This window comes from Marinomonas sp. ATLA20, assembly GCF_057180105.1.
The window spans coordinates 230,687-288,357 of sequence record NZ_JBXUKU010000005.1 but is presented as its reverse complement, the minus strand read 5'-3'; the positions used below and the strand labels follow the sequence as shown (position 1 = coordinate 288,357).

Genomic DNA, 57,671 nt, shown 5'->3' with positions numbered 1-57,671 from the left:
TAATTCGTAAACTTTATCACTGATATAGTGCGCAGCATCACGAAAATTTCTTGAATTAACATCTATAGAGCTATGCTTTTGAACTGGCTTCTGACTTAAAACATTTAATAACTCAAAACCAATTCTGTACTGATTGTTAGGCAGCTTTTTAATCGTACCTATAACAACATAGTCACTCTTTAAAAGACGCCAATCTCTATAAAATACATCGGACTCTTTTGATGGCATGCTTAGCATATTAGAGCGAGGTATAGGTTGAAACAAACCACTGCGAGCCAAATCAGCCTCAACAATTTGAGCAATATCCTCTGGAAGTGCATCCACACCATCATAGCCAAAAGGAACAACAGCTATAGGAAGCAATTGGTCTGCACCGCTGGTTATTTCAATAACTAATTGAGCTCTCGCTGACCCCATAAATATTAAGCAAGTGAATAATATAGTTAACCATTTTTTAAACATCATTAATTTCTCAAATCTTGCGGGTTAAAAATCAAATCTACTTGACGAAAGTTTCGTTCAAAGACATATGAGTCAACTTTCGATAACTCTTCAATTTTTCTTACCTTGTAAACAGCATCAACTGCTCTTTGGTCAAATAAAGCATCGCCACTACTTGTCGTGACTTGCACATTCATAACTTCTCCATTGGGCAAGAAATAAATACGCAACTGGGTTTTCATATTATTTCGAGCGCTTGGTGGGCGAATCCAGGCAGCAGTAACCCTATCATTTATTAGCCCACTGATAGATTGGACCATTTGAGCCTCATCTGCCGCTCTTTGTTTCGCCTCTTCAGCTGCTGCTCTAGCAGCCGCCTCCTCGGCTTTTTTCTTCTCCGCCAGTCTAGCCGCTTCTTCTTGACGCTTACGCTCTTCTTCAGCTATACGATCAGCTTCAGCTTTACGGGCAAGCTCTTTGCGTTGCTTTTCATTGGCCTCTTTTTCAGCTAAACGTTTTTTTTCAGCTTGCTCTTGAGCCAAACGCTTACTTTCTGCTTCTTGTGCTGCACGTTTTTGCTCAGCGGCTTTTTTCTTTCTTTCCGTTTCCTGACGCTCAGCCTCTGCCTTTTCTTTTGCTTGCTTAGCTTGAGCAAGTTGCTTTTGCTTTTCTTCTAAAGCCTTACGCTGGGCTTCTTTTTTTCTACTCTGTTCAGCTTCTTTTTTCTTTTTTTCTGCCAACGCGGCTGCCTGCTGCTTTGCCGCTTTCTCTTCAGATTCTCTTTGGCCTATTATGGTTTCAGAGATATCAATAACGGTCGCATTAACAATAGGCGGACGCTTTGGCTTTGGAGTCTCATTATCACTAAAATCTATCGCAACCAAGCCTGCAATAACAATACTCGCATGCAAACCTATTGCTAGGACGGTTGGAATACTATAATTATCACTGCGAAACCATTTCATTAATTTTTATCCGGTTCAGTCACTAAACCTACATTTGGAACGCCAGCGCCTTGCAAGGTAACCATCAAACCAATGACATCACCATAAGAAACATTTTTATCCCCTCTTACTAGCACGGACATCTTAGGGTTTTGGCTTAACACCTTTCTAACTCTATCCTGTATTTGAGATAAAGCTATGGACTCTTGCTTACCACCTACATCCAAATAGTATTGGCCCTTAGCATCTACAGAAGCAATCATGACATCGTTTTCTGTGTCCTGTATTGGTGAGGCATTTGCGTTGGGTAATTCGACATCCACACCTTGAGTAAGCATTGGCGCAGTAATCATAAAGATAACCAAGAGCACCAACATAACGTCAATATAAGGAACAACGTTTATCTCAGCCATTGGGCGGCGTTTATTTCTTCTTCTTGAGCGAGCCACTATTCAGCGCCTCCCTCTCTCACATGTACCTTACGATGTAGGATACTGGTAAATTCGTCGGCAAAATTCTCGTAACTTGAACTAAGAGATTCTGCTGTAGAAGAAAAACGGTTATATGCAATTACAGCTGGAATCGCTGCTGCCAGACCAATTGCCGTTGCAATAAGAGCTTCTGCAATACCAGGAGCAACGGTTGCCAATGTTGCCTGTTGGACCTCTGCAAGACCAATAAAAGAGTGCATTATCCCCCATACCGTACCGAACAAGCCGATGTAAGGGCTAGTTGAGCCAACAGTGGCTAAAAATGGTAAATGCTGATCAAGCTTCTCTTCCTCGCGATATAGCGCCACTCGCATCGATCTTTGAACACCATCCATAATGGCTTCTGGATCGACATTATGGCTCTGTCTTAATCGAGTAAATTCTTTAATGCCTGAGGTAAAGATAGTTTCCATACCTCCTACCTTACGGCCTTCTTGTGTGAGCTTGCGATATAATTGGCTCAAATCAATACCAGACCAAAAACTTTCTTCAAATGCGGCACGTACTTTTTTTGCTTCCTTTAAAACACGAATCCTTTGAAATATTACAATCCATGAAAACACAGAAGCAGCCAGTAAAATCAACATTACAAGCTGGACCACAAAACTAGCACTAGCGATTAGTCCCCAAATTGACATTATTAACCTCTATTTAAAATCTGAAGGTAGTTGGTAATTAAAATGTTCATAAGCACGTTTTGTAACTTGGCGACCTCTCGGTGTTCTAATTATAAAACCTTGCTGAATCAAAAACGGCTCAATGACGTCTTCGATAGTATCTTTATCTTCGCCTAATGCGGCTGAAACGCTGTCTAGACCAACCGGTCTTCCGTCAAACTTTTCTATCATAGTCAATAACATGCGTCTATCTAAGTGATCGAAGCCCTGACTATCTACACTTAACATATCTAATGCCCTCTGAGCAACTTTTTGCCCAACAAGCACCTCTCCGCTAACTTGCGCAACGTCTCTAACTCGTCGCAATAGACGGTTTGCAATTCTTGGTGTGCCTCTTGATCTTCTTGCCACTTCAAAGCAACCTGAGTGATCTAGCTCCATACCCATTTTACTTGCGGAACGCGCTACAATCGTTGTCAGTGATTCAACATCATAAAACTCTAAGCGCTGCACAATTCCAAAGCGATCTCGGAGAGGTGATGTTAAGAGTCCTGCTCGCGTTGTTGCTCCGACAAGTGTAAACGGTGGGAGTTCAATTTTAATTGACCTAGCTGCTGGACCTTCACCAATCATTATATCCAGCTGGTAATCCTCCATAGCTGGATAAAGCACTTCTTCAATTGCTGGGCTTAACCTGTGTATTTCATCTATAAATAAAATGTCACCTTCATTTAGATTTGTCAGCAGCGCAGCCAAATCTCCTGCCCTCTCCAAAACAGGCCCAGATGTCGTTCTAACTTCAGCCCCCATCTCGTTACCAATAATATTGGCAAGGGTAGTTTTACCTAAGCCTGGAGGTCCAAAGATTAGGGTGTGGTCAAGAGGCTCTTCACGCTGGCGGGCGGCCTGAATGAAAATTTCCATTTGCTCTCGAACAACTGGTTGGCCAATATACTCGGCTAGGGCTTGCGGACGTATAGCACGATCTATTTGTCGATCATTACCTTTTAGCTCAGCAGAAATAATACGATCTTGTTCAATCATGTTTTATTTCCTTAACATCCCTTTTAAAGCCGCCTTAATGACATCTTCACTATTCGCGGCATCCACAGGTACACCCGCAATGGCTTTGGCCGCCTCTTGGGGTTTATAGCCAAGTGAAATAAGGGCAGCTTCAGCTTCTTGCCTAGGATCAGCTTGCACTTGACGCAGTACGGCAGGAGCTGAAAACAAGTCAGCTTTTGCCGCCTGTCCAAGCTTATCTCTCAATTCAATAATAAGTCGCTCGGCAGTTTTTTTGCCAACACCGGGAATACGAGTAAGAGCGGTAACATCCGAGTCTTGGACATTATTAATGAGCTCCTCAGATGACATACTGGACAAAATTGCCAGTGCCATTTTTGGGCCAATACCATTTACTTTGATCAAAATACGAAACAATGCACGTTCGTTTTTATCAATAAATCCATAAAGTGTATGGGAGTCCTCTTTAACAAGAAGGTGAGTAAATAGCGTCACCTGCCCTCCGATTTGAGGCAAATCGTAGATTGTGGTCATAGAAGCACTTACTTCATAGCCAATTCCATTAACATCGACCATCAATTCTGGTGGCGTTTTTTCAATCAAAGTGCCGACAATTCGTCCGATCACAAAGTTTTCCTTACATCTAGTTCTGTCCAACGCTTAGAGGTGCGTCCCGCTCGCTTACCGACACCGTACTCTAGCCCACCGGAAGTTCGCGTATTAGCATGACACAAAGCAATAGCTAAAGCATCAGCCGCGTCAGCTTGGGGCTTAGAAGTTAGGTTCAATAGTAACTGAACCATCATCTGCACCTGTGTTTTATCAGCATTACCATTGCCAACCACAGACTGCTTGACTCGTCGAGCAGCATATTCATACACCACTAGTTCTTGAATAGACGCCGCCACGATAGCCGCCCCCCTCGCTTGACCTAGCTTGAGGGCTGAATTAGCATTTTTCGCTAAGAACACCTCTTCGATAGCAAACTCTTCTGGCTTATATTCTTCCAACAACGCAGAAACACTTTGAAATATATGCTTAAGCCTAACGGATAGCGCCTCATCAGGTAATCGTATACATCCACTATTAACGTAAACAGATTTACCATTTATAACGTCTATGATTCCAAAGCCTGTAATTCTTGAGCCTGGGTCAATAGCTAAAATTCTGGTCTTGGGCATAATTTTATCGTGCCTTATATAATTACTGTATATTTCAACAGCCCTTTACAAAGTATGCAATGCCAAAGTACAAAAAAGGCCGCTAATAAGCGGCCTTTTACGTTTTTCTTTCAAACTCTCAACATAACTTACTGTTTTAGAATAAGTTTAGAGCTGTTCCTATCACTCAACAACTGGCTTTCTAACGCGAATGCTCAGTTCTTTTAATTGCTTCTCACTGACTTCGCCAGGTGCCTGAGTCAATAGACACGTTGCACTTTGCGTTTTAGGGAAAGCAATGACATCACGAATAGAGCTTGAACCCGTCATTAGCATAACAAGACGATCTAAACCAAATGCCAAACCGCCATGCGGTGGCGCGCCAAACTTCAGTGCATCTAGCAAGAAGCCAAACTTCTCTTCTTGCTCTTCTTTGCTAATATTCAATAATTCAAACACAGTTTCTTGCATTGAAGACTGGTGAATACGGATAGAACCACCACCAAGCTCTGTGCCATTAAGAACCATATCGTAAGCCTGTGAAAGCGCTGTTAATGGATTGGCTTTCAAATCTTCAGGTGAACAAGAAGGCGCAGTGAATGGGTGGTGAATAGCCGTGATTCCGCCATCGCTCGTCTCTTCGAACATTGGGAAATCGACAACCCACAATGGCGCCCATTTGCAAGTGTAAAGATTTAAATCCTCACCCAACTTACAGCGTAATGCACCTAGAGCCTCATTAACGACTTTCTCAGAATCAGCTCCGAAGAAAATCAAATCGCCATCTTCAGCTTCAAGACGCTCAAGCAAAGCAGCGCGTACCTCAACAGGCAAGAATTTAACGATTGGAGATTGTAAGCCTTCTTCTAGATTAGACTTCTCGTTCACCTTGATGTAAGCCAGACCTTTTGCACCGTAAATAGATACATATTTGGTGTAGTCGTCAATTTGCTTACGAGTCAAAGCATTGCCGCCAGGCACTTTTAATGCTGCAACTCGGCCTTTTGGATCAGTAGCCGGGCCAGAGAACACTTTAAAATCAACGTTTGCCATCAAATCTGAAACGGTAACGATCGTTAATGGAATACGTAAATCTGGCTTATCACTGCCGTAAGTTTCCATTGCTTCAGAGTAAGGCATACGTGGGAATGACCCCAAATCAATATCCATTAACTCTTTAAACAAGCCAACAATCATATCTTCCGTCATTGCCATGATTTCTTGTTCACCCATGAATGACGTCTCGATGTCTACTTGAGTAAATTCTGGCTGACGATCAGCACGTAAATCTTCATCGCGGAAACATTTGGCAATTTGGTAGTAACGATCAAAACCAGAAACCATCAATAACTGTTTGAACAACTGCGGAGACTGAGGTAATGCGAAGAAGCTACCTTGTTGTGTTCGGCTTGGTACCAAATAGTCGCGAGCACCTTCAGGGGTTGCACGAGTCAGGATTGGTGTCTCAATATCCAAGAAGCCATTATCATCTAAGTAACGGCGTAAAACAGAAGTTACTTTTGAGCGGAAACGCATTTTTTGCTGAATTTCAGGACGACGTAAATCAATAAAACGATTTTTTAGTCGAACATCCTCACCAACAGACTGGTGCTCATCAAGCTGAAATGGTGGTGTTTTTGCAGCGTTAAGAATTTCTAACTCTGTTCCTAATACTTCGATTTCACCAGTATTCATATTTGGATTGACTGTACCTTCAGGGCGGGCACGAACCAAACCTTTTAATTTAACAACAAATTCGTTACGAACACTGTCTGCAAGCGCAAAGCTTTCAGCACGATCTGGATCGAAAACAACTTGAGTAATACCTTCACGATCACGAACGTCTAAGAAGATAACGCCACCGTGGTCACGACGACGATGGACCCAACCGCATAGGGTTATTTCTTGTGAAATATTAGAAGCATTTAACTCGCCGCAATAATGGCTGCGCATAATTTCTTTCCTATTACTTTCTCAGTAAGAGAGTGATTTTTTCTTAGAACGTTTTCTATCCGATCAGCAATGTTAACTGAATTTTAAGCTCTGGATAGAAGAACAGAATATTTTAAGGCAAAGCATTATATGCGAACAGAGTCCGACTCTCTAGGGTCTGAACCAAATTTGTCCGCCACAATATCCGCTTTATGCAATAGTGGTTATTTCATAAGCGGTTTGTTTGCCATTTTGCGCTAATTCAACTTCATCCCCAAGCATTTTACCAAACAACACCTTCCCCACTGGCGTCGCTGTCGTTACGAGATAAACCGGCTTTCCTTCAATATCAATACAAAGCCCTCCCGCACAAGGTGAAATGAAAAAATATTTCGTCATGGGGTTTATTGAGTTGAGTTCAGATAAAGCAACCAAACACCATAAACCAACAACATCCTCTTCAGCGAATAAAACAGGCTGCTTCTTATCAAACACCAACCAATCCTTTTCGCATTCCAATACTCGCTGTGACTGTCCATGAGCCAAATAAGAGGCCTCTAAACCAAAGGTGTCATATTTATTTTCTGCAACACTTTCTTTATTTGTTGCTGCTTCATGCGCCTGTTTTGCGGCCCATTTAGCCGTTTCATAGCGACTCAGTAGCGACTCTGTAATCGCGTTATGTACATTATGTTTATCCATTTTGACTTTATCTGTCTAATTTCAATCTGTGCATTGTATCGATTCGACTCGATAAAAAAAGCCATTTACAGCATTGCTCGTGAAAGCTTTATCTATAAAGTGTCAAAAATAATGATTTTGCAGATAACCACAACCCTAAGTTGACACTATCAACCATAATGCACTATATTGATAACCATTCTCATATTTAACATAAAAGGTAGACATTTTATGAAGGAAAAAATTGGCGAGTCACTTCATAGATTGATTCATAGTTATCGCCACCAAGTACGTGAGTCACTGTTAAGTTCAGGCGTTTCGATTCCAGTAACCCATTTACGCTCTCTGAAATGCATTAAAAAAATAGCAAACTGTAGTGCAAAAGATATCTCGGATAGGCTCGCACTAGATAAATCTCAAATTACTCGCGTGCTTAAAGAGTTAGTTGGTTCAGGTTATGTGGAAAAAGTTCGCAACCCAGAAAATCACCGAAGTCAGCTATTAAGCCTGACACAAGCAGGCGATGAATTACTTACAGAACTGATGACGCTAGACCAATCTGCGGTCGAAAAGATGACACAAAACTTAACGGAACAACAAATAAACGAATTCATACACATTGCAGAAACCATGATGAGCAACCTTCACCCATCCACCTCTTGCAATAAACAAACTTAAGGAGCCTGTAATGAGCAGACAGCAACCGCGCGAATTGACGGTAATCAACAAAACCCTTGTTACGCCAAACATGTTGAGAGTCACCTTTGGTGGCGAAAATATTCATACCATTCCTGAAGATCAGGAAAGTGGTTATGTAAAATTAATTTTTCCGAGAGAAGATCAAAAGTCTCTATTTCGCACTTACACCATCCGCTACCAGCGGGATAATGAAATTGATATCGATTTTGTTTTGCACGAAGATGGCGGACCTGCTTCAACGTGGGCAAAAAACGCCCAGCCTAATGATACGATCCTTGTTGGAGGGCCAGGTCCGAAGAAGTTGATCGAAGAGTCTGCGGACTGGCAAATTTTAGTAGGAGATATGACTGCACTGCCTGCCATGAGTGTCAATCTAGAAAAGCTTCCGCTAGATGCAAAAGGCTACGCCATAATTGAAGTTATTTCTGAAGATGATATTCAGGCTTTACAGCATCCTTCTGGCATTGAACTAAAATGGGTTGTTAATCCGCATCCTGGCGAAAATTCCAGTTTTTTAGTCAATCAAATTACATCATTGCCATGGCCTAAAGGCTCTGTTTCTGTCTGGGCCGCTTGTGAATTTGCTAGCATGAGAGCATTGCGCTCTTTTTTCAAAAATGACACTAACGTTGAAAAAGAGAATCTCTATATTTCTAGTTATTGGAAATTAGGCAGCAATGAAGATCAGCATAAAGAAGTGAAACGAATAGACTCAGAGGAAATGGCGTAGTCAATTTTTTCGTTAGAAAAAACTCATTTAAAATTAAAAAGCCAGCTCAATTTGAGCTGGCTTTTTTTTTGCATTTTTACATTACAGCTGAACGCTTTCAACAATCAGATCAACCACTTCATCCAATGAGGATTCCGCAATTTGAGAATCTGCAATTGCCGTATCTGCAACCAAAAAGGCAATACCTGTCTGGCGAATCAATGCAGCCTCATGCACAGTCGCATCCGCTTTCACTAGTGCAACAACACCTTGACGTAACAGCAAGCGCTCAAGCGTATCGCCTTGTTGCAAAACACTATCAGCTAACGCAATGACGGCTGGTTTTTGACCAAGTCGTGCAGCACGGTCTTCGGCACTAACAATGGCATCTTGGTCTAGCTCAGCAACAGCTTCTTCAACCATACCTGCGCCAACTGTGACATTGGTCAAGCGGTCAATGATAATTAAAGCGCCAGTGAATCGACTATCCGTGTATTCATCAAATGCAACGGGGGCATCAAACTGAATAACCGCATCACCAATACCATTTAGCTCCAACTCATCAATATCACTCACTTCCAGCGTATTCACATCAACGCGATGGTTAAAGTGATGAACTTTACCAGGGACCGTCTGAGTTCCTATTTTAAAGTCATAGAGCTTACCTGGAACTAAAGGGTGGTCAGCCATCCAAACAATAGATGAGCGAAGTGTTGTCGCAATAAGTGGCTCTTGACCAACATGAGACAGCATATCTCCACGACTAATATCTATTTCATCTTCCAATGTAATCGTCACAGCTTGACCAGCTTTAGCCGTCTCTAGGTCACCATCAAATGTCACTATTCTTTCAACTGTCGATGTTTTACCTGAAGGCAAAGCGACAACTTTATCACCTGGCTTAACGGCACCGGCAGCAATGGTTCCTGAAAAGCCACGAAAATCTAGGTTAGGACGATTAACGTATTGAACCGGTAAGCGGAAAGCATCACGCTTAACATCACGGTTAATTTGTACCGTTTCTAAAATAGACATCAATGGACCACCTTGATACCAAGGTGTGCTTTCTGATGCATTGACTACGTTATCACCACGCAGTGCTGACATAGGTACAAAATGAATATCTTCAGGTTTACGGTCGCCTAGCTGATCGACAAATTTAAGATAGTCGTTTTTAATTTGGTTGAATTTTTCTTCTGAAAACTCAACTAAATCCATTTTATTAATCGCAACGACAACATGCTTAATGCCTAATAGTGAAGCAATATAGCTATGACGGCGAGTTTGAGTTTGCACGCCATAACGCGCATCGATCAAAATAATAGCAAGATCACAAGTGGATGCACCTGTCGCCATGTTGCGAGTATATTGTTCATGCCCTGGAGTATCAGCAATAATAAATTTTCGCTTTTCCGTCGAGAAATAACGGTAAGCCACATCAATGGTGATGCCCTGCTCTCGCTCTGCCTGTAGACCATCAACCAATAAGGCCAAGTCTACTTCCTCTCCTTGCGTACCTGATTTTTTACTATCGCGCTTAACTGCGTCTAGGTGATCTTCATAAATCAACTTAGAGTCATGAAGTAAGCGGCCAATTAATGTGCTTTTTCCGTCGTCGACGTTGCCACAAGTAAGAAGACGCAATAAGTCTTTTTCTTCATGCTGTTTCAGATAACCAAGTATGTCTTGGCTGATCAATTCTGATTGGTGAGACATTCTTTCTTTACTCCAAACTTAGAAATAGCCTTGTTTCTTCTTCTCTTCCATTGACCCAGATGAATCATGGTCAATCATTCGCCCTTGACGCTCTGAACTTTTTGTCAGCAACATTTCCTGAATAATTTCAGGCAAAGACGCCGCCTCAGATTCCACTGCACCAGTTAATGGGTAACAGCCTAGGGTACGGAAACGAACAGACTTCATCTCAGGCACTTCACCGTTTAATGGCATACGCTCGTCGTCAACCATGATCAAGGTACCATCACGTTCAACCACTGGACGTTTAGCGGAAAAGTAAAGAGGAACAATTGGAATGCTTTCCAAATAGATGTATTGCCAAATATCCAATTCAGTCCAGTTAGACAATGGGAAAACACGGATGCTTTCCCCTTTGTTTACTTTACCGTTATAGATATTCCACAATTCTGGGCGCTGATTTTTTGGGTCCCAGCGATGCTGTTTATCACGGAAGGAATAAACACGCTCTTTTGCGCGAGATTTCTCTTCGTCACGGCGTGCGCCACCAAAAGCGGCATCAAAACCGTATTTATCTAAAGCTTGCTTAAGACCTTGGGTTTTCATTACATCAGTGTGCTTTGAACTACCATGTGTAAATGGTCCGATACCCTGATCGATACCTTCCTGATTCTGGTGAACGATAAGCTCTAACCCAAGCTTAGCGACCAACTCATCACGGAAACTGATCATTTCTTTAAATTTCCAACCAGTATCCACGTGCATTAAAGGAAACGGTGGTTTACCAGGATAAAATGCCTTCATGGCAAGATGCAGCATTACCGCTGAGTCTTTACCAATGGAATAAAGCATTACGGGGTTATCAAATTCAGCAGCAACCTCACGTATAATGTGAATACTTTCGGCTTCTAGCTGTTTTAGGTGAGTAAGTCTTGCCTCTGTCATAATTTCCCATCTCTGTTGTCAGGCTTCAGCATTTTTTGAACTATAACATGCCTTTAGGTTATAAAAAGCACCACTTCTAGACTTTAGTAGAATATGCATATTAAAAAAGCTTTATAACTAAAGCCTTTAAAGGAATGATTTAATCAAAGAAGATGCAAACAAATCTCCTAAGAGCCGGTCTTTCAGAGAAGTCACAAAACAGGGCGTACCTCACAGAACGAATACTGCCACTTTCTTGAGAGTCGAAATGGTGACGGCACAAATAAAAATGGCCGATAAATCGGCCATTTTTATTCAACAGAGACTACATATCTACTGCAAGCTTAGTTGTTGCTCTAACATGAGCTGATTAATTTGTTTGCGTAAGCGAATAATTTCACTATTCACCTGAGTTCTGAAAGCATCGCTCGAGTTAATCGCATCTTGATGCTTAGCCAAAGTATCTTGAATATTCGCCACATCTGTAGAACTTGTGTCTGCAGAGCGCTTCTCTAAGGTTGCAACCTTTTTCTGAAGAGCATTTAAATCCTGCATAATCTGATCAAGACTTAATGCCTGAGCTTCATTCTGGCCAGCTTGGGCAAGAATTTGTTTCTCGGAAGATTGCAATCGTTTTACTTGATCATCCTGTTTAACCGCAATGGCTTTTACCGCTTCATCAATAGTCGCAACAGAAGGTACAAGTTTATTGTATCCAGCCTCAACTTCATTAAAAGCTTCAGCTTGAACGGCAATACGTTTAGATTGAGTCGAAACCGTTTCACGCAATGACGCCAGCTTCTTCTGCAGCTCATCTATAGCTGTATCATTATTCGCTATCGACTTCCTATTAGTATCATAAGCAACACCCCAGAGCTTACGAATCTCACTGTCGTGATTTTTTAACGTCTCTTCTAAGGTTTCACCCTGCTTATTAGCGGAAACATCAGCGGCAAGAAGCTGATGATCCAAATTTTGGATTTCATTTTTTGCACCATACAACTCGTTACGCAGCTGCATATTTTGCTGCCATAACCAATAACCAGCCCCGGCTGAAGCTGTTAGTATCAGCATTAATAAAATATAAATACCCGCTAAACTGGGCTTCTTATGAACAATAGTAGGTGCATGAGCGGGTTTAGCAGTAGTGGGATTGGTATGACCCTTCTGTGCTGTCGCACCTTGCGGCCTTCTATCGCTGACTTCATCTTGATCCAGAGTCAGGCTTGGGATCTCAACATCATCGTCTCTACGCATGGAAATTCTTATATAGTCACTATTTAACAGAAATTATGAAAATTCGTTGATGAACAAGTGTAAATAATATTATCTTCAGTTGTTCGGTGCTACTATATAAGCACCATTAACTGCTTGATAACAAGCATTTTTCGTTAAATATAAAGCAAGGAGAAAAGAAATGGCTTTTGAATTACCCGCTCTTCCTTATGCTAAAGACGCACTAGAGCCTCATATGTCTGTTGAGACGCTTGAGTACCACTATGGCAAGCATCACAACACATACGTTGTAAAATTAAATGGCTTGGTTCCTGGTTCTGAATACGAAAATAAAACCCTTGAAGAGATCATTGTATCTGCGCCTGCAGGTCCTGTTTTCAACAATGCAGCGCAAATCTGGAACCATACTTTTTTCTGGAATAGCTTAAGCCCTAACGGCGGCGGCGAACCAACTGGCGCTCTAGCTGATGCCATCAACGCAAAATGGGGCTCTTTCGCAGAATTCCAAGCAGCGTTCGAAGATAAAGCAGTTAACAACTTCGGTTCTAGCTGGACTTGGTTAGTGAAAAATGCTGATGGTTCTCTTGATATTGCTAACACTAGCAATGCAGGCACCCCAATGACTAACGGCCAAACAGCCTTGATCACTGTTGACCTTTGGGAACACGCTTATTACATCGATTACCGCAATGTTCGTCCTGATTACCTAAAAGGTTTCTGGGCGCTTGCTAACTGGGAATTCGCATCAGCGAACTTCGCAGCTTAATTCTACCTTTCTACTATTTAGAAAGAAGAATAAGACCAGTCAAAAGGAACGCGGCTATTGCCGCGTTTTTTTATATCATTTTTCCAATTTCAACTCGTCCAAGACAAATAGTTTTGCCTGAATAAATTCAGAATGCGGCATAAACAGCAACTCACTGATAGTACGAATACGATGATCTTCATAAGAGTCAATATTGCCATCTGCTAGAGCCACACGCCATAGAGCTTTTAAAAGCAACATCTTCTGCTCTAAACTCGCAGTATCATTGATAACTTTGGTAAATTGATATAAATCATTCGCCTCATCAACACCAGAGCGAGCTTCCTCATAAAGAGTATCTATGTCATTCCCAAGTTCACTTACTTCACGAAGAAATAACTTCACCTGACCTTCTTCTTTTTCATTTATCTCATTATCAGCTAGCATGACCTCCATCAGCAGAGCCGCCACAGCTTTCTGATAAGATATTTGCTCACCCTGCTCTACAGGAAGACTAAAAAGACTCTTTAAAGCTTTTAACATTTTCTCTCCAAAATATACTTACGTAGAGCTTCAATTAGACTATTAGGAAATTGCCTATAATCTAGGTAAGGACACCAAACGTGTGGTAGACAAACAAAGGAAGTATGCACATCTCCTATTTCTTGTGCAGACGAGGACACTGGCAGTTGGTTTTTAAAGGTATTACCAACCACAAAAATCGTGCCTGTATAGTTATGCAGTTGATCTAAAGAAAAGGCCACCCCCACCTTATTCAACAACTCAGTGTCACGAAACTCTTTCCATGAATCATATCTAGATGCGGTTAATTTAGCCATTATCGTGAAAATTTTACGCCAATGGTTACCATTGAGATCAATTAATATAGAAACATCAGGTTTCTTTAAAAATGACGCATCAACAGAACTTGGTAAAACAGGCCTATTAGGCAAAAGAAATACATAGTCAGCTTCATCAGCGCTAGCGCCCAGCCACAAGTCATTCATAAAGCACTCCTTTAATGTAACAAGAATACAGCGAGTACCTTCTAATTTCTGCAACTCAATAGGTAAAGACTGTGCAACTCACAGTAAAAATAGGCATTGAGTGAGCACTCCCCCATCAAAATGGACAGACAGAAAAATTTTCATTTTAAAAATATTATATTAGACATTACTTATTAATATAAATTAGAATATTCTTATATAACCTAGAGGATAGCAATTATGGACAACGTGTTTAACCCACTCGTAGGCGGTCTATTAATCGGCCTTGCCGCGACTATTTACCTTCTCAGTATAGGCAAGGTGATTGGCATTAGCGGGATACTATCTCAGCTATTCTTTAGCAAAGAACGCTTATTACCCTTTCTATTCATTACCGGTCTTATCATAGGCGGTGGCACATACGGATTTCTAACTGAGCAAACGGTTGCCTTCCCTGAAACGAGAAGCCCACTAATTTTGATCATATCAGGCTTGCTAGTCGGTTATGGAACACGACTGGGTGGAGGATGCACAAGTGGTCACGGTGTTTGCGGGATATCAAGACTGTCTCCTCGCTCAATAGTGGCAACCTTGGTCTTTATGTCAGCCGCCATTATCACTGTCACTGCTCTTAATTAGGAGAATATTTATGTACGCAATTGCTACTCTCACTGCGGGTTTATTATTTGGCTTAGGTTTGGCGTTTTCAGAAATGACGAATCCAGCTGTCGTGATTGGTTTTTTAGATATTTTCGGTAACTGGAACCCTTCTTTAATCATCGTGATGGCAAGCGCCATTGCTGTTGGGATGATAGGATATGCCATTAAAGGAAAACGCTTAACACCACTATTAGGGAGTAAATGGCAAGTTCCAACATTGCGCAAAATTGACTCAAAATTAATCATTGGTTCATCTCTTTTTGGTGTAGGCTGGGGTGTTAGCGGCTATTGCCCGGGACCTGGACTAACAGCTTTAGTTAATAACCCAAGCGAAGGCTTCTACTTCGTAGCCGCCTTAATTGCAGGCAGTGGATTACATTACTTCCAGACTCGCATCACCCAAAAGTAACGCTAAAAATCCCTAAATAAAAAGGAGACTTACACAGTCTCTTTTTTTTGGTCTAAAATATGAAAAAATACTTGACCCAAGACGACTTGCGTCTTAAATTTCGCCCGCGTCATTGCTGAACATAATCCGCACCGCTTCAACTGCTGCGCTAGTCGCTTAAGGCCTTTAGGCCGGATAAGTAACAGCCATAAGTAGGACGGGAGAAGGTAAAGGCGTTTACTTATTTAATCGGTTTATGTTTTGCATAATTAAGGAGCCTCAAGCCCATGACTATTGACGTCAATTCTTTCTACACACCTGAGCGTTTTGCCCGTTTTAAAGCGTTTGCGGAAACCAAAGACACCCCTTTTGTGGTTATCGATACAGATATTATTGATGAAGCCTACACAGAGCTAACAAAAGGTTTTCCAGTTGCTGATATTTTTTACGCTATTAAAGCCAATCCAGCACCAGAAATACTGACACTACTTCGCGATCGCGGTTCAAATTTTGATGTGGCATCACGTTATGAATTGGACAAGCTGTTTGCAATTGGCGGCATCTCACCTGATCAAGTTAGTTATGGCAACACCATCAAGAAAGCCAAAGACGTGCGTTACTTTTATGAAAAAGGTGTACGTATGTTCGCGACAGACTCTGAAGCGGATTTGCGCAACATTGCAAAAGCGGCTCCAGGCTCACGCGTATATGTTCGTATTTTAACGGAAGGCACGGTAACGGCTGACTGGCCATTGTCTCGTAAATTTGGTTGCCGTCCAGATATGGCAATGGACCTATTAATATTAGCAAAAGAGCTAGGCTTGATCCCTTACGGCATCTCTTTCCATGTTGGCTCTCAGCAGCGCGATATCGGTGCTTGGGATGCGGCCATTGCTAGCGTTAAAGTAATCTTTGAACGCCTTAAAGAAGAAGATGGCATCATTCTAGAAATGATCAATATGGGCGGCGGATTCCCAGCAAACTATATTGCTCGAACCAATGACCTTGCCACCTATGCAGAAGAAATTACGCGTTTCTTGGAAGAAGACTTTGGATCAGATTTACCTCGCATTATCTTAGAGCCAGGTCGTTCCTTAATCTCTAACGCAGGCGTACTTGTAAGCGAAGTCGTTTTGATATCTCGCAAATCACACACCGCATTAAATCGCTGGGTCTTCACTGACGTAGGTAAATTCTCTGGCCTAATTGAAACGTTAGATGAATCTATCAAGTATCCTATTCATGTAGATAAAGAGGGCGAGTTAGAAGAAGTTATTATCGCTGGTCCAACTTGTGATAGCGCCGATATCATGTATGAAAACTACAAATATGGCCTACCGCTAAATTTGGCAATTGGTGATCGCATGTATTGGTTATCAACTGGCGCCTATACAACAACTTACAGTGCAATCGAGTTTAACGGCTTCCCGCCTTTGGCTTCATACTACTTGTAAACCATTCGTTCAAATAGCAAGCACACTAAAGCCTCAGAAATTGATTTTCTGGGGCTTTTTTATTGGAAAGACTTTCTCGTTAAGCAATAATAATGACCTATTTTTTTATCTAGCACAAAAAGGGAATTTTCATGTTGTACACCCTAAGTGAACTCGTTATCTACCCTATAAAATCTATCCAAGGTATTTCTTTAGAAAGCAGCAATGTCGAAATGGCTGGCCTTTTTGGGGATAGACGCTATATGTTGGTGCGTCCTGATGGTGAGTTCATTACTGGTCGAAAGCACCCAAACCTGACATTAGTCACCGCCAAAGCATTAAGCAATGGCTCATGGCGCCTTTCTCATCCAGAGGTCATTAATAGCATTACCTTGGATTTCTCGACTTTTTCCCGTGACTATGCAGCGGTTACGGTTTGGGACAACACCGTCAATGCACAGCTTGCCCAAGAAGAAATCAATACTTGGTTTAGCGAGGTTGTAGGTGAAGCAGTAAGGCTAGTTTATTTCGGTGAAAAATCAGAACGCTTTACAAGCCGAAGACCTGAAGTACCAGTAGGGTTTGCAGATGGATATCCCTTCTTATTAACCACATCAGCGTCATTGGCTGAGTTGAATCAGACTTGCCCAGAAGACATCAAAATGGCGCAATTTCGCCCTAACCTAGTCGTAACGGGCAATCAGCCGTTTGACGAAGATAGTTGGAAGCGAATTCGTATTGGTGAAGTGGAATTTGAAAATATTAAACCCTGTGACCGCTGCATTTTCACAGCATTAAATCCAACTACGGCACAAAGAAGCAAAAAAGGCGAGCCACTTAAAACGCTAGCTAAGTTTCGTTTACTAGGCAAAGAAAGCATTACATTCGGTGTTAATATGATTGCGCTAAACACAGGTGTTATCAATATTGATGACAAAGTTGAGGTTCTCGAGTACAAAGAACCTGAGGTATATGTAGATCGCCGAAAACGCTAACAACACTTATTAGCTTAGGCATAAAAAAAGAAGGCACTTGGCCTTCTTTTTTATAACAATAATATGACTTCTTAAATTAGGCTTCTAATTTCGCCAAATATTCATCGTATGTGCCGTGGAAGTCAACAATACCTTCACTGGTTACTTCTACAATGCGAGTCGCCAAAGACGATACAAATTCACGGTCATGACTGACGAAAATCAAAGTACCTGGATAGTTTTCAAGAGCTAAGTTCAATGATTCAATGGATTCCATATCCATGTGGTTAGTTGGCTCATCCATAACAAGAACGTTAGGTTTTTGCAGCATCAATTTACCAAACAACATACGACCTTGCTCACCACCAGAAAGTACCTTCACAGATTTCTTGATGTCATTCTGAGAGAACAAAAGACGACCTAAAGTACCGCGAATTACTTGTTCATCATCGCCTTCTTGTCCCCACTGCCCCATCCATTCAATTAGATCGACGTTTTTTTCAAATTCGTGAGCATGATCCTGTGCATAGTAACCAATATTTGCATTTTCAGACCATTTCACTTCACCTTTGGTTAAGTCAGTATCACCAACCAAACACTTCAGCAAAGTCGTTTTACCAATACCGTTTGGCCCGATAACAGCTACACGCTCACCAACTTCAAGCATCATATTCAAGCCACTGAACAACTCTTCATCATATGATTTGGCAACGTTTTCAATTTGCACAGCCATACGATGCAGTTTCTTTTCTTGCTCGAAACGAATGAATGGATTCTGACGACTGGAAGGCTTTACTTCTTCTAGTTGGATCTTATCAATCTGTTTAGCACGAGAAGTCGCTTGTTTTGACTTAGAAGCGTTGGCAGAGAACCGACTAACGAATGATTTCAATTCGTTAATTTGTGCTTTCTTCTTAGCATTGTCAGACAACAAACGCTCGCGAGCTTGAGTCGCCGCTGTCATGTACTCATCATAATTACCAGAGAACAAACGTAACTCACCGTAATCCAAATCTGCCATATTCGTACAAACAGAGTTCAAGAAATGACGGTCATGGGAAATGATGATCATGGTGCAATTACGCTCTACCAAAACACCTTCCAACCAGCGGATTGTATTAATATCCAAGTTGTTGGTTGGTTCGTCAAGTAAGAGAATTTCCGGATCAGAGAACAAAGCTTGGGCTAGCAAAACTCGAAGCTTTAAACCTGGAGCTACTTCGCTCATCAAGCCATAATGCTGCTCAGTAGGAATACCAACACCTAGCAACAATTCTCCGGCACGTGCATCAGAGGTATAACCATCCATTTCAGCAAATTCTGCTTCTAGATCACCTGCACGCAAGCCATCGGCTTCCGTCATTTCTGGATTAGCGTAAATAGCATCTTTTTCAGACTTAATCGCCCAAAGTTCTGTGTGACCCATGATAACGGTATCAATTACAGAATATTCTTCGTAAGCAAATTGATCTTGTTTCAATTTACCAAGACGCTCATTAGGGTCTTTTGAAACGTTGCCAGAACTTGGTTCCAAATCGCCACCTAAAATTTTCATGAATGTGGATTTACCACATCCATTCGCACCGATAAGACCGTAACGTTTTCCTTCTCCGAATTTGACAGAGACGTTTTCAAAAAGAGGTTTTGCACCAAATTGCATGGTGATGTTGGCCGTCGTTAACAAAGTATTCTTCCGTTTATCATGAGGTAAATAATTGAGCTCTAGTAGACTTAATCGTCAGAGCAAAGCTGATGCGCGCATTATCGCACAGATTAGCTCGACTCTTTAAGGGCGAAAACAGTTATTACCTAAAAAAGGCGAACTTACTGTTACAGATAGAGTCAAAAAATATAAATAGAATACAAAACACTACTACTGTTTTTGCTCAAATCAGCCTAAAACTAATATAAGTCTCTCGGCTATTCAGAAACTGAAAAATTGGCCGATGACATTAATAGAACTCAAATAAGGCGGAGAGAACAATGAAAACCGTCCAAGTAAAAGAAACACAATACGACATAACGCCAGCGCATTTGAAAGAAGGCTCTATTTTTGGCGCTTTATCAGAAGTCTCTATTCAGTTTCTATTGAATGAAGGTGTTTTGCACAAAGTCTCCAAAGGTGATGAGATTTTTTCCTATGGCAGTAAAGGTGGAAGCTTCCACACAATATTACATGGAAAGCTGGATTTTTTTAAACAGCATGGTGATAAAAAGCTGCGAACTAGAACAGTTGGCTTCGGTGAAGCTATTGGCTTTGTATCAATGATAGCCTTACATGAACGTGTCGGTAGTCTTTGTGCGCTTGAAGATAGCCTACTACTTGAAATATCCAGCCAACTATTCAGTGACTTTCACGATCAATACCCTTTTGATTTTGGTATTTTATTGATGAACTTGTCTCGTGATATGGCTAGGACCATTAGAGTATTAAGCAACGCTTTGGTGGAAAACGATGTGGTTGTGAAAAGAAATTAAATAATGCTGGTAGTCAGAGAGAGGAAGTTAAAGGTAGGCTGGTATGAAAGGATCCAACCTACCTCAAATCATTATTTTACAGCGGCTACAACAGATATTTCGACTAGCAACTCAGGTCTTGCTAATCTCGCTTCTACACAAGCTCTCGCTGGAGCGTGACCCTTTGGAATCCACGCATCCCATACTTCGTTCATTGCAGCGAAATCTTTCATATCACGAAGATAAATAGTGGCAGATAAAATATAGGATTTATCCGTCCCTGACTGCTCCAACAAAACGTCCACTTTATCTAGCATGGTTCGTGTTTGTTCAGTAATGTCCGTATTCGCATCAGCACCAACTTGGCCGCAAAGGTATACCGTTTCATTGTGCTTAACGATACGACTCATGCGCTGACCAACTTCCATGCGCTCAATAGTAGCCATAAAAAACCTCTATTCGATTGAGAATTAAATTTTCATCTATTTGTTATTTTAATAATTACCATAAGATTCGGTATAAATCATAAGCCGACTAATATAAAACGACACAGCATCAAAACTCCAGCCCTTTTTGAGCTTTAATACCACGTTTAAATGCATGTTTTACTTCTTTTATCTCACTCACTGTGTCAGCAAGCTCTATTAAGGCATCTGATGCACCTCGACCCGTGACCACAAGATGCTGATTCTCAGGGCGGTTCATCAAGGCTTGAAGTACGTTATCTTCAAGCAAATATTCGTAATGCAATAAATAAGTTAACTCATCAAGAACAACCAAATCGATACTCGGATCAGACAACATAGCAGCGGCTTTTTCCCAGGCCTGTTCCGATGAGGCGATGTCAGATTCACGGTTTTGTGTTTCCCAAGTAAATCCTGCGGGCATAATTTCCCATTGCACATTTGCTTGCTGCTTAAAGAAATCAATTTCACCGGTGTTCCACTCGCCCTTCAAGAACTGCACCACACCAACTTTCATACCATGACCTAAAGCTCTGGCTACCATCCCCAGTGCCGAACTGGATTTGCCCTTTCCGTTGCCCGTCAAAAGAACAAAGGTGCCTTTATCTTCTTGCGCCTTAGCAATGCGTTTATCGACATGCTTTTTTATATTTTGCATTCGTTGCTGGTGCTTTTCTGGATCCTTAATTGCTTTTGACATAACGCCTCTGTGCTGAAAATATAAAGCCTTATTCATTCTTTCGAACGAATAAGGCTCTAACAAGATGAATTAAATGCGATCGTCTTCAGGGTCGTAGCCAAGGTTAGGTGCTAACCAGCGCTCAGCGTCATCCTTGCTCATTCCTTTACGTTCTGCGTAATCGTCCACCTGATCTGGGCCGATTTTACCAATACCAAAATACGTCGCATCAGGGTGAGCAAAATACCAGCCACTTACTGCGGCGGTTGGCAGCATAGCAAAGCTCTCAGTGATCTCCATGTCGATCTTTTCTTTTACATCTAACAACGTCCAAAGTTTGGCTTTTTCTGTGTGATCTGGGCATGCTGGGTAACCAGGTGCCGGACGAATACCTTGGTACTTTTCTTTGATTAACTGCTCATTGGTTAATTCTTCAGATTCAGCGTAGCCCCAATATTCTTTACGAACTTTTTCGTGTAAATACTCGGCCGTCGCTTCGGCTAAACGGTCTGCAACCGCTTTGATCATAATGGAATTGTAATCATCATGATCCTCTTCGTATTTCGCCACAAGAGGATCAATACCAAAGCTAGCCGCACAGGCAAAGGCGCCAATGTAATCCGCTACACCACTTTCTTTTGATGCGACAAAATCAGCTAAGCTATGGTTGTATTTACCTGGTGCAGTTAATTCGTTCTGAATACGAAGGAAAGACAAACGTTCAATCACTTCGCTGCGGGATTCATCCACATAGATTTCGATGTCATCGTGATTAGCTTGATTGGCTGGAAACAACCCAACAACCGCTCGAGCTTGCAAAGACTTACTCGCAATCACTTCATCTAGCATCTTAAGGGCATCTTCGAATACTCGTGTTGCTTCAACACCAACCACTTCGTCAGTAAGAATGCGAGGATAAGCACCTGCCAGTTCCCATGTTTGGAAGAATGGCGTCCAATCAATGTAGTCTTTCACTAGATTTAGATCGATATCACTTTCCGTTAATACGGTAATGCCAAGTTTCTTTGGTTGGATAACATTGCAGCCATCAAACGCGATTGGTGCTTTATTCTGGCGAGCCTTTTCCAAAGAAACACGGCGACCCGCTTTAGCACGATCTTTATAACGAATACGTGTTTTCTCATAATCCGCTTTAATTTCATCGACAAACTTTTGATAACGCTCTTTATCTTTACTTAGTAAGGCACTGGCCACACCAACACTACGAGACGCATTGGTGACGTGAACGACTTGATTGCGTTTATAGTTTTGTTCAATTTTTACTGCAGTATGGGCTTTTGATGTCGTCGCACCACCAATCATGACGGGCAAATCAAAACCTTGGCGTTCCATTTCCTTGGCAACGTGCACCATTTCATCCAGAGATGGCGTGATCAAGCCAGACAAGCCGATCATGTCTGCACCCTCTTCTTTTGCTGTGCGCAGGATTTTCTCCGCTGGCACCATGACACCAAGATCGATAACCTCAAAGTTGTTACACTGCAACACAACGCCAACGATATTCTTACCTATATCGTGAACGTCACCTTTGACGGTTGCCATGACGATTTTGCCATTACTAGAGGAAGCTGTATCCATATTTAGGCGCTTTTCTTCTTCGATAAATGGCATCAAATAGGCAACGGCTTTTTTCATTACGCGTGCTGATTTAACTACTTGAGGCAGGAACATTTTACCGGAACCAAATAAGTCACCAACTATGCCCATTCCGTCCATCAATGGCCCTTCAATGACTTCTAATGGACGTGCAAAAGCTTGGCGAGCTTCTTCAGTGTCCTCATCGATAAACTCTGTTATGCCTTTAACCAACGCATGACTTAAGCGCTCAGAAACGGGTAGTCCACGCCATTCCTGTGTTTCTTTTTCTGCGACTTCGCCGTTGCCAGCAAACTCACCAGCAATGGCTAACAAATTGTCTGTAGCGTCCGGCGTACGGTTAAGTACAGCGTCTTCTACTGCATCACGTAATTTCGTTGGAATATCTTCATACAAGGCAAGTTGCCCTGCGTTAACGATACCCATCGTCATGCCTTGCTTGATCGCGTGGTATAGGAACACGGCATGAATGGCTTCACGCACTGGATTATTACCACGGAACGAGAAAGAGACGTTTGAAACACCGCCTGACACCTTGGCAAAAGGCAGTTCGCGAGTGATATCGCCTGTTGCTTCAATAAAGTCCAAAGCGTAGCGGTTGTGTTCTTCAATACCTGTTGCGATAGCAAAGATGTTCGGGTCGAAAATAATATCTTCAGGTGGAAAGCCAACCTCATCCACTAAAATATGATACGAACGTCGACAAATTTCAATTTTACGAGCCCGCGTATCCGCTTGCCCTACCTCATCAAAGGCCATAACGATAACAGCAGCGCCGTATTTCATTAGCTTGCGAGCTTGCTCGCGGAACTTATCTTCGCCCTCTTTCATACTGATAGAGTTAACGACGCCTTTACCTTGGATCCATTTCAACCCCGCCTCAAGGATTTCCCACTTCGAAGAATCCAGCATGATAGGTACACGGGAGATATCCGGTTCAGAGGCAATCAGTTTAAGGAATCGCTCCATCGCGGCTTGCGAATCCAACATGCCCTCATCCATGTTGATGTCGATTATCTGTGCACCGTTTTCCACTTGCTGACGAGCCACATCTAAAGCGGTATCAAAATCACCTTCTTTAATCAGACGTTTAAACATGGCTGAGCCAGTCACGTTGGTTCTCTCACCAACATTAACAAACAAGCTATTGCCGTCGATATTGAATGGCTCAAGTCCTGATAAACGGCAGGCCTTTTCAATCTCAGGAATGACACGTGGAGTCGCATCAGCAAAAGCTGTGGCAAAGGTTTTAATATGCTCTGGTGCTGTACCACAACAGCCACCAATGATGTTCAAAAATCCGGAGTCAACCCAACCTTGGATTTCTTCAAGCATCTCTTCTGGCGATTCGTCGTATTCACCAAAAGCATTTGGTAATCCAGCATTTGGGTGAGCAGATACATGTGTGTCAGCAATACGCGAAAGCTCTTCTACATATTGGCGCAACTCCTTTGGACCTAGCGCACAGTTCAAACCAACAGAAATAGGTTTGGCGTGAGAAATAGAGTTCCAAAATGCCTCGGTAGTCTGTCCCGACAAGGTACGACCAGATGCATCAGTAATGGTGCCGGAAATCATTATCGGATAACGAACACCCGTTTTTTCGAAATAATCTAAAACTGCATAAATAGCGGCTTTTGCGTTCAAAGTATCGAAGATGGTCTCGATTAGAAGAAGATCCACGCCACCTTTGATTAATCCATCAACAGCGGTTGTATAGGCATCAACTAACTCATCAAAATGAATGTTACGAAAACCTGGGTCGTTAACATCAGGAGATATGGTACAGGTACGACTAGTCGGACCGACAGCTCCAGCAACAAAACGCGGCTTATGTGGATTCTGCTTAGTAAATTCGTCAGCGGCTTCACGCGCTAATCGAGCCGATTCGAAATTTAGCTCGTAGCTGAGATCTTCCATGTGGTAATCCAGCATGGAAATATAATTTGCATTGAATGTATTGGTTTCAATGATATCCGCGCCAGCAGCAAGATAACTGGAGTAAATGTCTTTAATGATTTTTGGTTGAGTCAATGAAAGCAGGTCATTATTGCCTTTTAAGTCACTTTCCCAATCTTCAAAACGCTCACCACGATAGTCTTGTTCTTCTAATTTATATCCCTGAATCATGGTGCCCATGGCGCCATCTAGAATCAATACGTTTTCAGCTAGTCGTTTCTCAATAATAGAATACGAATCGGACTTTACCACTCTGACCACCTCAAAAAAGAATATGCAAACGTACTATACCGAAAAGTCGCCCTTGTCGCGTTGAAAAAAAGTAATGAGGAGTTGAATGATCCGAGGAAAGAAAAAAGCGAAGGCAAACCAATTAAGGTCAGCTTCGCTTTTATAAGAGTGCCACTATGGTATTAAGAGCTCAATTCTTGGTTGTTTTTTGATTTACCAATACGTCCGATAAGAAAACCACCTAATAAACCAAGCAAAATAGCGATCCCCCAATAACCGTACTTCTCAAACAAGTTTGTATTGATCAATGATAAAGTTTCATTCCCTCGGTATATTTGTCGTTGAAACGTTTGGTCTTGAAAGGTAATTTGCTGACTAACAAATAAATCCAGTTGCGCTTCTGGTTTTTCATTCAAACCCGCTACACGCCAGCGCCATTGTAAACGCCCATTTTGAACAACAGCACTAGCAACAGGATCACTGATCATTTGAATATCACTGTCAGTTACTAACTCTGCTTGATAGGCCTGCCCAGAAAGCGAAGGACGAACTTCTGCTGACACCAATATTTCAAAATTATTATGCAAGGCCATTTCATTTGGTAGCTGCCACTGCACATTTTGTAATGATGAGTTCATTTGTGCCTGAAAAGCTTCTATTGCTGCTGCTACGGTTATGCCACCGTTTTCATTAATTTCCAAGGCTTGTTGGGTGCCAGCCAAGCGAGCAGACAAAGCTTTGAGCTCTGCCTGGGTTTCAGCTAGCTCTTCACCTGCAGCGTTAAGTTGAGCCGTGAGCTCTGCATTATTTTTTTGCGCTTGAGCCAGCTTATTATCAAGGTCTTTCCAACGCGCTTCATAATCGGCCCCTTCATCAAGAGCGGCTTCAAGTTTTAAAATGTCAGTTTTATACTCTTCAATAAGCGACTTTTGTGCTGCTAATTGACCTTTTAAATTAGCCAATTCAATACGCATTTGCGTATTTTCTTTTGCGTAATTGACATCATCTTTTGCGAGCGGCAATGGTGCTTGATTAACTATTGGTTTAGCTGCTTCAGGCTGCTCTGCTCCAAGCGAACGAATCTTATCCCACAATACTTGATGTTGCGCGCGTGCGTCAGATAAAGCGCCACCCAAAATAAGGTTTTCTTTTTTCAGTGCGGTAAGACGTTGTTGATTGGCTTGATTATCCGCTTCTAAATTAGCGTATTTGCTTTTTAGTGCCGTGTTTTCATCCAACAAATCAAAATAGTTTTGCTTAAAGCCATCTTGCGTCGTTGGCATATTTTCTAAGCTAGACACTTGCTGCTTTAATGATGTGTTTTCATTCTCTAACTGACTAATACGACGCGTTAATAAATCATTATCTAATTTTAATGCAGCATAACGAGACTCAAGCGCTTCACGTTGTTTCTTTTGTTCTTCTAGAGCCACTAAAGATTTTGCGGTAGACGGTGCTTTTTGTAAGTCAGCAATAATAATATCTTTTTCATCAAGAGACTTATTTAATGAAACGAGCTTTCTTTGATTATCTAGCAATTGCTGTTGCAGTGAATCTATAAGAGAGTTCTTTGACTTCACTTCATTTTCTAATGCTATTTCTTTTGCGCTAACAACAGAATTTTGGCGTGGAGCTTGAGCAACAGAATCGGTAGGGCTTGCCGTTTGTTCAATGATCGAGTCCGACTGCTGGCGTGAAGAAGTCGTACACCCAGACATCATCAAGCCCAAGGCAATTGGAATCAAAATCGTCGTACGTGCTTTCATTTTTCGCTCCTTAAATAAACTCAAGGTCGACAATAGGTTACCTCTCACTTATGCCAGATTTATGTGTGAAATGCAAAGAAACAGTAAAGGCAAGATGCTTAATATTATCAAGTAAACAACAAAAAGCCCCCAAAGAAAAATCTAAGGAGGCTTTATATAAAGCTTTATTTAGCGGTTTATAATGGGTTAAGCAAGACTTTTAGAAATCACTTCATAAACATCTTTTGACAAATCTTCCGCCAAAATACGCTCTAATTCTACTTTCATTTTTGCGCTTAACTCAGGCTGCATTTTTTTCCAGCGAGTTAATGGCGTACAAAGTCTAGAAGCAATTTGTGGATTACGTTTATTTAGCACAATAATCTGATCAGCCAAGAAGTGATAACCGCTTCCGTCAGCGTTATGGAACCCCGCAACACTTTGACCAAAGCCCCCTAAAACAGAACGCACTTTATTTGGATTTTTCAGATCGAAAGCTGGATGTTCCATTAGCCCTTGAACTGTTTCTAAAGCGTTTTCTTGATCTTGGCTAGCACTTAACATCAGCCATTTGTTAACCACCAATGGTTCAGCTTTCCACTGCTCATAAAATGCAGATAATAGCTCTGCCGCCTGCTTGTGCTGTGAGTTAACAGCAATAGACAACGCAGCAAATTGATCAGTCATGTTATTGGCCGTGTGAAATTGCGAAACAACTTCTTGTTGAGCAAGCTCATTATTTGTCTCAACCCAGTAAGATAAAGCAATATTCTTAATGGAGCGATGCGCTATATCATTCGCTGTCGCTTGGTACTCACCTTGGGTTTTATGTTCGCGGTAAACGCGTTCAAAATCTGCTGACAATGCATTAGCCAATTGAGCTTTTAAATATTGGCGCGCTTGCTTGATTGCCGCTGGGTGAATAGGATTTGCTAGCTCAGACAAATACGCCTGACTCGGCAAGGCAAGAATTAAAGCAACCATAGCAGGATCTAGCGTTTCATCAGCTAATAAAGCTTTAAAGCCATTAACCAACTGTGAATCTATTGATAGTTCTTGCCCTTCAATTGCCTGATTGATCAACGTGGTTAGCTCATTAACTGCCAATTGTTGAGAGGCGCTCCAACGATTAAAACCATCCGAATCGGAAGACAACAGTAACAGTAGGTCTTTCGAAGAATAGTCGTAACGTAATTTAACTGGTGCCGAAAAGCCTCGTAGCAAAGATGGTACAGGCTTAGAAGTCAAACCGCTAAACTCAAATTCTTGCTCACTGGATGTTAGGTGCAGAACGTGATCTTCAGCCACAACACCGTTTATCTCAGAGGAAACGACAGTCCCCTGCTCATTAAGTAAACCAACGCGCACAGGAATGTGCAGTGGTAATTTTGTTGGCTGACCGGGAGTGGCTGGCGTATCTTGCTTCATCGCTAGACGATACGTACCCGTTGCTTCATCAAAACTGTCTGTCACTGTAACAATCGGTGTACCCGCTTGAGAGTACCAACGTTTGAATTGAGAAAGATCAAAACCAGAAGCATCTTGCATGGCAGCAACAAAATCATCACAAGTCACCGCTTGACCATCATGACGATCAAAATATAAATCTGAACCTGCTCTGAATTTTTCAGCACCTAACAAGGTATGAATCATACGAACAATTTCCGCGCCTTTCTCATACACGGTAAGAGTATAAAAGTTTGAGATTTCTATAAAAGAAGCAGGACGCACTGGATGCGCCATTGGGCCAGCATCTTCAGCGAATTGAGCCGTTTTCAGAAAAGAAACATCTTCAACACGCTTTACGGTTTCTGAATGCATGTCAGCAGAAAAGGTCTGATCACGGAAAACAGTAAAACCTTCTTTTAAACTTAGCTGGAACCAATCTCGACAAGTAACACGGTTACCAGACCAGTTATGGAAGTATTCGTGCGCAACAATGGCCTCTACACGCAAGTAAGTATCGTCGGTTGTGGTTTCTGGGCTAGCTAACAAACAAGATGAATTGAAAATATTCAATCCTTTGTTTTCCATGGCGCCCATATTGAAATCATCGACGGCAACGATCATGAAAATATCTAAATCGTATTCACGGCCATAGGTTTCTTCATCCCAACGCATAGAGCGTTTTAGCGCTTCCATTGCGTAATCGACTTTGTCGATATTGTGAGACTCAGTGAAGATTTGCAGTTTAATATCGCGCTTACTTTGCGTGGTAAATACGTCATTTTTTACTGCAAGATCGCCAGCAACCAAAGCAAAAAGATAAGCAGGTTTAGGGAATGGGTCGTGCCATACAACGACTGTCTTACCTTCATCTGTTTTTCCACGTTCAACTTCATTACCGTTAGAAAGCATTACAGGGTAACGAGATTCATCGGCAATAATGGTCGTGGTAAACACAGACATTACATCTGGGCGATCTAGATAATAAGTAATGTGACGAAAGCCTTCCGCTTCACACTGAGTACAAAACATAGAAGACGAGCGATACAAGCCTTCTAAACGTGTGTTGTTTTGTGGCTCAATCAAAGTTTCACAGGTCAAAATAAATTGATCTGCTGTGGCAGTAATGATCAGCTTGTCTTCACTTATGCGGTACTCTTCTGGTGGCAAGGCATAATCGTCCATGGCAACACCAATCAGCTTAACGTCTTCGCCGCCATCCAAAACTAGAGGCGCTGTCGATTTGCCAAATGCAGGGTTGCGACGCATATGTAGTCGTGAAGTAACAATGGTTGTCGCTTCGTCTAGATCAAATGTGAGTTCTGTTTTATCAATAAGAAAAGGAGGAACTGTATAATCTTTTAAATAAATCGCTGATGGCTGACTCTCTTTCATTTGTTCTTATCTCCTAGAATGTCAATGTCGCTTGGTAACCGGTGTATTTACGAATATTAATCACGCCCGTGTCTAGCATCCAATACTGGCCTTTTATACCCATCAAAACCCCTTCAATGTGCGGCGTTTTTTCTGCATTTAGACTGGTGATTTTGGTTGGGTATTCTAAAACTGGGTAGGTAAATTCATGAGTTTCATTTTCATCGGATAAATCGGTGATAGACTGCAAGCCAAACTCATGTTGCAAGGAGTCTAGGCCTTCATAAAGTCGATCTATTAAACGCTCTTGCTCTTGTTCAAGGTCCAATTCGACAGACGACCCTTTGAGCATATTGCGCCAATTGGTTTTATCCGCCACTTGGGTTTTAAATAAGGTTTCGACTAAACCAGACATCCTTCGGTTTTGTACTCTGAACAAGGCTCTAGCCTGGGTGGCACCCTGATCTATCCAACGCGTGGGTAATTGATCACCACGGGTAATACCTACTTTTAACGCCGAAGAATTGGCTAAATAAACATAATGACTCTGCATGCAATATTGCTCAGCCCATTCAGGCTCTCGGCATGTCCCTAGATGAAAGTGGCACTTTTCTGGACTCATGATGCAAGTATCGCAGGCGGCTAACTTTCGAAAGCAATTAAAGCAAAAGCCTTGGCTGAACGATTTTTTGGTCACCTTGCCACAATTTACACAATGAATCGTTCCATCAAGATGCAAAGAAACTTTTTTACCTAACAAATCGTTAACCAGTACACGATCACTTCCTAGGTTCAGATGATAATACACTTGGCCATCTCGAACCTCAGTCGACATTTTTTTAAGGTTACCCTGCAACATCAAGCTTGTCCCTCAGGACCATCGCCAACCCATTTAATGGTGTCTTGCTCTTTCGTTGGGTCTTTTTTGCCAACGTTTTTATGACCTGTGGTGTCGATGTAGCCAACACGATCTTTTTCTTCTTTATTGCTGTAGTCATAAGTAATAACAGCTTGTAGACATAATTCTGTTTGTTCTGGTGTCAATCTTACACCATTAGGCCATTTACCAAGCTCTACCGCTTGCTTCAGTTTGACATAAACTTCAGGCGACATATTGTCGATCATTTCTTTAAAATTCATTTTTGTATCTCCCTGCGCTGTAGCAGGCCAAGTCTATAGTTAAAAGATAAAGTTGATTGGACTAGTTTTGGCGATGTCTTGTCGCCAACCAGTAGATCACACCAAGTATTAGACCAGACAGTAAACCAATGGTATGGGCGGTATTGGCAATACTTCCAAGCCCTATCATTTCTGGGAAAGGTGTATAACCTACCCCTAACCAAATTATAAAAAACAGCATTAGCTGCTTGCTGATAATGATTGGCCAGCGCTTGTTTAAAATAGGTAAAAGCCAAGCAAAGCCAATTAAGCCGTAAACAACACCAGACAAGCCGCCAAATAATGGGTAACCGCTTATTTCGTATTGTAAGACGTTACTTAATACCGCAATAATGACAACCCCAACACTCCAAATAATCGACCCTAAAATACGCTCTAATTTACTGCCAACTTCCCAAATCCACAGTGTATTAAAAACAATATGTAGCACGCTGAAATGCAATAATGTAGGAGTGAAAATACGCCAATACTCACCTTTAGATAAAACTTCAGATAAATCATAAAAATAAATATGACCATTTCTAATATCAAATGGACTAATAGAAAAATAACCGACTGTTTTTATATCACTGCCAAGTTGAGTAATCACGGCGACCAATAAGGTTAACAGTAATAAGATTGTTGTCACTGGCGAGAGTTTGAACTGAGAAAGGATTCCACCTTTAGTTGCTGTTCCGGTCACCGCAGCGGGCTGAGCTTGCTGCAACAAAGCAGGATCACTCTTCCAAATAGTCATAAGTTGCTCAACGGTTGGCAACTGACTTGGATCCAATACCCACAACTCATTGTGCCCATCTTTGAAAATAATTTGATGCGCCACCTTATGATGCCACAAGGCCTCGGTTAACCCTTTAGGGTCTTCTGTTTCTTTGAACTGATAAACAAAATACATGCAGCCCCTATAAAGGATGTGTTTACAAAATAATAAAAACTTAACCAGAACCCAATATATTAAGGGCGATAACTGGATTGCCAGCCTAACTTATCACGACATACATTGTAGAAATCATGATTTTTAGGATGTATCAGTCGAATTCCACCCGTTTTTTTAGAGATGTGGATCTCATCTCCTGGTGCCGCAGTAATATTCAGCTGGCCGTCACAACTAACACTTGGGTAAGTGAGATTAGATTCACATACCACAATGCGTATATTCGCATTTGCGTCAATCACTATAGGTCTATTACTTAACGTATGAGGATGCATGGGCACTAGAACCAAGGCATCTAATTTAGGCAGCATAATTGGACCACCGGCAGACAGCGCATAAGCTGTTGATCCCGTGGGTGTGGCGACAATTAAACCATCAGATTTTTGGTTCATTACAAATTGATCGTCTATGAATAAGTCAAAACGAATCATTCGAGCAGATTTACCTGGGTGAAGAACCAAGTCATTAAGCGCAATGCCCTCGCCGCTAGGACGATTCTGACGCTTAATTTTCGCTTCAATCATAAAGCGCTTTTCTTCATGATATTCACCACGAAAAATAGGGTCTAATTCTTCTTGAAGATTGTGTGGCGAGATGTCGGTTAAAAACCCCAACGTACCTCGGTTGATACCTAATACAGGAATGTCGTAATTACAGATTGCTCTAGCAGCACCGAGGAAACTGCCGTCACCTCCCACTACCATGACCATGTCACAATGATCACCTAACTCTTTTAGTGCCGATGAGGCGACTTTCACACCAGGCATCATGGTTGCCAATTGGTCCTCAAGGACCGGTGCAATGTCTTTTTCTTGGAGATACTCCATCAGCTTCTTAACAGTATCAAGAATCTGAGGTTTATCTAATCGAGCAATAATACCAACACGTCTAAAAAGACTCATGTGTCATTCTCTTCCCGTCTATCGATGTAAACAAATCAACCCACTAAATTATATATAACGGTTTTTATTTTCATGTGGGTTTTACATAAGTTGGGCAACTTTAACATGAAGACGTCGACTATCGCCATCTCGTTAAGAGTACGTAAAGGGATTAGTATCTTTTGAAAACCCTCGCCAGCCTTGCAAACCACCAGTGTGAATGAATAATGTACGCTTATAAGGCCAACAGCCATTTTGCATTGCTTGAATAACCGCAAACATGCTTTTACTGGTATAAACAGGATCAAGTGGATAATTGGGGTTTGCACGGGCAAATTTTGATATGAAGGACTTTAGAGCTGGACTGTGTTTGGCATAACCACCTTCGTGACAATCGGCATGAAAAAATAACTTTGCATTTAAGCTCTCTTTCGACATTGACTCAGTGACTAGCTGACTCGCTAAATCTAAAATCAAATCTCGCTGAGCAGGCTCACCTTTTAACGCACTAAACACATGCAAATCCGGTGTTTGGTGACTCGCCAACATTCCAGCGGCTGTCGTGCCAGTTCCTGAGGACACAACCCATGCATCATAACTATCATCGATTGCACCAATATCATTCGCCCAGTCCCGACAACCCATTGCTCCAAGCCCCCCACCACCGCCTTCTGGAATCCAGTAAACATTTCCGTAGTGTTCATTTATCTCATTTACTATTTGTGAACTCATTCCAAGCCGATAATCTGATCTTGAAGAGGGCCATAATTCAACACCATTTTTGACCATATCCTTTAAAGTAGGAGTCAATTTAGGCTGTAACTCCCCCCGAACAACAGCAACGGCTTTAAAAGGTAAAGTTCTGAGTGTCATACCAAAAGCATGAAGATGATTTGAAAAAGGTCCACCAAAGGTCGCGATCACAGATGCGTTTTGTTTTTCAGCGGCTTTAAGATGATGTTGAAGTTTGTGCCATTTATTTCCCGGCGCATTCGGGTATTCGAGGTCACCGCGGTAGATATCTATCTCATACTGAAAATCTGAAGACTGAGCACCAGACGAAGAAAGAAAAGCTGGTGGAAGGACGATTGGCTGAATGCAAGACACAAACATACTCATTTGAAAAATTTACATGCTTACCATATTAACATGAGTTTAAAACCTGTTATCACACACTTTTTTCAACTCAGAAAAATCACTCTCATGGACGTTTGTTTGTTAAAATCTGCGCACTCATCATTTGTGGAGATGAAACATGATTCCAAAGCTTTCTGAAGTCTCGCCCATTCAGGCCAAATACCTTTCTTTCATAGAACGCCTGAAAGCTTCAGGATTCTCAGGAGACACCAATCCTGATTATGCCAACCGTGTGGTTCTTTCAACTGATAACTCCATTTATCAAGTCTTGCCTCAAGGGGTTATTTTTCCTAAGAACACCCAAGACATTCAGTTATTGGTGCAGTTATCCAACCAAGAAGAATATAACGATGTAGTGTTAAGCCCGCGAGGCGGCGGCACTGGTACTAACGGCCAGTCGTTAACCGATGGTTTGATGATTGATTTATCCAAGTACATGAATCGAATTCTGGAAATTAACGCTGAGGAAGGTTGGGCTCGTGTCGAAGCTGGCGTGGTTAAAGATCAACTTAATAAAGCGATTAAATCTCACGGCTTATTCTTTGCACCAGAGTTATCGACCAGCAACCGAGCGACTATTGGCGGCATGATCAACACCGACGCCAGCGGTCAAGGTTCGGTAATGTACGGGAAAACACGCGACCATGTTCTTGAATTGAAAACTGTGCTGTTAGACGGACATCTACTAGAATCAGCCCCCATTGATGATAAAACACTGGCCGACATACAAAGTGGTAGTGACTATTCCGCTCATGCGCACCGTATTGTCGATAGTATTCAAAAAAGCAAAGCTCAAGAGATCAAAGACACCTTCCCTGAACTTAACCGCTGTTTAACTGGCTACGACTTGGCTCATATTCGCACCGAAGACGGACAATTCAATATGAACTCGGTGCTTTGCGGATCAGAAGGCACCTTAGGTTTTATCGTCGAAGCCAAGGTAAATCTTTTGACTATTCCGACTTATGCGGCTCTGGTCAATATTCGCTATGACAGCTTTGAAGGCTCGCTTCGTCATGCACGTGAGCTGCTCGCCGCCAAGCCAACCTCTATCGAAACCGTCGACTCGAAAGTACTCGGTCTTGCAAAAGGCGATATCGTTTGGAATTCTGTTGCTGAATTTTTCCCAGAAAAAGTGGGAGAAAACATCCAAGGGATTAACCTCGTCGAATACACCGGCAATGATGAACAAGACGTAGCTAACAAAATCAAAGTTCTCACTGACAAACTTGATGCCTTAGTTGCGCAAGGCGGAAGCAGTACGTTGGGTTATACCATTGCCATGGGGCACGACAACGTTAACAAGCTCTGGGCAATGCGAAAGAAATCTGTTGGTCTGCTCGGTAACGCCAAGGGAGAGAGACGCCCTATTCCATTCGTTGAAGACACCGCCGTGCCACCTGAAAACCTTGCAGACTTCATTATGGAATTTCGCGCCGTTCTAGACAGCTATAAGGTTCAATATGGCATGTTCGGGCATGTGGATGCAGGTGTTCTGCATGTTCGACCTGCACTTGATCTTAAAGATGAATCCCAAGAGCCCATGATCCGCGAAATCACCGACAAGGTGGTTGCCCTTACCCAGAAATACAATGGCTTATTGTGGGGTGAACATGGCAAAGGGGTTCGTTCGGAATATTCTCCCGCTTTCTTCGGTGAGCTCTATCCCAGCGTTCAACAAGTGAAAGGCGCTTTCGATCCAAGAAACCAATTAAATCCTGGTAAAATCGCCACGCCGTTTGAACTCGGTGCGGATTTATTGAAAATAGATGCGGTCCCGTTACGTGGGCAATTTGACCGTCAGATTCCGCTTCAGAACCGTGATCAGTTTCAAGAAGGCATGTACTGTAATGGCAACGGCGCCTGCTATAACTTCGATCCCAATGACGCCATGTGCCCTTCCTGGAAAGGCACCCGAGATCGTCGTCACTCGCCAAAAGGTCGTGCCTCATTAATGCGCGAATGGCTACGTGGAATGAGCCAGCAAGGCGTTGATACGGTTAAAGCAAGCAAAGACGCCAAAGACAGTAATTTTCTTTTTAGCTTCTTTCCAAAGCTTAAAAACACGCTAGCGAAACATCGCGGAGACTATGACTTCTCCAACGAAGTACATGAATCTATGATGGGCTGCTTGGCGTGTAAGTCCTGTGTGGGACAATGCCCAATTAAAGTTGATGTACCAGAGTTTAGAGCGAAATTTTTAGAGCTTTACTATAGTCGTTACCTACGACCTACTAAAGATTACCTTATTGGTTCGCTAGAATTTATGATGCCAACCATGGCGATATTCCCGCAGCCATACAATTGGCTTGTTAGTCGCCGTTGGTTTAATCACTTCAGCAGCAAGTATATAGGTTTGGCTGACAACCCTAAATTGAGCACGCTCAACCTAAAGAAAGAAATGTCACGCCGTGGCATTCGTTTAGCAACACCACTGGCCATAGAATCACTAAGCCCAAAAGACAGGTCTCGCGCCGTCATCGTGGTCCAAGATGCTTTCACCAGTTATTTTGAAACCGAGTTGGTATTAGACACCATGGAAACCTTGAGTCGTCTTGGCTTCCAAGCGTATCTAGCGCCCTACATGCCTAACGGAAAACCCTTACATGTGCATGGCTTCATGAAAGCCTTTAACCGCACCGCGCGTAAGAACTTAGATATGTTACAAAGCTTGGCTTTCTATGGATTGCCCTTTATCGGCATTGATCCTTCGATGACGCTGACTTATCGAGCGGAATACACCAAAGCCTTTAGCGATACTCGACAAATCCCTAACATTCAACTGATGCAAGAATGGCTAATTAAGAAAAGTGCGCATCTTATTAAGCAACCTTTAATGTGCGATGACTCGACTTACCATTTAATGACCCACTGCACAGAAAAAACCAATGCGACAGCGTCAATTCAAGACTGGCAAAAAGTCTACAGCATTTTAGGACTTGAACTAAAAGTCGAAAACGTCGGTTGTTGTGGCATGGCGGGGACTTATGGTCATGAAACCGCCAATAAAGAAACCTCAAAAACCATTTATGACTTGTCTTGGAAAGAAAAAGTAACCGACCCTGGTTTACTCGGAAAGCTAGTGGCAACAGGATATTCTTGCCGTAGCCAAGCAAAGCGTTTTGATGATATTGCCATTCCTCATCCAGTGCAGGCAATCTTGAAACATCTCAGAGAAGCACGCGTCGAGTAATTTTAAACGCTTAAAGCTTATCAATAAGGCTCGGTTATTCGAGCCCTATCTATTTTATTGAAGGAACACTATGTTATTACATGACAGCGCAGATGAACTTGGCCCAATTCGCATTTTTGATGATGGCCAATACCGCATTCTGTCTTTTGCCGAAGGTGATGAGCAAAGCCGCATTCGCCTTTCTACGCCACATATTTTGCAGCACGAATACACCCAAGCCATGATGCTGCCCTTGTTGTTTTGTGAGCCAAAACGAGTGTGCATCTTAGGGCTTGGTGGTGGCACCTTGCTTAATGCACTTCACCATACGGTACCAGCCATTCATATAACTGCTGTAGAACTACGACAAGAGGTGATGGACGCGGCGGAAATGTATTTCAAATTACCCAGAGGCAAACGTATCAGTTTAGAAGTCGCCAATGGCATTGATTACATGGAAGAAGGTTTACCTAAGAAAGTGGATTTACTAATGACAGACCTCTATAACACCGAAGGAATGGATCGCGCCGTCCTCCAGACAAGCTTCATTGAAAACTGCGCCAAAAACATTAAGGAAGATGGTTGGTTAGCTTTGAATTGCTGGATTGATCAAAAGAATAACCATGAACTAACTGCCATCATTAAACAGCACTTTAACGATGTTAGAGCCTTAGATACGGGAAGTGGTAACTGGGTGATCATCGCGGGCAAAAGAATGAACAGCAGTAACGCCAAAGAGCTAAAAGCCGCCGCGCAAAAGCTCAGCGATAAAATGGGCTTTCAGTTAGGAAAATGGCTGTCTAGGTTATCAGATATTTAGTTAAACCTACTTTACGAAAACAAAAGCGCCGCTTATTTTTTAACAATAAGCGGCGTTTTTTGTTTAAAAAAGATCAAATTGCCATACTAGCTTCCTAGCACACTGTCCACCAAGGCTTTCGCCTCGCTTTCAAGTTCAGCTAAATGCGCTTCAGAAATAAAGCTTTCTAAGTAGATTTTATAAACGTTTTCTGTGCCCGATGGTCTAGCAGCAAACCAGCCATTTTCTGTCGAGACTTTTAGGCCACCAATGGCAGCATTATTACCTGGCGCATGAGTTAGCACTGATATAATCGCTTCTCCGGCTAATTCGGTTTGTGTGACATCTTTGCTATCCAAAGCGCCCAACAAGGCTTTTTGTGCAGATGTCGCGGCAACATCAATACGCTTGTAATAAGGCTTACCATATTTAGCCACTTGCGCGTCATAGTGACTCTGTGGATCTTTACCTGTCACAGCTAAAATCTCGGCCGCTAGCAGTGCCATGATAAAACCGTCTTTATCTGTCGACCAAACGCTTGCATCTTTGCGAAGGAAAGAGGCGCCTGCGCTCTCTTCTCCACCAAATGCCATTGTGCCTTCGTACAAACCTTCTACGTACCACTTAAAACCAACTGGCACTTCACAAAGTTGTCGGCCTAATCCAGTCACCACGCGGTCTATCATGCCACTAGAAACAAGGGTTTTACCAAATTGAATATCTTGTGGCCACTGAGTTCTATGTTGAGATAGATACTCAATTACCACTGCTAAATACGCATTTGGGTTCATCAATCCAAAGCCCGCACAAACAATGCCGTGTCGGTCATAATCTGGATCATTGCCTACCGCGATATCAAAATCGTCTTTGAGTTTTAATAATCCCTTCATGGAATAAGGTGAAGAACAGTCCATACGAATACGTCCATCTTTATCACGCGGCACAAAGCGGAAAGTAGGATCAACTTCTTCATTAACGACGGTAATATCTAAACCGTATTTTTTTGCAATAGGTTCCCAATAATGAATGCCTGAGCCACCCATTGGGTCCACGCCAATACGAATTTTTTTATCCGCGATAGCCTTCATATCAATGACATTTTCAAGGTCATTAACGTAATGATTAATGAAATCAAACGGTTCGATTAAACCACTGGCTTCCACTTCATCTGGAGATAAACGTTTTACACCTTCAAGGTTAGCTTCAAGTAACGCATTCGCTCTTTTAGCTACCCAGTCGGTAATGTCTTTGTCTGCTGGACCGCCTTTACTGGAATTGTATTTAATGCCGCCGTCTTCTGGTGGGTTGTGGGAAGGCGTAATAACAATACCATCACTAACATCAGCTTCAGTCTTATTGTGGGTTAACACTGCATGAGAAATAACGGGGGTTGGCGTATAACCACCATTTAACTGGGTGCGAACCCGAACACCATTAGCAGTGAGCACGCTCACTGTTGTTTGAAAGGCTGCTTCAGACAAAGCATGCGTATCCTTTCCCAAATACAATGGGCCGGATACATTTTGCGATAAACGGTATTCCGCAATAGCCTGAGCAATAGCTAAGATATGATTTTCATTAAAACTGCTTAATAAAGCACTGCCACGGTGACCTGATGTACCAAAGCTAACACGCTCATCAGCATGTGTTGTTACACGAGGCTTTTTTAAGTAATAAGCTGACATCAGCTCAGGTAGGTTTACAAGAATATCATGAGAAGCAAGCTGCCCTGCTTGAGGATGAATTGCCATATTTTAAATGCCCTATTAAGTCATTGAAACCAATATGATTAGTCTCCCCTATAATCAGATCTGTTTCAATGCCTTAACTGAGCAACTTATTCAAGCATGATAAAAGAATAAGCAATTAACGTTTACGCAGGATCAAACTGCCTATCGAGTAACCCGCACCAAAGGAACAAATCACACCAATATCGCCTGCAGCCAAATCTTCATGGTATTTGGCAAAAGCAATAATAGAACCTGCAGAAGCCGTATTAGCGTATTCATCAAGAACAACAGGTGCCTCTTCAAGCGTGGCGTCACGCCCCAACAGGCGCTTACTGATTAACAAATTCATATTGATATTAGCCTGATGTAACCACCAACGTTTTAACTCTGATACCTGAATACCTTGGCTCTTCAAATGACTTTCAATATGCTCAGCCGCCATAGGGCACACTTCTTTAAAAACTTTGCGGCCATTTTGATGGAAGAGCATATCCGCAGAGTATGGGTCTTCATCTGTTACACGGGTCGTATAGCCAAAGTTTGAACGAATATTGTTTGAATATGACGTAATACACTTGGTACTTAGGACATCGAATGAGTGAGCTGAGTGACACGTCTCGCTGCTTTCAACCACTATGGCCGTTGCAACATCACCAAATATAAAGTGAGAATCCCGATCCATGTAATTCACTTGGGGAGAGGTTAATTCTGGGTTGATCACCAAAACGCCTTTAGACGAGCCTGCTTTTACGGCATCAACGGCTCGCTGCAAGCCAAAAGTCGCCGCAGAGCAAGCAACCAGCATATCGAAGCCAAAGCCTTCGATACCTAATGCGCCTTGTACTTCAATGGCAATAGCAGGATAAGAGCGCTGAGTATAAGCACAGGAAACGATCACCATATCGATATCACTGGCTTTTTTATTGGCTGCTTTTAACGCTTTTTTAGCCGCGGCAATGGCCATTTCCGCTTGATGAGAAATTTGCTCGTCAGTTCGAACTTCCAGAACGGGACGCATACGGTTAATGTCTAACGCGCCTTCTTTTGAATAGATATAACGACTTTTAATACCTGATGCTTTTTCAATAAAAGCAGCGCTAGAAAGAGGTTTAGCTTCTATCTCACCTTTATCAATGGCACCTGCGTTTTTTGTGTTGAATTGCTCGGCCCAAGCGTTGTAGCTTTCTACGAGCTCTTCATTGCTGATGCTGTGTGCTGGAGTCCATAGACCAACTCCGCTAATGACAACTGAAGCATTCATGGGATTATCCTTTTTCTTATTATTCAAAAATTTTCTACTTGTATCTTTTGTATCGACTAATTTAAAGAGTATAGGCTGAATTGTGGAATAGATTGCCTAGACAGTCCACCGATAGTAATAACTAAGCCACCAGATTATTCAAAATATTTATATCATAGAATGGTATTTTTAACTAAATCGATCATACTTTGCATAAGTGAGTGATTGTTTTAATAGAAGAAACGGGGGCTTATGAGGTACATTGAACACTTAAAGATTTCAGAATAAGCGAGCTTTTATGAAAAATAATAATGCATTAATTTTATCTGGTGGCGGTGCTCGTGCTGCTTATCAGGTGGGCGTGTTGTCAGCAATGGGAAAAATGCTTCCCAAACACACTCCTCTACCTTTCCCCATATTATGCGGCACTTCAGCCGGCGCATTAAATGCTACCATGCTTGCATCGTATGCCGACAACTTTTCCAAAGCGGTGTCCTCACTTGCTTTTGTTTGGCGCCATCTTACACCTGATCAAATATACACAGTGGGCCGATGGCCTGTGGCGAGCTCACTAACAAAAACCTTGTTATCTCTATTTCATCTTCACAATCAAGATCACTCTATTGCTCTAATGGATAACACACCACTAAAAGAGCTATTAACAAATCATTTAGATTTTTCGAGAATTAGCGATGCCATTGATAAAGAACAACTCAAAGCCTTAGCCATTACCGCTATGAGTTATAGCACAGGGGAATCGACCACCTTTTTCCAAGGCACCTCTGATTTACAAGAATGGCAAGGCAATCGACGTAAAGGCGTGACAGAAAAGTTAGGTGTTGATCACCTCTTAGCTTCCAGCGCTATTCCAACGATATTTCCGGCTCATAAAATACACGATCATTATTATGGCGATGGCGCAATCCGTCAAAAATCGGCCATTTATCCAGCACTTAAACTGGGGGCAGATAAATTATTTATCATTGGTGTGAGTGGTAACCGAAGCGCACAGAAATGGGCAACACAGAAAAAAGACATTGATAGTAGCGCGCCAAGCATGGCGCAGATTCTGGGGCAACTACTAAACAGTGCTTTTATCGACAATCTTGAAGATGATATTTATCAATTAGAAATAATGAATAATCTTATTCGAGATCTACCAGAAGACAAGCGAGCAAACCACCCTAACCTTCCAACAGAAACCTTAATCATTTCTCCATCGGAAGAGCTGAATGAAATCGCTCATCATTATATAGGGACATTGCCGAAAAAGATTCGTGTTTTGCTAAAAGCAGCGGGAGGATCGACAACAGAGAAAATCAGTTCCGCTGCAAGCTACTTACTCTTTACACCACAGTATTGTCGAGCCTTGATGGAGCTGGGTTATAAAGACGCTATGTGGGAAAAAGATCGTATCATCACTTTCTTTGAAAATAGCAAGTAACCATTAAATAAACACGTGCCTTTGGTCTTTGATCGGGGTCGACGACACCACCCACGAAGTCAGGCGCGGCATATTTTTAAAGCCTAGTGAACTGCAAATCTCTATGCTGCCTTGATACTTGGCACTTAAGTCGAGCAATTGGCTCATATCATTCGGATATGATTCTGTGAGGCGGCGAATCAACTGCGCTGTCACACCTTCGCTCGGCTCTATAATTTCACATTCATCCCCAAGTATTTGCTCAAAGAGATGCTTAACCAGAGGATAATGTGTGCAAGCCAACACTAAGGTATCAATATTTTGAGCCATCATATTTTGGCTCAACTGCTCAATTGTTTGTTGAACTTTGTTTTCTGTTTCTGGCCATGCATCAATATCAAATGCCAACGTGGAACTAGACATAATAGAAACATGACTGTCTGCCTTCCAGAGATCGATCAATTGATTTAGCCTTTGGCTCTCTGCGGTTACAGGCGTAGCCAGTACAGCCACTCTGCGCTTTTTACTAAGGCGGAAAGCGGGTTTAACAGCAGGCTCAACACCAATAATTGGCAACGAAGTACTGGCACGCAGCGTATCAATAGCTGCGACAGTGGCTGTATTACAAGCGACCACAATGGCACCAACTTTTTCATTCTCAAAAAAACGCCCGACCTTAATCAATCGTTCTTGTAACTGTTCGATGCTTTTACTACCGTATGGCGCAAATGCATCATCTGCCAAATATAACAAATCAAGATAAGGGTGTTTTTGATGTATGGCATTGAGGATCGTCAGCCCCCCTGCTCCTGAATCCATAACACCGACTTTCACTGTTGCGACTCCATACACACAGGTAACTGAACAGGCTCACGCTCCAGCTCAACGCCATACCTCTCAAAAACAGATTGCTTAATTTGAGCCTCTAACTCCAGCAAAGCCGCGGCATTAGTCTCTGAATGATTAACTAATACCAAGGCCTGTTTTTTATACACACCAACGCCTTTGTATTGCTTACCTTTCCAGCCAGCTTGGTCAATCAACCAGCCAGCTGCCAATTTGAAGCCCTCCTCAAATGGAAAAGACACCAGATTAGGGTAACGTTCTTTTAGCTCACTATGCTGAGCTTGGCTAACAATGGGATTTTTGAAGAAACTCCCTGAATTTGCTAGCACTACCGGGTCCGGTAATTTTTCACTTCGAACACGACATACGGTATCAAAAACAGCTTGAAGACTTGGGCTCTCTCCAATGCTCTCGGACAAACCGCCGTAGCTTAGTAAGAGTTCAGACTGCTTCTTCAATGACAGCTCAACGGAAGTTATAAAGAATACATCCTTCCACATGCCTTTAAAAAAGCTGTCTCGATAAGAAAAACCACAGTCTCTACCATTGATCCAGTAAACATCACCGGTGTTTCTATTAATAACTTGAACTCGCGCTAGGACATCTTTGATTTCAACGCCATAAGCACCGATGTTCTGAACTGGTGCCGCCCCTGTCGTTCCAGGAATTAAAGCGAGATTTTCAATGCCATACCACTTTTGCTCTACCGCATATTTCACCACTTGATGCCAACTCTCACCTGCAGCAACCGTTAAACTCACAAGGTTGCCCGAGTGCTCTCTTGCACTAATTCCAGTTAACCGGTTGAGAATAACAAGGCCAGATACATCGGCCGAGATAAGCAAATTACTACCGCCACCAATCATGGTGACGGTGAGTTGAAAATGATTTGCCCAAGCTAATAACGCTTTTAAAGAGTCTAAAGACTCTGCTATGGCAAAATATTCCGCACTATAATTGAAACGAAAGGTGTTGTAAGTGGCTAGGGAAACATTTTCTTGAATGGAGCTTTCAATGCGCTGCGCAAAAACATCGTCGGTATTGAATCGCATGTTCATTGTTTGGTTTAATCTTCTCTATTAGAATGCAGGTGATGCACAAATGCGTCCGCAATTGCTATAAGGTGTTTTCTCATCTCAGCAAAACCGTCGTCACCACCATAATAAGGATCCGCCACTTCGCCAAACTTAGCTTGGTCATTAAATTCACCAAACATCACCAATGTCGCCTTGCTGTTTTTCGGTTGAATTTTCTTGAGGTTAAACAAATTTTCACTGTCCATCGCAAGAATCCAATCAAACTCATGAAAGTCATCTTTGGTAACTTGACGGGCTTTTTGTCGAGAAATATCGATATCTACCTGATGAAGAGCTTTAATGGATCGAGAATCAGGAGGGTTGCCAATGTGATAAGCCGCCGTACCCGCAGAATCAAGTTCTAAAAACACACCGCGTTTAGTCGCAACACTTTCTAATATGCCTTGTGCTGCGGGAGATCGGCAAATATTGCCTAAACATACCGTCAGCACTTTATAGGATTTCATTTTGCAGAACCAGACTCTAAGCGCTCATCGGCCGTTAAAGTGCGCGCTTCTGTTTCTAATAAAACAGGAATGCCATCACGAACTGGGTACGCCATGCCGCCCACTTTGCTAATTAATTCAGTCCCGTCTTTGCTTAAAGTCAGTGATGCTTTTGTAACAGGGCAAACCAAGATATCAAGTAAGGTTTTATTCATGGGAATGGTCCATTTTAATAAGGTTAAGTTTTTCTAACAGCGCTTGTTGGAAACTGTTTGGCAAAATCAAAGACACAGGTAAATACCAAACATTTGAATTTGATAATTGAAGTGACTGACATTTTACCGCATCTTTCTCTGTCATCAACACTGCACCACTTGCGGGCACGTCGCTTACTTCAAACATATGGTGATCTGTAAACCATTGCTGAGTCGTATTTTTCTTTTGTAAACCTAAGCGATCTAGCGTTGCAATAAAGCGTTCAGGATTACCAATACCCGCCATAATATGCCACTTTGGTTCATTAGCAAAAGCATCTTGGTAATCTAGAGTCGTTTTACCATCAATTGAAACTAGCTTTGTAGGTACTAATGGAGCAAGTGTAATGGGTAAACCTAAGGTGTCGAGTGACGGGGTCATTTTCTCAGCCACACTCACCACAAAATCCACTTCGGTAAGTCGCTCAATAGGTTCTCTCAGTGGACCTACAGGTAATAAATGTCCGTTACCCACACCACGCGTCGCATCTAGCATGGCAATTTCAAGATCTCTATTAAGTTGATAATGTTGCATGCCATCATCACTCACCACAATATTCACATCTGTTGTACTTAGTAGAAATTTTACCGCTTCATCCCTTTTAGGAAAAACCACCATTGGACAAGCTGATCGGCGAGCCAGCATCACAGGTTCATCGCCCACTTCTTTTGGTAAACTATCAGGATATACATGCGTCGGCACATCAACCTTCGCACCGTGACCACGAGAAACAATACCAGGGCGATAGCCATTTTCAGCTAAAAACTCACATAGAGCGACAACCATTGGCGATTTTCCAGTTCCACCAACGCTGATATTACCAACTACAATTACTGGAACTGGCGCTTTATAAGACAATTCAGGATGCGCTAAGAACTGGGCTCTTTTATTAAGAACGGCTTTTTTTATCAATGGCTGTAACGGACGAAATACGTTAGTCCAGCCACAATGACCATACCATGAGCGTGTAAACAATGACTCTACACTCACTGGGCTGGCTCTTTTTGTGCAGTATGAGCAAGCTTCGTAATACCAAGACTTGCCGCCGCGTCGTACACTCTTAGCACCATGTCATAAGACGCTTTTGCGTCTGCGGTAATAATAAGTGGTCGGGTATAATCGCCCCCTGTCACTTCTTTTAAGCCTTGTACCAAGGTGCTCACTTTCTCATTAATCAGCGTTTGACCATTGATCACATATTGGCCGTCTGCAGTGATAATCAGCTCGACGTTTTTGGTACGGTCTGAGCTTGGTGCATTTGACGTGGCAGTCGGTAAATCAATTGTTAACTCAGTACTTTGATTAAACGTTGTGCTCACCATAAAGAAAATGAGCAATAAAAAAACGACGTCGATCAGAGGCGTTAGATTGATTTGAACGTCATCTATTTTTTGACGACGAAATTTCACTGTGCAACTCCTGTCTTCTCACGATCACCATGTAATGAGTCAACCAATTTAGTCGATTGTTGCTCCATAGTGACAACAAGCTCATCAATTTTACGGCTAAAAAAGCGATGAAAAATCAACGCTGGAATTGCGACCCCAAGACCTGCTGCCGTAGTTAATAAAGCTTCTGAAATCCCGCCAGCCAACAAAGCTGTGTTTCCAGCTCCGCTTTCCATTAGTACAGAAAAGACTTTAATCATCCCCACTACTGTACCTAACAAACCAAGTAAGGGTGATATGGCTGCAATAGTACCTAGGGTATTCATGAATCGTTCTAATTCATGAATAACATGACTAGCCGCTTCTTGAACACTTTCCTTCATCGCGCCACGACCATGTTTTGAATTTAATAGTCCGGCAGCAAAAATGGAAGCCAACCCTATTTTGGTTTGCATTGAACGAATATATTCAATGGTCATTCTGTCATCACGCAATCTTGTCATAACATCAGATAGCAGACCTTTGGGGGCAACTGCTGCTTTGCGAAGAGTCCAAAAACGCTCAATAATAATAGCCAACGTAAGAATGGAACACGCCATTAACGGCCACATGAAAAAACCACCAGTTTGAATAAAGGCTAACACTTCGCTCTCCAATTTAAGTTTGCAAGTAATTTAACACACTCTCTAACTTTTCTACACGTTTGCAAGTGTCAGATTTTAAGAGAAAAAATGAATAGATGCAGGACGAATGACGAAGCAAAACATGATTCTTTTGAAAATGAAATGCCAGTGATTCATCAGCCTTAATCACCAACCAATCGACATTCATTGCTTCAAGCATCGTCGTAATTTGTTCTGGCACTTCTCCCTTTAACATTACCCACTTAATATCGTGATCCAAAAGCCTTTGCGGAGTAAGATCTGTTATATCACTGGGCGATAAAACGTAGCCACCCTGTTGCTCGACGTTCAAATAAGATCCGAACATTAGTCGGGTAACATCAGCGCCCGCCCATGACTCATTTAATACAATTTCATTTTGATCCGAGACAATAAGCTTGTTGTCTCTATTTGTCAGCATTACGTCCGCAATTGCGCCATCAATCAGCACAGACAAAAATAAAACACACCAAATCCCCATCGCACTGACAACCCCTCTTTTCAGAGGACTTTGGTAAACCCAAAAGCCAATCAACAGCAACATTATCCAACGAGGAAAACTAGACGTGAATTGTTCAAAAAACAGCAATGGCAGCTGAAAAGCAGTCCACTCAACAATCATCATTATGTAATAAAGCAGCACATCCAATAGTTGATAACTGTATGTCGTTCCAATAAGCAACGACTCCACACAAGACAATAATGCTATTGGAAACCATAGAAATGCAGCCAACGGAATGAGCGCAATATTCACTAAGATGGATACACTTGAAATGGCTTCTTGCCAGCCTAGTATTAATACCATTGATGCGGTGCTCAGCATGATTTGCACCATAAATAGTCGCGACAACTTGGTGGATGTCTGGCAATAGCCAATTAACAAATACACCATACTAAAAGACAACCACAAACCTGGACTCAGCACCGCCCTAGGGTTAACTAAAAGAACTAACCACAAAGCAAAGGTGATGATGCCATAAGGAGAGGCTTTTATTGCGAACATGCGAGCACACAAATAAACACTCAGCATAATGGATGCCCTTACTACAGGCTCACCCCAATTGGTTATATAGGCATACATTACCAATAAAGGCATGATGACAACCGCATCACACTGCCAACGAGTTAAACCTGACAGCATGATTCTGCTAGGTAATACCTGCCATACAGCCCGACTCAGCAAGCAACCAATCGCAAACATAAAACCAGTATGCAGCCCCGAAACAACAAATAAGTGGGCCAAACCAAGTGTACGAATTATCCATGTATCTCGCTCACTCCATAAATCATCCTGACCTAACAGCAAAGCCTTGGAGAAGCGCCAAGAATTGAATTCCCCAAACACCAAATCAAGCTTATTAAAAAGCTGATTTCTGAGAGAGAAGTGGGTTTCTTCTATTTCATGTAGCGTTTCGTCCGTAAAACGAATAGTAAGTTGTGCCGCTTGCTTTTTGATATAAAGCTGCCTTAACCACCAAGGGCCATTTTTATCTGGCAATAAGATGCTGGTGACTTCACCTGGATATAATGAATGAATCCTAACGTCATCATTTGAAAGCTCTCTGAATGCAGTTAGATCAAAATTGTCTTTGGTCTGTCTTTGACCCGTTTCATTGACATATACAATGCTGACTACACTCTCAGATAAAGAGAACTTACTTGGCAACTGATCTTTTTTATAAACCAGCTGCTGCTTTTCAAAATCGACCCACACCAGATAGCCGGTCTTAAGTGGCAAAGGCTCCGTTGGTAAAAACTCACTCAAGATGACGAAAATAAAGGAGAGAAGCGTCAAATGTAGAACTATTGAACGCTTAGACCATATTAGGTAGAGACACATTAGAATGATATGAGTAGAATACACCCACAAATAATCGCTCGGCACCAGTATGGCGCCCATCAATATGGACAAACTACTTAGTAACATAAGACCTCCTTGTCTTAAATTGCTAAATTATTTTTAACCTGATTATGCCGAAGAATTATCTTAAAAAATTCATACCAAATCCAGAAAAGTTAAAGCAGAGCAAAGCTTTAGGCCTATTAGGGTCGCAAATATACGAAGCTAACTTATGGCACCTCAACCGTAAATCCGTAGCGAGAGCTTTCTTTAATGGTTTGTTTTGGGCGTTTATCCCCATGCCATTTCAAATGCTTGCTTCGGCATTATTTGCTATTCCATTAAGAGCAAATATCCCATTGTCTATTGCCCTTGTGTGGATCACCAATCCGTTAACTATGCCATTTGTTTTTTACTTCAATTACAAGGTTGGCATGTTAATTCTGGGATCCCATGACAATAAAGACTTCCAACTTTCCGTCGAATGGATCTGGGATAAAATGGAGCACATCTGGATGCCGCTTTATGTAGGATCAATTGTCTCCGGCTTAATTGTAGGCGCTATTGGTTACGCTGTAATTATCATTTTATGGCGATTTCATGTCATTAAACGCTGGAAAGAACGCAAACTAAGAAACACCAAATAACCAATCACTCACTCATTTACAATAAAAAAGCCAAGACTCATCTGAGTCTTGGCTTTTTTTTGTTATATAGCTAACGACTACAAACAAATGCTTTTCTACTTTAACGGGTGCAAAGCACCCTGAGATAAGCGATATGCAGAATCCATCCAGCTCAACATTTTCTCGTCATGCGTAACGACAAGGAACGCCATATCATAAGTAGTTTTCAGTGTATTAATTAGATTCTGAATCTCTAAAGACGTGCTCTCATCTAGGTTGCCAGTCGGCTCATCCATTAACACGCAAGCTGGACGGTTAGCTAAAGCACGCGCAATAGCGACTCGCTGTCTTTCCCCACCAGATAATTGTGACGGTTTGTGGTTAAAGCGATCGTTTAGACCAACTTGTGTTAGAAGCTCCTCCCCACGCTGTTTGGCTTCTTGCTTATCCATGCCAGCAATCCACATCGGCATTAATACATTCTCTAGCGCCGTAAATTCAGGCAACAAATGATGGAACTGGTATACGAATCCCATTTCTTTATTGCGCATCTTGGCCCGCTTTGAATCTTTCATGCTCGACCAAGACACCCCAGCTAAACTCACATCTCCAGTGGTCGCCAAATCTAGCCCAGCCAATAAGTTCAACAAAGTCGTTTTACCTGAACCGGATGAGCCAACGATGGCGCAAGCCTGTCCTTTATGGAGCGTTAGATCAATAGACTGGAAAACATCGACAGTTTGTTTACCATCCAGATACTGCTTAGAAAGTTCGCGACACTCCAATACAACATTATTCATAACGTAATGCCTCCGCGGGCTCTACTTTCGAAGCTCGCCAAGCAGGATAAATAGTAGCAGCCACTGTCATCACAAAAGCAGATGTAACAATTAACTCCACATCAGACCACTGAAGCTCTGAAGGCAAGTAGTTGATAAAATACACGTCTGCACTTAAAAACTGAACATTTAACAATGTCTGTAGAGCGGCAATAATCTCACTTACATTGAGTGCTAAAGTGACACCTAATACCACACCAATAAGCGTTCCGAGCATGCCGATAAACATACCTTGCACAACAAATATCCACATAACCTGGCTTGATGTTAAGCCCATTGTTCTAAGGATGGCAATGTCGTTCCGTTTATCTGTAACCACCATCACTAGGGTGGAAACAATATTGAAAGCAGCGACGGCGACAATTAACAGTAACAACAAGCCAATCATGGTTTTTTCCATTTTTATCGCTTGAAATAGGCTGCCATGGGTTCGAGTCCAGTCGCTCACCCTGTTTTGCCCCGGTATAGCGCGAGCAATATCCCAAATACGTGAAGGCGCAACAAATAAATCATCAAACGAAATACGCAATGCCTCTACATCATCCGCTTTGTAGCGCTTCAGCTTAGCAGCGTCTTTAATATTAATGTAGGCAAGACTACTGTCTAGCTCTGCCCCAACCTCAAAGGTTCCGACTACAGTAAAACGCTTTAAAACAGGTGCCACGCCAGCAATTGAAACATTAGCTTTAGGTAAAATAGCCGTTACTTTATCGCCAATATCTACTCTTAACATTTTGGCCAACTGAGCACCTAGGACGATGCCAAAGCGAGTATCGTTAAGAGCATTTAAAGAACCCGAAGCTATGTTATCGCCAATAATAGAAACCTTCTTTTCCATGTCTGGATTGATGCCATTTAGAATTGCACCATGGACACTTTCGCCAGATTGGAACATCACTTGCGCTTGAATATGGGGGGCTACACCAACAACATCGGGCATCTTTGCCACTAGCTTTGCAGTATCACGCCAGTCATTTAATACTGGATCACCCCATAAAGTCGCGTGAGGAACCATACCTAAAATACGCTGACGTAATTCGCGATCAAAGCCATTCATTACCGACAGGACGGTAATAAGCACCATCACGCCAAGGGCAAGGCCTGCGATGGAGGAAAAGCTAATAAAAGAAATGAAATGGTTGGAGCGTTTTGCTCGGGCGTAACGCAAACCGATAGCAAAAGGAAGGAAGTTAATCAATGTATGTCCTTGTATGACAAGCTTGCTTGGTAATAATAGAGGAGCTGGGCTCCTCTATTATGGACTAAGTTACCAGACCGCTTATGCGTCGAAATCGATACCTATACGACGACCTACATCTTCGTAAGCTTCGATCACGCCACCCAAGCCTTGACGGAAACGATCTTTATCTAATTTCTCTTTGGTTTTGGCATCCCATAAACGACAGCCATCAGGAGAAAATTCATCACCCAATAAAACCTCACCTTTATATAGGCCAAATTCCAATTTATAATCAACTAAAATCATACCGCCTTCAGCAAAAATCGCTTTTAATACATCATTCACTTTGTATGTAAGCTCTTTTGCTTTTGCTAAATCAGCCGTTTTTGCCCAACCAAATGATTCAACATGAGACTCGTTGATCATCGGGTCACCTAAAGCGTCGTTTTTCAAAAACAATTCAAATGTTGGCGGTGTAAGAGCAATACCCTCTTCTACACCCAAGCGTCGGCAAAGGCTACCAGCGGCAACATTTCGAACGACACACTCAACAGGCATCATATCTAGGCACTTAACAAGTGACTCTGTATCACTTAAAAGCTTTTCAAAATGCGTTGGAATACCGGCTTCTTGTAGTTTTGTCATGATGAAAGCATTGAACTTGTTATTCACCATGCCTTTACGGTCAAGCTGTTCAATTCTTTTACCGTCAAATGCAGAGGTATCATCACGAAATACTAGAACCATCTTGTCAGGATCATCTGTACGAAATACAGATTTTGCCTTACCTGCATACAGCTCTTGTCGTTTTTCCATTGGAGAGTCTCCGGTCTTCTTTTATGAGGGGTTAATCTTAATTAATTTACAAAGCGTTGAACTAAGTGAAACGAAGTCACTTCTGGTGATTCCATAGAAGAAACATCAATAACTAAAAAGTCACCCACCTTTTGATGACTTATTTTATAAGGATATTCTCGTTGCTCCCAACTAACATCATCCAAATTTCTGCGAATTGTTTTAAGTGATTTTGTTTGTGCACTATCTATTAAAGGCAAAGTAAGGTCGACAACATCACCAATACGAGCAACGTCCTCTGGTGGCACGGGTGCAAGCAATTGCTTTTCGCCTGGCATTAGATAAATACCTGCAGCGCTTAATTTAGCTTCAATCTCTGCCTGAGATACATTCTCACCTAAGTGGATGGCGAAAAGACCATGATGATCGACCCAAATAGGGAAAGATGTGGCATCTCCGCGATTAGAAAGGTAAGCCGAAGACTGATTTAACTGGCGCCCCATAGCTCCCCATAAGCGAACAGCAACCGCATAAGCATCATCATTTTGTACTGGACTCATCCAATTCCCTGGCTCAACATCTTGTTGTTCATCGCGAAATTGTACAGTGACCAATGTTTTACCTTCCATTTCCTTAAAACGAAATGAAAAAGCAGGTTGCGCTGGATGCAAGCGAGTAATATTGCTCCATAATGATGCCCACCAACCCTGCGGATGGAAATCAAATGGCACACTATTTATACGATCATCGGTTTGTGAGGCAATTGAGACACCATCACCATGAAGCGCAGTTAAAAAGTCAGTTACGATACGCTTAGATTGCGTCATGCTCGCAGGAACATTTAATTCTACTGCATCGTCTTGCTCTTCAACATTAATAGCAACCATCGGATAATATACAAATGGCGCTCTAGGGGTTGTATACGGAGTCGTGCCTTCTAAATTCGCAATAGCTTTTTCATTTGGTATAACAAGAGCATTACTTAAAGGAGCCGCCCCTGAAGGGACTTCCAATGAAGAAGTCACTGGTTTCTCCTGTTGATAGTCATCAGAGTGATCAGTGAAAAATGTACTACAGCCAGATAACAACAATGTTAGAGAGCTTGCGCCCATCAAATTCAGGGTAAATTTATTCATACTAATAAAACTCCAGCTTCGATCATGGCTTGTCGAACGGCCGAATGATACTGCTCAGAAAGAGGCGTTAAAGGTAACCTAATACCGTCTTCACATAGACCTAATTGGCTACACGCCCACTTAACAGGGATTGGGTTAGACTCTAAAAACAAGTTTTTATGGAGTGAAGAAATGGTTGTATCAATGGAATGAGCTTGATCCGCTTTTCCTGCCAATGCTAACTCGGCGGCTTGAGAAACGGCTTTTGGTGCAACATTGGCCGTCACGGATATATTGCCTTTACCGCCCAAAAGCATTAATGCAACTGCCGTCGGATCATCTCCAGAATAGACTGCAAAAGTCTCAGGCAATGCATTAATCAAAGCTTCGCCGCGTTCTAAATTACCAGTAGCATCTTTTATACCAACAATATTTTTCACCGAGGACAAACGCACGACTGTTTCGTTTTGCATATCACATGCCGTTCGACCTGGTACGTTGTATAGAATTTGAGGGATATCAACTGCATCTGCTATTGCTTTGAAATGCTGATACAAACCTTCTTGGGTAGGTTTGTTGTAATAAGGCGTAACAAGTAAACAAGCATCTGCGCCCGCTTCTTTTGCGCTTCGAGTAAGATCGATGGCTTCGTGAGTTGCATTGGCCCCCGTGCCGGCGATAACAGGAACACGACCATTAACAGTATTAACTACCTGACGAATTACGTTCGCATGCTCTACTGTCGTTAGAGTGGAAGATTCACCCGTGGTCCCTACCGCTACGATGCCGTGAGTCCCCTCGTTAATATGAAACTCTATTAGATCATCTAATTTTTTAGTATCTACAGCGCCATCTGGTGACATAGGAGTGATAAGCGCAACTAAACTACCTGTGATCATTTCGAGTCTCCGATAAAATTATAAGCGCGCCTATAGTAACGTCCAGACTCTGGATTAACAATAATTGACAGACGTAAAGCAGGAGTAAATTCACAAGAAACCGCATTCAGGAGGATTTTTCATTAAGGTCTTGTTAAGCTAATGACCAATAAGCAATTACTCATTAATAGACAAACTATTTTTCTTTAAATAATGCGTTGGACAGAAGAGATACATTATGACTATCGAAATCGGACAAACAGCACCGGACTTTAGTGCCAAAGATCAAAATGGCGATACCATTACACTCAGCCAATTTAAAGGCAAAAAAGTTGCCTTGTATTTTTACCCAAGAGACAACACGCCTGGGTGCACGGCTCAAGCTTGTGATTTGCGTGACAACTACCAGACGTTACTTGATCAAGGTTTTGTCATTCTTGGAATCAGCACAGATACAGAAAAGAAACACCAGAATTTTATTGCGAAGTACGACCTACCTTTCCCATTAATTGCTGACACAGAAAAAGAAGTACATGAACTGTACGGTACCTGGCAACTAAAAAAGTTTATGGGACGAGAGTCAATGGGGACAGTAAGAACCACTTTTATCATTGATGAAAACGGCGTTATTTCCGATATCATCAGTAAAGTAAAGACCAAAGCGCACGCTGAGCAAATTCTGAAATAAGCGCATAGAAATGGCGCGATAATAATCGCGCCATTTCTCACTTAGCACTTAAACCTAAATCCCACCACGAATATGCTCTTTCACTTCTTCACGGTAATACTCCGATAATAGTTCATGCAAATCTTCACTCAATGGTGGTAAGGACGACGTGGCCGCATTACGAACTACTTGTGAAGAACGGCTAGCACCAGCAATGATGCTTGATACTTGTGGCTGATCAAGAATCCAGCGTAAAGACACATCCAATATATTTTGGCCTTCAGGCAACTTTTTCTTGAGCGCTTCCACTAGAGCCACGCCTTTTTCAAAAGGAATACCATTAAAGGTTTCCCCAACATGAAAAGCAGCACCATCCTTATTGTAAGATCGATGATCATGTTCACTAAAAGCATGATCAAGCGTCATTTTTCCGGACAGTAAACCACTTGCTAATGGTAAGCGGACAATAACCCCAACATTATTTTCCTCCGCTAACGGCAATAACGACTCAGTCGCATCTTGGCGAAAAACGTTAAATAAGATTTGTAAGCTAGCCAACTCTGGATGACTACAACAAAACATCGCTTCATCTAGCATCTCCACACTGGCCCCAAAATGCTTGATGACACCTTCTTTTTTAAAATCATCCATCCAAGCCAGCATATCGCCTGAAAACAAAACCTCGCGAGGAACACAATGCAATTGAGCAAGATCGATAGACTCCACACCCAAACGCTGAGCTGAAGCCTGTAAACTTTTTTTAACTGCCGCTTTACTATAACCATTAGGGTAAAGCTCAGCATTGCGGCCGACTTTAGTGGCGATAATCGGCGGCTTACTTAAAGACTTATGCCATTGCCCTATTCTTTCTTCACTTAAGCCACCTCCATAAACATCCGCAGTATCAAAAAAGTGAATACCTTCATCCATCGCCGTTTGCAGTATCTTTGTCGCTTCTTTATCTTCCACCGGACCAAAATCATTACCAAGCTGCCAACAGCCTAAGCCAACTTCCGATACTTTAAAGCCAGTCTTTCCTAATATTCTAGTTTTCACAAATCCTCCTATAAACGAACTAAAAACTCATACCACTACTATACGAGCCTTTTTACTGTTTATAATTATCGATATATTGAAATCATTGTTTAATAAGGCTTAACAATATGAGCACTCATTTTCCAGAAGGCATCACAGAGTTTTTGGCTGTGGTTGAAGCTCACAGCTTCTCCAAAGCATCAGAACAACTCAATATTTCCCGCGCCAGAGTCTCACAAATTATTAGCCGGTTAGAAAAAGAAATGGGCATCCAGTTGCTCTATCGCTCTACACGCTCGCTTTCTCTATCCCCAGCTGGGGAAACTTTTTATCAGCTTGCAAGGCAAGGTGTGGATCAACTAGAACATGCTGTACTATCGGCTCAAAACGCTCACTCAAGTATAGGAGGCCAAATTAGGATCAATTCAGTGGGAGGTTTATTTGGCGAAGAGATACTGGCCCCAATCTTAATTCGTTTTATGAAAGAAAACCCCAAGATAGAAGTTGAGCTTAGTTTTTCAAGCACTAGAGAAGATTTGATTGAGTCACAATACGATCTTGTGATCAGAATGGGGGCACTGACCAATTCAAATTTAGTTGGACGAAAGCTGACGAGCTACAAAAACCACCTTGTAGCAAGCCCAACATATATAAAGACAATGCCCAAGCTAGATAGCCCCAAAGATTTGATTGATCATTTTTTAATTAATGGTTCAGTAAAAAGGTGGTCGTTCACCCACAATAACGGCGAAGATAGATACGAACTCCCTGTACATGGAAAGCTAAAATGTTCAAATGGACACGTGGTAAAAAAGGCAACGCTGGATGGAGCTGGAATATCGAGACAACCCACTTACTACGTGGAGCATGACATTCAATCAGGCCAACTGGTAACACTCCTACCTGATTGGCAGCTGCCAAACTCTGATGTTACTTTACTGTATCCTCAATCAAGAAATATCAGTATTAGAGTAAAAGCCTTGGTGCACTATCTTATGGAAGCCTTTAGAATCGATTATTAGATATAAACATCGGTTTCACAAAGGATTTCTATGCTTCCAGCATTAGCCAACTCATTAACTCCCATCTTGCTCCTTATTTGCCTAGGCTTTTTTCTTGGTAAAAAAACAGACTATCTGAATAGTCCCTCTTTGGCTGCCCTTGTCTCCAATTTAGGGCTACCAGCTTTACTGCTTTATTCCGTTTTATCAATGCAGATGCAAGTTTTCAGCATGTTCAAAATCATCATTGCGACGGTTCTCGTGTTGGCGCTGGTTTCGCTGAGCTCATTCGTTTTACTTAAAGCCCTTAAGCTACCGACACGCTTTTACTTACCACCTTTGGTCAACCCTAACACTGGCAACCTAGGCATACCTGTTGCCTTCGCATTTTTTGGCGCCGAAGGAATGGCCATCGCCGTTGTAATATCGTCTGTCGTGCAAATTAGCCATTTTACACTCGGGGTTGGTTTTATGTCGGGCAACTACCACCCTAAACAACTATTAAAGAATGGTCCTGTTATTGCGTTAGTAATTGGTGCGTTTTTCTTAAGCCTTAACATCAACTTACCAACACCAATAATGAATACATTAAACATGTTGAGCCAAATCACATTGCCAATAATGCTAATGCTGCTCGGCAAATCTATTAGTGGTCTGTCAGTCACAGAAAGTAGCAAGATAGGGCGCGCCGCCGTACTGTCTTTATTTCGCCCAATAGTAGGCGCTATTTGCGCATGTTTAGTTGTCTATTTTTTTCCGCTTAGCCGCATAGAAGGCTCGGTATTAATTGTATTAAGCACCATGCCAGTGGCTGTTATAA

At 42.1% G+C, this 57,671-nt stretch carries 56 protein-coding genes (2 of these 56 running past the window's edge); 15 read left to right on the top strand and 41 right to left on the bottom strand.

The genetic code is table 11. The features are described from left to right. The 9 genes from tolB to AC2A4J_RS10960 form a co-directional block, all read right to left on the bottom strand. A protein-coding gene (gene tolB, locus AC2A4J_RS11000; protein WP_484176025.1) for a Tol-Pal system beta propeller repeat protein TolB crosses the window boundary here: on the bottom strand, positions 1-465 show its beginning. 834 nt of this gene lie to the left of the window's left edge; the window shows 465 of its 1,299 coding nt (coding positions 1-465); its start codon is at positions 463-465; its stop codon lies off the left edge, out of view. Further along, entirely contained in the window at positions 465-1,406 is a 942-nt protein-coding gene (tolA, locus tag AC2A4J_RS10995) for a cell envelope integrity protein TolA (RefSeq protein WP_484176024.1), read from the bottom strand. Before tolA ends, tolB begins: the two co-directional genes overlap by 1 nt. Continuing rightward, complete coding sequence (gene tolR / locus AC2A4J_RS10990; RefSeq protein WP_484176023.1) at positions 1,406-1,834, bottom strand: protein TolR; 429 nt, start codon at positions 1,832-1,834, stop codon at positions 1,406-1,408. The genes tolA and tolR overlap by 1 nt, the downstream gene beginning before the upstream one ends. Continuing rightward, on the bottom strand, positions 1,834-2,514 hold the full coding sequence (gene tolQ, locus AC2A4J_RS10985; RefSeq protein ID WP_255829161.1) for a protein TolQ: 681 nt from the start codon (positions 2,512-2,514) through the stop codon (positions 1,834-1,836). The genes tolR and tolQ overlap by 1 nt, the downstream gene beginning before the upstream one ends. A gap of 9 nt (positions 2,515-2,523) precedes the next feature. Next, on the bottom strand, positions 2,524-3,537 hold the full coding sequence (ruvB, locus tag AC2A4J_RS10980) for a Holliday junction branch migration DNA helicase RuvB (protein ID WP_255829160.1): 1,014 nt from the start codon (positions 3,535-3,537) through the stop codon (positions 2,524-2,526). A gap of 3 nt (positions 3,538-3,540) precedes the next feature. Continuing rightward, entirely contained in the window at positions 3,541-4,143 is a 603-nt protein-coding gene (gene ruvA / locus AC2A4J_RS10975; RefSeq protein WP_255829159.1) for a Holliday junction branch migration protein RuvA, read from the bottom strand. Next, positions 4,140-4,697: a crossover junction endodeoxyribonuclease RuvC gene (ruvC, locus tag AC2A4J_RS10970; RefSeq protein ID WP_484176022.1), complete on the bottom strand. Its 558-nt coding sequence runs from the start codon at positions 4,695-4,697 to the stop codon at positions 4,140-4,142. The genes ruvA and ruvC overlap by 4 nt, the downstream gene beginning before the upstream one ends. 162 nt (positions 4,698-4,859) lie before the next feature. Beyond that, on the bottom strand, positions 4,860-6,629 hold the full coding sequence (gene aspS / locus AC2A4J_RS10965; RefSeq protein WP_484176021.1) for an aspartate--tRNA ligase: 1,770 nt from the start codon (positions 6,627-6,629) through the stop codon (positions 4,860-4,862). A 189-nt stretch (positions 6,630-6,818) separates the two neighbouring features. Then, positions 6,819-7,310 carry a transcription elongation factor GreAB gene (locus AC2A4J_RS10960; RefSeq protein ID WP_484176020.1) on the bottom strand — a complete coding sequence of 164 codons (492 nt, stop codon included), beginning with the start codon at positions 7,308-7,310 and terminating at the stop codon, positions 6,819-6,821. A 210-nt stretch (positions 7,311-7,520) separates the two neighbouring features. Between AC2A4J_RS10960 and AC2A4J_RS10955 the strand changes: the two genes are divergently transcribed. Further along, the gene (locus tag AC2A4J_RS10955) at positions 7,521-7,967 is read left to right on the top strand and encodes a MarR family winged helix-turn-helix transcriptional regulator (RefSeq protein ID WP_484176019.1); all 447 of its coding nucleotides are present in this window, start codon (positions 7,521-7,523) and stop codon (positions 7,965-7,967) included. Positions 7,968-7,977: 10 nt separating this feature from the next. Then, on the top strand, positions 7,978-8,718 hold the full coding sequence (locus tag AC2A4J_RS10950) for a siderophore-interacting protein (protein ID WP_484176018.1): 741 nt from the start codon (positions 7,978-7,980) through the stop codon (positions 8,716-8,718). A gap of 81 nt (positions 8,719-8,799) precedes the next feature. Here AC2A4J_RS10950 and cysN read toward each other — a convergent pair whose 3' ends face one another. The 3 genes from cysN to AC2A4J_RS10935 form a co-directional block, all read right to left on the bottom strand. Beyond that, positions 8,800-10,413: a sulfate adenylyltransferase subunit CysN gene (gene cysN, locus AC2A4J_RS10945; protein ID WP_484176017.1), complete on the bottom strand. Its 1,614-nt coding sequence runs from the start codon at positions 10,411-10,413 to the stop codon at positions 8,800-8,802. Positions 10,414-10,431: 18 nt separating this feature from the next. Beyond that, positions 10,432-11,337, bottom strand: a complete 906-nt coding sequence (cysD, locus tag AC2A4J_RS10940) for a sulfate adenylyltransferase subunit CysD (RefSeq protein WP_255829152.1) — start codon at positions 11,335-11,337, stop codon at positions 10,432-10,434. 312 nt (positions 11,338-11,649) lie between these two features. Further along, positions 11,650-12,573 (bottom strand): coiled-coil domain-containing protein, encoded by a 924-nt coding sequence (locus AC2A4J_RS10935; RefSeq protein WP_255829151.1) that lies wholly within the window; start codon positions 12,571-12,573, stop codon positions 11,650-11,652. Between the two features lie 160 nt (positions 12,574-12,733). On the opposite strand from AC2A4J_RS10935, the gene AC2A4J_RS10930 reads away from it, so the two are divergent. Beyond that, positions 12,734-13,318, top strand: a complete 585-nt coding sequence (locus tag AC2A4J_RS10930; protein WP_255829150.1) for a Fe-Mn family superoxide dismutase — start codon at positions 12,734-12,736, stop codon at positions 13,316-13,318. A 75-nt stretch (positions 13,319-13,393) separates the two neighbouring features. Here the strand turns inward: AC2A4J_RS10930 and AC2A4J_RS10925 are convergent, their stop codons facing one another. Further along, the gene (locus AC2A4J_RS10925) at positions 13,394-13,840 is read right to left on the bottom strand and encodes a tellurite resistance TerB family protein (protein ID WP_255829149.1); all 447 of its coding nucleotides are present in this window, start codon (positions 13,838-13,840) and stop codon (positions 13,394-13,396) included. Continuing rightward, positions 13,834-14,304: a DUF6942 family protein gene (locus tag AC2A4J_RS10920; RefSeq protein ID WP_484176016.1), complete on the bottom strand. Its 471-nt coding sequence runs from the start codon at positions 14,302-14,304 to the stop codon at positions 13,834-13,836. The genes AC2A4J_RS10925 and AC2A4J_RS10920 overlap by 7 nt, the downstream gene beginning before the upstream one ends. A 219-nt stretch (positions 14,305-14,523) precedes the next feature. Here AC2A4J_RS10920 and AC2A4J_RS10915 point away from each other — a divergent pair, with 219 nt between their 5' ends. The 4 genes from AC2A4J_RS10915 to AC2A4J_RS10900 all read left to right on the top strand — a co-directional run bounded on the left by AC2A4J_RS10915 (position 14,524) and on the right by AC2A4J_RS10900 (position 17,759). Continuing rightward, a complete protein-coding gene (locus tag AC2A4J_RS10915) occupies positions 14,524-14,922 on the top strand; it encodes a YeeE/YedE family protein (RefSeq protein ID WP_484176015.1) in 399 nt (132 codons plus the stop codon). 10 nt (positions 14,923-14,932) lie between these two features. Next, positions 14,933-15,352, top strand: coding sequence for a DUF6691 family protein (locus AC2A4J_RS10910; RefSeq protein ID WP_484176014.1), 420 nt, complete (start codon positions 14,933-14,935; stop codon positions 15,350-15,352). A 266-nt stretch (positions 15,353-15,618) separates the two neighbouring features. Next, positions 15,619-16,785 (top strand): type III PLP-dependent enzyme, encoded by a 1,167-nt coding sequence (locus tag AC2A4J_RS10905; RefSeq protein WP_255829145.1) that lies wholly within the window; start codon positions 15,619-15,621, stop codon positions 16,783-16,785. A 131-nt stretch (positions 16,786-16,916) separates the two neighbouring features. Continuing rightward, positions 16,917-17,759: an MOSC domain-containing protein gene (locus AC2A4J_RS10900; RefSeq protein ID WP_484176013.1), complete on the top strand. Its 843-nt coding sequence runs from the start codon at positions 16,917-16,919 to the stop codon at positions 17,757-17,759. 76 nt (positions 17,760-17,835) lie between these two features. Here the strand turns inward: AC2A4J_RS10900 and AC2A4J_RS10895 are convergent, their stop codons facing one another. Continuing rightward, positions 17,836-19,422, bottom strand: a complete 1,587-nt coding sequence (locus tag AC2A4J_RS10895) for an ABC-F family ATPase (protein ID WP_484176012.1) — start codon at positions 19,420-19,422, stop codon at positions 17,836-17,838. A gap of 299 nt (positions 19,423-19,721) precedes the next feature. Between AC2A4J_RS10895 and AC2A4J_RS10890 the strand changes: the two genes are divergently transcribed. After that, entirely contained in the window at positions 19,722-20,216 is a 495-nt protein-coding gene (locus AC2A4J_RS10890) for a Crp/Fnr family transcriptional regulator (RefSeq protein ID WP_255829142.1), read from the top strand. Between the two features lie 71 nt (positions 20,217-20,287). Here AC2A4J_RS10890 and AC2A4J_RS10885 read toward each other — a convergent pair whose 3' ends face one another. From AC2A4J_RS10885 to AC2A4J_RS10840, 10 genes are all read right to left on the bottom strand, one after another. Beyond that, positions 20,288-20,641, bottom strand: coding sequence for a RidA family protein (locus AC2A4J_RS10885; RefSeq protein WP_255829141.1), 354 nt, complete (start codon positions 20,639-20,641; stop codon positions 20,288-20,290). 109 nt (positions 20,642-20,750) lie between these two features. Then, positions 20,751-21,359, bottom strand: a complete 609-nt coding sequence (cobO, locus tag AC2A4J_RS10880) for a cob(I)yrinic acid a,c-diamide adenosyltransferase (protein WP_484176011.1) — start codon at positions 21,357-21,359, stop codon at positions 20,751-20,753. Positions 21,360-21,428: 69 nt separating this feature from the next. After that, positions 21,429-25,166, bottom strand: a complete 3,738-nt coding sequence (gene metH, locus AC2A4J_RS10875; RefSeq protein ID WP_484176010.1) for a methionine synthase — start codon at positions 25,164-25,166, stop codon at positions 21,429-21,431. Positions 25,167-25,327: 161 nt separating this feature from the next. Beyond that, positions 25,328-26,911, bottom strand: a complete 1,584-nt coding sequence (locus AC2A4J_RS10870) for a hypothetical protein (RefSeq protein ID WP_484176009.1) — start codon at positions 26,909-26,911, stop codon at positions 25,328-25,330. Positions 26,912-27,097: 186 nt separating this feature from the next. After that, positions 27,098-29,731 (bottom strand): aminopeptidase N, encoded by a 2,634-nt coding sequence (gene pepN, locus AC2A4J_RS10865; protein ID WP_484176008.1) that lies wholly within the window; start codon positions 29,729-29,731, stop codon positions 27,098-27,100. A gap of 13 nt (positions 29,732-29,744) precedes the next feature. Beyond that, the gene (locus AC2A4J_RS10860) at positions 29,745-30,569 is read right to left on the bottom strand and encodes a DUF2797 domain-containing protein (protein ID WP_484176007.1); all 825 of its coding nucleotides are present in this window, start codon (positions 30,567-30,569) and stop codon (positions 29,745-29,747) included. Further along, positions 30,569-30,850: a YeaC family protein gene (locus tag AC2A4J_RS10855; protein ID WP_114412007.1), complete on the bottom strand. Its 282-nt coding sequence runs from the start codon at positions 30,848-30,850 to the stop codon at positions 30,569-30,571. Before AC2A4J_RS10855 ends, AC2A4J_RS10860 begins: the two co-directional genes overlap by 1 nt. A gap of 61 nt (positions 30,851-30,911) precedes the next feature. Next, a complete protein-coding gene (locus AC2A4J_RS10850; protein ID WP_484176006.1) occupies positions 30,912-31,781 on the bottom strand; it encodes a rhomboid family intramembrane serine protease in 870 nt (289 codons plus the stop codon). 59 nt (positions 31,782-31,840) lie between these two features. Next, on the bottom strand, positions 31,841-32,722 hold the full coding sequence (locus AC2A4J_RS10845) for an NAD(+) kinase (RefSeq protein ID WP_484176005.1): 882 nt from the start codon (positions 32,720-32,722) through the stop codon (positions 31,841-31,843). A 132-nt stretch (positions 32,723-32,854) separates the two neighbouring features. Beyond that, positions 32,855-33,814: a 1-aminocyclopropane-1-carboxylate deaminase/D-cysteine desulfhydrase gene (locus tag AC2A4J_RS10840; protein WP_484176082.1), complete on the bottom strand. Its 960-nt coding sequence runs from the start codon at positions 33,812-33,814 to the stop codon at positions 32,855-32,857. Positions 33,815-33,956: 142 nt separating this feature from the next. Between AC2A4J_RS10840 and ydiJ the strand changes: the two genes are divergently transcribed. After that, on the top strand, positions 33,957-37,031 hold the full coding sequence (gene ydiJ, locus AC2A4J_RS10835) for a D-2-hydroxyglutarate dehydrogenase YdiJ (RefSeq protein WP_484176004.1): 3,075 nt from the start codon (positions 33,957-33,959) through the stop codon (positions 37,029-37,031). Between the two features lie 70 nt (positions 37,032-37,101). Then, positions 37,102-37,830: a spermidine synthase gene (locus AC2A4J_RS10830; protein WP_484176003.1), complete on the top strand. Its 729-nt coding sequence runs from the start codon at positions 37,102-37,104 to the stop codon at positions 37,828-37,830. An 86-nt stretch (positions 37,831-37,916) separates the two neighbouring features. Here AC2A4J_RS10830 and pgm read toward each other — a convergent pair whose 3' ends face one another. Both pgm and AC2A4J_RS10820 read right to left on the bottom strand, forming a co-directional pair. After that, positions 37,917-39,560, bottom strand: coding sequence for a phosphoglucomutase (alpha-D-glucose-1,6-bisphosphate-dependent) (gene pgm, locus AC2A4J_RS10825; RefSeq protein ID WP_484176002.1), 1,644 nt, complete (start codon positions 39,558-39,560; stop codon positions 37,917-37,919). Between the two features lie 115 nt (positions 39,561-39,675). Continuing rightward, positions 39,676-40,800 (bottom strand): beta-ketoacyl-ACP synthase III, encoded by a 1,125-nt coding sequence (locus AC2A4J_RS10820; protein WP_484176001.1) that lies wholly within the window; start codon positions 40,798-40,800, stop codon positions 39,676-39,678. 277 nt (positions 40,801-41,077) lie between these two features. Between AC2A4J_RS10820 and AC2A4J_RS10815 the strand changes: the two genes are divergently transcribed. Beyond that, positions 41,078-42,223: a patatin-like phospholipase family protein gene (locus tag AC2A4J_RS10815; RefSeq protein WP_484176000.1), complete on the top strand. Its 1,146-nt coding sequence runs from the start codon at positions 41,078-41,080 to the stop codon at positions 42,221-42,223. Positions 42,224-42,226: 3 nt separating this feature from the next. On the opposite strand, the gene murI is transcribed toward AC2A4J_RS10815, so the two are convergent. The 8 genes from murI to AC2A4J_RS10775 are packed head-to-tail and all read right to left on the bottom strand — an operon-like array spanning position 42,227 to position 48,802. Beyond that, entirely contained in the window at positions 42,227-43,036 is an 810-nt protein-coding gene (gene murI, locus AC2A4J_RS10810; protein WP_484175999.1) for a glutamate racemase, read from the bottom strand. Continuing rightward, positions 43,033-44,106 carry a UDP-N-acetylmuramate dehydrogenase gene (murB, locus tag AC2A4J_RS10805; protein ID WP_484175997.1) on the bottom strand — a complete coding sequence of 358 codons (1,074 nt, stop codon included), beginning with the start codon at positions 44,104-44,106 and terminating at the stop codon, positions 43,033-43,035. The genes murI and murB overlap by 4 nt, the downstream gene beginning before the upstream one ends. Before the next feature lie 8 nt (positions 44,107-44,114). Continuing rightward, a complete protein-coding gene (locus AC2A4J_RS10800) occupies positions 44,115-44,591 on the bottom strand; it encodes a low molecular weight protein-tyrosine-phosphatase (protein WP_255829125.1) in 477 nt (158 codons plus the stop codon). After that, a complete protein-coding gene (locus tag AC2A4J_RS10795) occupies positions 44,588-44,785 on the bottom strand; it encodes a Trm112 family protein (RefSeq protein ID WP_255829124.1) in 198 nt (65 codons plus the stop codon). The genes AC2A4J_RS10800 and AC2A4J_RS10795 overlap by 4 nt, the downstream gene beginning before the upstream one ends. Further along, positions 44,778-45,815: a tetraacyldisaccharide 4'-kinase gene (gene lpxK, locus AC2A4J_RS10790; RefSeq protein WP_484175996.1), complete on the bottom strand. Its 1,038-nt coding sequence runs from the start codon at positions 45,813-45,815 to the stop codon at positions 44,778-44,780. Before lpxK ends, AC2A4J_RS10795 begins: the two co-directional genes overlap by 8 nt. Beyond that, entirely contained in the window at positions 45,812-46,234 is a 423-nt protein-coding gene (locus AC2A4J_RS10785; protein ID WP_255829122.1) for an ExbD/TolR family protein, read from the bottom strand. Before AC2A4J_RS10785 ends, lpxK begins: the two co-directional genes overlap by 4 nt. Beyond that, positions 46,231-46,857, bottom strand: coding sequence for a MotA/TolQ/ExbB proton channel family protein (locus tag AC2A4J_RS10780; RefSeq protein ID WP_484175995.1), 627 nt, complete (start codon positions 46,855-46,857; stop codon positions 46,231-46,233). The genes AC2A4J_RS10785 and AC2A4J_RS10780 overlap by 4 nt, the downstream gene beginning before the upstream one ends. A gap of 13 nt (positions 46,858-46,870) precedes the next feature. After that, positions 46,871-48,802 (bottom strand): ComEC/Rec2 family competence protein, encoded by a 1,932-nt coding sequence (locus AC2A4J_RS10775; protein ID WP_484175994.1) that lies wholly within the window; start codon positions 48,800-48,802, stop codon positions 46,871-46,873. Positions 48,803-48,846: 44 nt separating this feature from the next. On the opposite strand from AC2A4J_RS10775, the gene AC2A4J_RS10770 reads away from it, so the two are divergent. Continuing rightward, a complete protein-coding gene (locus AC2A4J_RS10770; protein WP_255829119.1) occupies positions 48,847-49,362 on the top strand; it encodes a DUF2062 domain-containing protein in 516 nt (171 codons plus the stop codon). 95 nt (positions 49,363-49,457) lie between these two features. Here AC2A4J_RS10770 and AC2A4J_RS10765 read toward each other — a convergent pair whose 3' ends face one another. The 5 genes from AC2A4J_RS10765 to dapA all read right to left on the bottom strand — a co-directional run bounded on the left by AC2A4J_RS10765 (position 49,458) and on the right by dapA (position 54,169). After that, positions 49,458-50,141, bottom strand: a complete 684-nt coding sequence (locus AC2A4J_RS10765) for an ABC transporter ATP-binding protein (RefSeq protein WP_484175993.1) — start codon at positions 50,139-50,141, stop codon at positions 49,458-49,460. Then, the gene (locus tag AC2A4J_RS10760) at positions 50,134-51,378 is read right to left on the bottom strand and encodes a lipoprotein-releasing ABC transporter permease subunit (RefSeq protein WP_484175992.1); all 1,245 of its coding nucleotides are present in this window, start codon (positions 51,376-51,378) and stop codon (positions 50,134-50,136) included. The genes AC2A4J_RS10765 and AC2A4J_RS10760 overlap by 8 nt, the downstream gene beginning before the upstream one ends. A gap of 81 nt (positions 51,379-51,459) precedes the next feature. Next, complete coding sequence (purC, locus tag AC2A4J_RS10755; RefSeq protein ID WP_484175991.1) at positions 51,460-52,176, bottom strand: phosphoribosylaminoimidazolesuccinocarboxamide synthase; 717 nt, start codon at positions 52,174-52,176, stop codon at positions 51,460-51,462. Between the two features lie 41 nt (positions 52,177-52,217). Then, entirely contained in the window at positions 52,218-53,291 is a 1,074-nt protein-coding gene (locus AC2A4J_RS10750) for a hypothetical protein (RefSeq protein ID WP_484175990.1), read from the bottom strand. Further along, positions 53,288-54,169, bottom strand: a complete 882-nt coding sequence (gene dapA, locus AC2A4J_RS10745; RefSeq protein WP_255829114.1) for a 4-hydroxy-tetrahydrodipicolinate synthase — start codon at positions 54,167-54,169, stop codon at positions 53,288-53,290. Before dapA ends, AC2A4J_RS10750 begins: the two co-directional genes overlap by 4 nt. Positions 54,170-54,386: 217 nt before the next feature. Here dapA and bcp point away from each other — a divergent pair, with 217 nt between their 5' ends. Continuing rightward, the gene (bcp, locus tag AC2A4J_RS10740) at positions 54,387-54,836 is read left to right on the top strand and encodes a thioredoxin-dependent thiol peroxidase (RefSeq protein ID WP_484175989.1); all 450 of its coding nucleotides are present in this window, start codon (positions 54,387-54,389) and stop codon (positions 54,834-54,836) included. A gap of 54 nt (positions 54,837-54,890) precedes the next feature. Here the strand turns inward: bcp and AC2A4J_RS10735 are convergent, their stop codons facing one another. Then, positions 54,891-55,871 carry an aldo/keto reductase gene (locus tag AC2A4J_RS10735; protein ID WP_484175988.1) on the bottom strand — a complete coding sequence of 327 codons (981 nt, stop codon included), beginning with the start codon at positions 55,869-55,871 and terminating at the stop codon, positions 54,891-54,893. 107 nt (positions 55,872-55,978) lie between these two features. On the opposite strand from AC2A4J_RS10735, the gene AC2A4J_RS10730 reads away from it, so the two are divergent. Both AC2A4J_RS10730 and AC2A4J_RS10725 read left to right on the top strand, forming a co-directional pair. Beyond that, on the top strand, positions 55,979-56,872 hold the full coding sequence (locus AC2A4J_RS10730) for a LysR family transcriptional regulator (RefSeq protein WP_484175987.1): 894 nt from the start codon (positions 55,979-55,981) through the stop codon (positions 56,870-56,872). 30 nt (positions 56,873-56,902) lie between these two features. Further along, positions 56,903-57,671 carry the 5' portion of an AEC family transporter gene (locus tag AC2A4J_RS10725; RefSeq protein ID WP_484175986.1) on the top strand. 116 nt of this gene lie beyond the right edge of the window, so the window shows 769 of its 885 coding nt (coding positions 1-769); the start codon lies at positions 56,903-56,905; its stop codon lies beyond the right edge, outside the window.

What these genes read in the sequence shown, in the direction of transcription:
- AC2A4J_RS10925 (WP_255829149.1), bottom strand. Translation starts at nt 13,840, where the DNA reads ATGTTAAAAGCTTTAAAGAGTCTTTTTAGTCTTCCTGTAGAGCAGGGT.
- AC2A4J_RS10795 (WP_255829124.1), bottom strand. Translation starts at nt 44,785, where the DNA reads ATGAATAAAACCTTACTTGATATCTTGGTTTGCCCTGTTACAAAAGCA.
- ydiJ (WP_484176004.1), top strand. Translation starts at nt 33,957, where the DNA reads ATGATTCCAAAGCTTTCTGAAGTCTCGCCCATTCAGGCCAAATACCTT.
- AC2A4J_RS10910 (WP_484176014.1), top strand. Translation starts at nt 14,933, where the DNA reads ATGTACGCAATTGCTACTCTCACTGCGGGTTTATTATTTGGCTTAGGT.
- AC2A4J_RS10950 (WP_484176018.1), top strand. Translation starts at nt 7,978, where the DNA reads ATGAGCAGACAGCAACCGCGCGAATTGACGGTAATCAACAAAACCCTT.
- AC2A4J_RS10775 (WP_484175994.1), bottom strand. Translation starts at nt 48,802, where the DNA reads ATGTTACTAAGTAGTTTGTCCATATTGATGGGCGCCATACTGGTGCCG.
- aspS (WP_484176021.1), bottom strand. Translation starts at nt 6,629, where the DNA reads ATGCGCAGCCATTATTGCGGCGAGTTAAATGCTTCTAATATTTCACAA.
- pepN (WP_484176008.1), bottom strand. Translation starts at nt 29,731, where the DNA reads ATGAAAGAGAGTCAGCCATCAGCGATTTATTTAAAAGATTATACAGTT.
- AC2A4J_RS10830 (WP_484176003.1), top strand. Translation starts at nt 37,102, where the DNA reads ATGTTATTACATGACAGCGCAGATGAACTTGGCCCAATTCGCATTTTT.
- AC2A4J_RS10885 (WP_255829141.1), bottom strand. Translation starts at nt 20,641, where the DNA reads ATGGCTACTATTGAGCGCATGGAAGTTGGTCAGCGCATGAGTCGTATC.
- bcp (WP_484175989.1), top strand. Translation starts at nt 54,387, where the DNA reads ATGACTATCGAAATCGGACAAACAGCACCGGACTTTAGTGCCAAAGAT.
- AC2A4J_RS10960 (WP_484176020.1), bottom strand. Translation starts at nt 7,310, where the DNA reads ATGGATAAACATAATGTACATAACGCGATTACAGAGTCGCTACTGAGT.
- AC2A4J_RS10920 (WP_484176016.1), bottom strand. Translation starts at nt 14,304, where the DNA reads ATGAATGACTTGTGGCTGGGCGCTAGCGCTGATGAAGCTGACTATGTA.
- murB (WP_484175997.1), bottom strand. Translation starts at nt 44,106, where the DNA reads ATGAACATGCGATTCAATACCGACGATGTTTTTGCGCAGCGCATTGAA.
- AC2A4J_RS10820 (WP_484176001.1), bottom strand. Translation starts at nt 40,800, where the DNA reads ATGAATGCTTCAGTTGTCATTAGCGGAGTTGGTCTATGGACTCCAGCA.
- cysD (WP_255829152.1), bottom strand. Translation starts at nt 11,337, where the DNA reads ATGACAGAGGCAAGACTTACTCACCTAAAACAGCTAGAAGCCGAAAGT.
- AC2A4J_RS10915 (WP_484176015.1), top strand. Translation starts at nt 14,524, where the DNA reads ATGGACAACGTGTTTAACCCACTCGTAGGCGGTCTATTAATCGGCCTT.
- AC2A4J_RS10770 (WP_255829119.1), top strand. Translation starts at nt 48,847, where the DNA reads ATGCCGAAGAATTATCTTAAAAAATTCATACCAAATCCAGAAAAGTTA.
- AC2A4J_RS10905 (WP_255829145.1), top strand. Translation starts at nt 15,619, where the DNA reads ATGACTATTGACGTCAATTCTTTCTACACACCTGAGCGTTTTGCCCGT.
- cobO (WP_484176011.1), bottom strand. Translation starts at nt 21,359, where the DNA reads ATGTCAAAAGCAATTAAGGATCCAGAAAAGCACCAGCAACGAATGCAA.
- AC2A4J_RS10840 (WP_484176082.1), bottom strand. Translation starts at nt 33,814, where the DNA reads ATGTTTGTGTCTTGCATTCAGCCAATCGTCCTTCCACCAGCTTTTCTT.
- AC2A4J_RS10855 (WP_114412007.1), bottom strand. Translation starts at nt 30,850, where the DNA reads ATGAATTTTAAAGAAATGATCGACAATATGTCGCCTGAAGTTTATGTC.
- ruvB (WP_255829160.1), bottom strand. Translation starts at nt 3,537, where the DNA reads ATGATTGAACAAGATCGTATTATTTCTGCTGAGCTAAAAGGTAATGAT.
- dapA (WP_255829114.1), bottom strand. Translation starts at nt 54,169, where the DNA reads ATGATCACAGGTAGTTTAGTTGCGCTTATCACTCCTATGTCACCAGAT.
- AC2A4J_RS10730 (WP_484175987.1), top strand. Translation starts at nt 55,979, where the DNA reads ATGAGCACTCATTTTCCAGAAGGCATCACAGAGTTTTTGGCTGTGGTT.
- pgm (WP_484176002.1), bottom strand. Translation starts at nt 39,560, where the DNA reads ATGGCAATTCATCCTCAAGCAGGGCAGCTTGCTTCTCATGATATTCTT.
- ruvC (WP_484176022.1), bottom strand. Translation starts at nt 4,697, where the DNA reads ATGCCCAAGACCAGAATTTTAGCTATTGACCCAGGCTCAAGAATTACA.
- AC2A4J_RS10815 (WP_484176000.1), top strand. Translation starts at nt 41,078, where the DNA reads ATGAAAAATAATAATGCATTAATTTTATCTGGTGGCGGTGCTCGTGCT.
- AC2A4J_RS10955 (WP_484176019.1), top strand. Translation starts at nt 7,521, where the DNA reads ATGAAGGAAAAAATTGGCGAGTCACTTCATAGATTGATTCATAGTTAT.
- AC2A4J_RS10845 (WP_484176005.1), bottom strand. Translation starts at nt 32,722, where the DNA reads ATGAGTCTTTTTAGACGTGTTGGTATTATTGCTCGATTAGATAAACCT.
- AC2A4J_RS10860 (WP_484176007.1), bottom strand. Translation starts at nt 30,569, where the DNA reads ATGTTGCAGGGTAACCTTAAAAAAATGTCGACTGAGGTTCGAGATGGC.
- tolQ (WP_255829161.1), bottom strand. Translation starts at nt 2,514, where the DNA reads ATGTCAATTTGGGGACTAATCGCTAGTGCTAGTTTTGTGGTCCAGCTT.
- cysN (WP_484176017.1), bottom strand. Translation starts at nt 10,413, where the DNA reads ATGTCTCACCAATCAGAATTGATCAGCCAAGACATACTTGGTTATCTG.
- AC2A4J_RS10935 (WP_255829151.1), bottom strand. Translation starts at nt 12,573, where the DNA reads ATGCGTAGAGACGATGATGTTGAGATCCCAAGCCTGACTCTGGATCAA.
- AC2A4J_RS10890 (WP_255829142.1), top strand. Translation starts at nt 19,722, where the DNA reads ATGAAAACCGTCCAAGTAAAAGAAACACAATACGACATAACGCCAGCG.
- AC2A4J_RS10900 (WP_484176013.1), top strand. Translation starts at nt 16,917, where the DNA reads ATGTTGTACACCCTAAGTGAACTCGTTATCTACCCTATAAAATCTATC.
- AC2A4J_RS10870 (WP_484176009.1), bottom strand. Translation starts at nt 26,911, where the DNA reads ATGAAAGCACGTACGACGATTTTGATTCCAATTGCCTTGGGCTTGATG.
- AC2A4J_RS10750 (WP_484175990.1), bottom strand. Translation starts at nt 53,291, where the DNA reads ATGAATAAATTTACCCTGAATTTGATGGGCGCAAGCTCTCTAACATTG.
- AC2A4J_RS10765 (WP_484175993.1), bottom strand. Translation starts at nt 50,141, where the DNA reads ATGAATAATGTTGTATTGGAGTGTCGCGAACTTTCTAAGCAGTATCTG.
- AC2A4J_RS10850 (WP_484176006.1), bottom strand. Translation starts at nt 31,781, where the DNA reads ATGTATTTTGTTTATCAGTTCAAAGAAACAGAAGACCCTAAAGGGTTA.
- AC2A4J_RS10800 (WP_255829125.1), bottom strand. Translation starts at nt 44,591, where the DNA reads ATGAAATCCTATAAAGTGCTGACGGTATGTTTAGGCAATATTTGCCGA.
- tolA (WP_484176024.1), bottom strand. Translation starts at nt 1,406, where the DNA reads ATGAAATGGTTTCGCAGTGATAATTATAGTATTCCAACCGTCCTAGCA.
- AC2A4J_RS10930 (WP_255829150.1), top strand. Translation starts at nt 12,734, where the DNA reads ATGGCTTTTGAATTACCCGCTCTTCCTTATGCTAAAGACGCACTAGAG.
- purC (WP_484175991.1), bottom strand. Translation starts at nt 52,176, where the DNA reads ATGGAAAAACGACAAGAGCTGTATGCAGGTAAGGCAAAATCTGTATTT.